The 56,906-nt window shown below is 67.8% G+C and carries 50 protein-coding genes and 1 tRNA gene (1 of these 51 running past the window's edge); 27 read left to right on the forward strand and 24 right to left on the reverse strand.

Going from position 1 to position 56,906, the window contains the following annotated elements; genetic code table 11:
- Positions 1 to 120: 120 nt before the first annotated feature.
- From WFH00_RS09900 to WFH00_RS09920, 5 genes are read right to left on the reverse strand one after another with little or no spacing between them, the layout of a single operon-like run.
- Positions 121 to 1,014, reverse strand: a complete 894-nt coding sequence (locus WFH00_RS09900) for a polysaccharide deacetylase family protein (RefSeq protein ID WP_336660672.1) — start codon at positions 1,012 to 1,014, stop codon at positions 121 to 123.
- Entirely contained in the window at positions 1,014 to 1,967 is a 954-nt protein-coding gene (speB, locus tag WFH00_RS09905; RefSeq protein ID WP_336660673.1) for an agmatinase, read from the reverse strand. Before speB ends, WFH00_RS09900 begins: the two co-directional genes overlap by 1 nt.
- A 17-nt stretch (positions 1,968 to 1,984) precedes the next feature.
- Positions 1,985 to 2,794 carry an SDR family NAD(P)-dependent oxidoreductase gene (locus WFH00_RS09910; RefSeq protein WP_336660674.1) on the reverse strand — a complete coding sequence of 270 codons (810 nt, stop codon included), beginning with the start codon at positions 2,792 to 2,794 and terminating at the stop codon, positions 1,985 to 1,987.
- Positions 2,794 to 3,489 (reverse strand): SDR family NAD(P)-dependent oxidoreductase, encoded by a 696-nt coding sequence (locus tag WFH00_RS09915; RefSeq protein WP_336660675.1) that lies wholly within the window; start codon positions 3,487 to 3,489, stop codon positions 2,794 to 2,796. The genes WFH00_RS09910 and WFH00_RS09915 overlap by 1 nt, the downstream gene beginning before the upstream one ends.
- On the reverse strand, positions 3,486 to 4,985 hold the full coding sequence (locus WFH00_RS09920) for an APC family permease (RefSeq protein ID WP_336660676.1): 1,500 nt from the start codon (positions 4,983 to 4,985) through the stop codon (positions 3,486 to 3,488). The genes WFH00_RS09915 and WFH00_RS09920 overlap by 4 nt, the downstream gene beginning before the upstream one ends.
- Before the next feature lie 119 nt (positions 4,986 to 5,104).
- Here WFH00_RS09920 and WFH00_RS09925 point away from each other — a divergent pair, with 119 nt between their 5' ends.
- Positions 5,105 to 6,463 (forward strand): helix-turn-helix domain-containing protein, encoded by a 1,359-nt coding sequence (locus tag WFH00_RS09925; RefSeq protein WP_336660677.1) that lies wholly within the window; start codon positions 5,105 to 5,107, stop codon positions 6,461 to 6,463.
- 111 nt (positions 6,464 to 6,574) lie between these two features.
- Here WFH00_RS09925 and rmuC read toward each other — a convergent pair whose 3' ends face one another.
- Together rmuC and WFH00_RS09935 are read right to left on the reverse strand one after the other, a co-directional pair.
- A complete protein-coding gene (rmuC, locus tag WFH00_RS09930; protein ID WP_336660678.1) occupies positions 6,575 to 7,984 on the reverse strand; it encodes a DNA recombination protein RmuC in 1,410 nt (469 codons plus the stop codon).
- 211 nt (positions 7,985 to 8,195) lie between these two features.
- Positions 8,196 to 8,780 (reverse strand): exonuclease domain-containing protein, encoded by a 585-nt coding sequence (locus tag WFH00_RS09935; protein WP_336660679.1) that lies wholly within the window; start codon positions 8,778 to 8,780, stop codon positions 8,196 to 8,198.
- Positions 8,781 to 8,897: 117 nt separating this feature from the next.
- Here WFH00_RS09935 and WFH00_RS09940 point away from each other — a divergent pair, with 117 nt between their 5' ends.
- From WFH00_RS09940 to WFH00_RS09950, 3 genes are all read left to right on the forward strand, one after another.
- Positions 8,898 to 9,260, forward strand: coding sequence for a DUF2200 domain-containing protein (locus WFH00_RS09940; protein ID WP_336660680.1), 363 nt, complete (start codon positions 8,898 to 8,900; stop codon positions 9,258 to 9,260).
- Positions 9,261 to 9,400: 140 nt separating this feature from the next.
- On the forward strand, positions 9,401 to 10,474 hold the full coding sequence (gene ychF / locus WFH00_RS09945; protein ID WP_336660681.1) for a redox-regulated ATPase YchF: 1,074 nt from the start codon (positions 9,401 to 9,403) through the stop codon (positions 10,472 to 10,474).
- Between the two features lie 81 nt (positions 10,475 to 10,555).
- Positions 10,556 to 11,077 (forward strand): dihydrofolate reductase family protein, encoded by a 522-nt coding sequence (locus WFH00_RS09950; RefSeq protein ID WP_336660682.1) that lies wholly within the window; start codon positions 10,556 to 10,558, stop codon positions 11,075 to 11,077.
- Between the two features lie 63 nt (positions 11,078 to 11,140).
- Here WFH00_RS09950 and WFH00_RS09955 read toward each other — a convergent pair whose 3' ends face one another.
- Positions 11,141 to 12,619 carry a peptide MFS transporter gene (locus WFH00_RS09955; protein ID WP_336660830.1) on the reverse strand — a complete coding sequence of 493 codons (1,479 nt, stop codon included), beginning with the start codon at positions 12,617 to 12,619 and terminating at the stop codon, positions 11,141 to 11,143.
- 250 nt (positions 12,620 to 12,869) lie between these two features.
- Here WFH00_RS09955 and WFH00_RS09960 point away from each other — a divergent pair, with 250 nt between their 5' ends.
- The 5 genes from WFH00_RS09960 to WFH00_RS09980 all read left to right on the forward strand — a co-directional run bounded on the left by WFH00_RS09960 (position 12,870) and on the right by WFH00_RS09980 (position 16,437).
- Entirely contained in the window at positions 12,870 to 13,079 is a 210-nt protein-coding gene (locus WFH00_RS09960) for a DUF4287 domain-containing protein (RefSeq protein ID WP_336660683.1), read from the forward strand.
- Between the two features lie 94 nt (positions 13,080 to 13,173).
- Positions 13,174 to 13,926 carry a GTP pyrophosphokinase gene (locus WFH00_RS09965; RefSeq protein ID WP_336660684.1) on the forward strand — a complete coding sequence of 251 codons (753 nt, stop codon included), beginning with the start codon at positions 13,174 to 13,176 and terminating at the stop codon, positions 13,924 to 13,926.
- Positions 13,927 to 13,960: 34 nt separating this feature from the next.
- Positions 13,961 to 14,719: a phosphotransferase gene (locus WFH00_RS09970; protein WP_336660685.1), complete on the forward strand. Its 759-nt coding sequence runs from the start codon at positions 13,961 to 13,963 to the stop codon at positions 14,717 to 14,719.
- A gap of 31 nt (positions 14,720 to 14,750) precedes the next feature.
- Positions 14,751 to 15,683: a homocysteine S-methyltransferase family protein gene (locus tag WFH00_RS09975; RefSeq protein WP_336660686.1), complete on the forward strand. Its 933-nt coding sequence runs from the start codon at positions 14,751 to 14,753 to the stop codon at positions 15,681 to 15,683.
- A 37-nt stretch (positions 15,684 to 15,720) separates the two neighbouring features.
- On the forward strand, positions 15,721 to 16,437 hold the full coding sequence (locus WFH00_RS09980) for a hypothetical protein (protein ID WP_336660687.1): 717 nt from the start codon (positions 15,721 to 15,723) through the stop codon (positions 16,435 to 16,437).
- A 38-nt stretch (positions 16,438 to 16,475) separates the two neighbouring features.
- Here WFH00_RS09980 and WFH00_RS09985 read toward each other — a convergent pair whose 3' ends face one another.
- Positions 16,476 to 17,258, reverse strand: a complete 783-nt coding sequence (locus WFH00_RS09985; RefSeq protein ID WP_336660688.1) for a CPBP family intramembrane glutamic endopeptidase — start codon at positions 17,256 to 17,258, stop codon at positions 16,476 to 16,478.
- Between the two features lie 237 nt (positions 17,259 to 17,495).
- Here WFH00_RS09985 and WFH00_RS09990 point away from each other — a divergent pair, with 237 nt between their 5' ends.
- The 6 genes from WFH00_RS09990 to hutI all read left to right on the forward strand — a co-directional run bounded on the left by WFH00_RS09990 (position 17,496) and on the right by hutI (position 26,104).
- Positions 17,496 to 19,115, forward strand: a complete 1,620-nt coding sequence (locus WFH00_RS09990; protein ID WP_336660689.1) for a peptide ABC transporter substrate-binding protein — start codon at positions 17,496 to 17,498, stop codon at positions 19,113 to 19,115.
- Between the two features lie 199 nt (positions 19,116 to 19,314).
- Positions 19,315 to 20,241 (forward strand): ABC transporter permease, encoded by a 927-nt coding sequence (locus WFH00_RS09995; RefSeq protein WP_336660690.1) that lies wholly within the window; start codon positions 19,315 to 19,317, stop codon positions 20,239 to 20,241.
- Positions 20,234 to 21,193, forward strand: coding sequence for an ABC transporter permease (locus WFH00_RS10000; protein WP_336660691.1), 960 nt, complete (start codon positions 20,234 to 20,236; stop codon positions 21,191 to 21,193). Before WFH00_RS09995 ends, WFH00_RS10000 begins: the two co-directional genes overlap by 8 nt.
- Positions 21,190 to 22,887, forward strand: a complete 1,698-nt coding sequence (locus tag WFH00_RS10005; RefSeq protein ID WP_336660692.1) for an ABC transporter ATP-binding protein — start codon at positions 21,190 to 21,192, stop codon at positions 22,885 to 22,887. The genes WFH00_RS10000 and WFH00_RS10005 overlap by 4 nt, the downstream gene beginning before the upstream one ends.
- Before the next feature lie 246 nt (positions 22,888 to 23,133).
- Positions 23,134 to 24,876, forward strand: coding sequence for a urocanate hydratase (hutU, locus tag WFH00_RS10010; protein ID WP_336660693.1), 1,743 nt, complete (start codon positions 23,134 to 23,136; stop codon positions 24,874 to 24,876).
- Positions 24,877 to 24,880: 4 nt separating this feature from the next.
- The gene (gene hutI / locus WFH00_RS10015) at positions 24,881 to 26,104 is read left to right on the forward strand and encodes an imidazolonepropionase (RefSeq protein WP_336660694.1); all 1,224 of its coding nucleotides are present in this window, start codon (positions 24,881 to 24,883) and stop codon (positions 26,102 to 26,104) included.
- 191 nt (positions 26,105 to 26,295) lie between these two features.
- On the opposite strand, the gene WFH00_RS10020 is transcribed toward hutI, so the two are convergent.
- The gene (locus WFH00_RS10020) at positions 26,296 to 27,051 is read right to left on the reverse strand and encodes an SDR family NAD(P)-dependent oxidoreductase (RefSeq protein ID WP_336660695.1); all 756 of its coding nucleotides are present in this window, start codon (positions 27,049 to 27,051) and stop codon (positions 26,296 to 26,298) included.
- 135 nt (positions 27,052 to 27,186) lie between these two features.
- Here WFH00_RS10020 and WFH00_RS10025 point away from each other — a divergent pair, with 135 nt between their 5' ends.
- The 4 genes from WFH00_RS10025 (at position 27,187) to WFH00_RS10040 (ending at position 31,074) form a co-directional block, all read left to right on the forward strand.
- Positions 27,187 to 27,798 (forward strand): TetR/AcrR family transcriptional regulator, encoded by a 612-nt coding sequence (locus WFH00_RS10025; protein ID WP_336660696.1) that lies wholly within the window; start codon positions 27,187 to 27,189, stop codon positions 27,796 to 27,798.
- 387 nt (positions 27,799 to 28,185) lie between these two features.
- Complete coding sequence (gene typA, locus WFH00_RS10030) at positions 28,186 to 30,090, forward strand: translational GTPase TypA (protein WP_336660697.1); 1,905 nt, start codon at positions 28,186 to 28,188, stop codon at positions 30,088 to 30,090.
- 96 nt (positions 30,091 to 30,186) lie between these two features.
- Positions 30,187 to 30,822, forward strand: coding sequence for a CG0192-related protein (locus WFH00_RS10035; RefSeq protein WP_336660698.1), 636 nt, complete (start codon positions 30,187 to 30,189; stop codon positions 30,820 to 30,822).
- A 178-nt stretch (positions 30,823 to 31,000) separates the two neighbouring features.
- Positions 31,001 to 31,074, forward strand: a tRNA-Pro gene (locus tag WFH00_RS10040).
- An 84-nt stretch (positions 31,075 to 31,158) separates the two neighbouring features.
- Here WFH00_RS10040 and WFH00_RS10045 read toward each other — a convergent pair.
- The 7 genes from WFH00_RS10045 to WFH00_RS10075 all read right to left on the reverse strand — a co-directional run bounded on the left by WFH00_RS10045 (position 31,159) and on the right by WFH00_RS10075 (position 40,772).
- Positions 31,159 to 32,619: an O-acetylhomoserine aminocarboxypropyltransferase/cysteine synthase family protein gene (locus WFH00_RS10045; RefSeq protein WP_336660699.1), complete on the reverse strand. Its 1,461-nt coding sequence runs from the start codon at positions 32,617 to 32,619 to the stop codon at positions 31,159 to 31,161.
- Entirely contained in the window at positions 32,616 to 33,920 is a 1,305-nt protein-coding gene (locus WFH00_RS10050) for a MalY/PatB family protein (RefSeq protein ID WP_336660700.1), read from the reverse strand. The genes WFH00_RS10045 and WFH00_RS10050 overlap by 4 nt, the downstream gene beginning before the upstream one ends.
- Positions 33,921 to 33,993: 73 nt before the next feature.
- Entirely contained in the window at positions 33,994 to 35,028 is a 1,035-nt protein-coding gene (locus WFH00_RS10055; protein ID WP_336660701.1) for a methionine synthase, read from the reverse strand.
- Between the two features lie 11 nt (positions 35,029 to 35,039).
- A complete protein-coding gene (locus WFH00_RS10060) occupies positions 35,040 to 36,047 on the reverse strand; it encodes a putative oxygenase MesX (RefSeq protein WP_336660702.1) in 1,008 nt (335 codons plus the stop codon).
- 251 nt (positions 36,048 to 36,298) lie between these two features.
- On the reverse strand, positions 36,299 to 37,198 hold the full coding sequence (locus WFH00_RS10065) for a dihydrodipicolinate synthase family protein (RefSeq protein ID WP_336660703.1): 900 nt from the start codon (positions 37,196 to 37,198) through the stop codon (positions 36,299 to 36,301).
- A 158-nt stretch (positions 37,199 to 37,356) separates the two neighbouring features.
- Positions 37,357 to 38,937: a sulfatase-like hydrolase/transferase gene (locus WFH00_RS10070; protein ID WP_336660704.1), complete on the reverse strand. Its 1,581-nt coding sequence runs from the start codon at positions 38,935 to 38,937 to the stop codon at positions 37,357 to 37,359.
- A gap of 197 nt (positions 38,938 to 39,134) precedes the next feature.
- The gene (locus WFH00_RS10075; RefSeq protein WP_336660705.1) at positions 39,135 to 40,772 is read right to left on the reverse strand and encodes a thiamine pyrophosphate-binding protein; all 1,638 of its coding nucleotides are present in this window, start codon (positions 40,770 to 40,772) and stop codon (positions 39,135 to 39,137) included.
- Positions 40,773 to 41,053: 281 nt separating this feature from the next.
- Between WFH00_RS10075 and WFH00_RS10080 the strand changes: the two genes are divergently transcribed.
- Complete coding sequence (locus tag WFH00_RS10080) at positions 41,054 to 42,262, forward strand: globin domain-containing protein (protein WP_336660706.1); 1,209 nt, start codon at positions 41,054 to 41,056, stop codon at positions 42,260 to 42,262.
- A gap of 10 nt (positions 42,263 to 42,272) precedes the next feature.
- Here WFH00_RS10080 and WFH00_RS10085 read toward each other — a convergent pair whose 3' ends face one another.
- Entirely contained in the window at positions 42,273 to 42,965 is a 693-nt protein-coding gene (locus WFH00_RS10085) for a helix-turn-helix domain-containing protein (protein WP_336660707.1), read from the reverse strand.
- 197 nt (positions 42,966 to 43,162) lie between these two features.
- Entirely contained in the window at positions 43,163 to 44,758 is a 1,596-nt protein-coding gene (locus tag WFH00_RS10090) for an isocitrate lyase (RefSeq protein ID WP_336660708.1), read from the reverse strand.
- Between the two features lie 193 nt (positions 44,759 to 44,951).
- Here WFH00_RS10090 and WFH00_RS10095 point away from each other — a divergent pair, with 193 nt between their 5' ends.
- The 6 genes from WFH00_RS10095 (at position 44,952) to WFH00_RS10120 (ending at position 50,695) form a co-directional block, all read left to right on the forward strand.
- Complete coding sequence (locus WFH00_RS10095; RefSeq protein ID WP_336660709.1) at positions 44,952 to 45,302, forward strand: TraR/DksA family transcriptional regulator; 351 nt, start codon at positions 44,952 to 44,954, stop codon at positions 45,300 to 45,302.
- A gap of 69 nt (positions 45,303 to 45,371) precedes the next feature.
- Positions 45,372 to 47,678: a bifunctional alpha,alpha-trehalose-phosphate synthase (UDP-forming)/trehalose-phosphatase gene (locus WFH00_RS10100; RefSeq protein WP_336660710.1), complete on the forward strand. Its 2,307-nt coding sequence runs from the start codon at positions 45,372 to 45,374 to the stop codon at positions 47,676 to 47,678.
- A 128-nt stretch (positions 47,679 to 47,806) separates the two neighbouring features.
- Positions 47,807 to 48,280: an SRPBCC family protein gene (locus WFH00_RS10105; protein WP_336660711.1), complete on the forward strand. Its 474-nt coding sequence runs from the start codon at positions 47,807 to 47,809 to the stop codon at positions 48,278 to 48,280.
- 47 nt (positions 48,281 to 48,327) lie between these two features.
- Positions 48,328 to 48,561 carry a hypothetical protein gene (locus WFH00_RS10110; RefSeq protein WP_336660712.1) on the forward strand — a complete coding sequence of 78 codons (234 nt, stop codon included), beginning with the start codon at positions 48,328 to 48,330 and terminating at the stop codon, positions 48,559 to 48,561.
- Between the two features lie 2 nt (positions 48,562 to 48,563).
- Positions 48,564 to 49,682 carry a carboxylate-amine ligase gene (locus tag WFH00_RS10115; RefSeq protein WP_336660713.1) on the forward strand — a complete coding sequence of 373 codons (1,119 nt, stop codon included), beginning with the start codon at positions 48,564 to 48,566 and terminating at the stop codon, positions 49,680 to 49,682.
- The gene (locus WFH00_RS10120; protein WP_336660714.1) at positions 49,679 to 50,695 is read left to right on the forward strand and encodes a DNA topoisomerase IB; all 1,017 of its coding nucleotides are present in this window, start codon (positions 49,679 to 49,681) and stop codon (positions 50,693 to 50,695) included. The genes WFH00_RS10115 and WFH00_RS10120 overlap by 4 nt, the downstream gene beginning before the upstream one ends.
- A 182-nt stretch (positions 50,696 to 50,877) precedes the next feature.
- Here WFH00_RS10120 and WFH00_RS10125 read toward each other — a convergent pair whose 3' ends face one another.
- Positions 50,878 to 51,072: a DUF2795 domain-containing protein gene (locus WFH00_RS10125; protein WP_336660715.1), complete on the reverse strand. Its 195-nt coding sequence runs from the start codon at positions 51,070 to 51,072 to the stop codon at positions 50,878 to 50,880.
- A 171-nt stretch (positions 51,073 to 51,243) separates the two neighbouring features.
- A complete protein-coding gene (locus WFH00_RS10130; RefSeq protein ID WP_336660716.1) occupies positions 51,244 to 52,704 on the reverse strand; it encodes a PfkB family carbohydrate kinase in 1,461 nt (486 codons plus the stop codon).
- Between the two features lie 134 nt (positions 52,705 to 52,838).
- Between WFH00_RS10130 and WFH00_RS10135 the strand changes: the two genes are divergently transcribed.
- Positions 52,839 to 54,092 carry a glycosyltransferase family 9 protein gene (locus WFH00_RS10135; RefSeq protein WP_336660717.1) on the forward strand — a complete coding sequence of 418 codons (1,254 nt, stop codon included), beginning with the start codon at positions 52,839 to 52,841 and terminating at the stop codon, positions 54,090 to 54,092.
- A 29-nt stretch (positions 54,093 to 54,121) separates the two neighbouring features.
- On the opposite strand, the gene WFH00_RS10140 is transcribed toward WFH00_RS10135, so the two are convergent.
- From WFH00_RS10140 to WFH00_RS10150, 3 genes are all read right to left on the reverse strand, one after another.
- The gene (locus WFH00_RS10140; protein WP_336660718.1) at positions 54,122 to 54,832 is read right to left on the reverse strand and encodes an SDR family oxidoreductase; all 711 of its coding nucleotides are present in this window, start codon (positions 54,830 to 54,832) and stop codon (positions 54,122 to 54,124) included.
- A gap of 81 nt (positions 54,833 to 54,913) precedes the next feature.
- On the reverse strand, positions 54,914 to 56,266 hold the full coding sequence (rfaE2, locus tag WFH00_RS10145) for a D-glycero-beta-D-manno-heptose 1-phosphate adenylyltransferase (RefSeq protein ID WP_336660719.1): 1,353 nt from the start codon (positions 56,264 to 56,266) through the stop codon (positions 54,914 to 54,916).
- Positions 56,263 to 56,906, reverse strand: partial view of a D-sedoheptulose-7-phosphate isomerase gene (locus WFH00_RS10150; protein WP_336660720.1) — the 3' portion only. The gene runs 25 nt beyond the window's last position; the window shows 644 of its 669 coding nt (coding positions 26-669); its start codon lies beyond the right edge, outside the window — the gene reads right to left on this strand; its stop codon occupies positions 56,263 to 56,265. Before WFH00_RS10150 ends, rfaE2 begins: the two co-directional genes overlap by 4 nt.

Consider the following 56,906-nt stretch of genomic DNA (forward strand, 5'->3'; position numbering starts at 1 on the left):
GGGCCCGGCGCGGGCCGCGCCCGCGCCCGGCGCGCCGCCCCCCCGGGCCGCCCCCCGCCGCCCCCCCCCCCCCCCCTCGTTCGTGTTCTCAGCGCTTGTGAGCGCCTGTTTTCCGTGCCTTCACCCCAGATCGTTCTCGGGAGGGGTCAGCGTCGGCAGCTGCCGTGGAGGCTGCTGCTGGGTCATCGCGTGAGCGGCGATCTCGCCGACCGAAGCGATCCACACGTCGGGCATCCCGCGAACATCGCCGATGAAGTCCTCAAGCGCGCTCGCTCGCCCCGGGCGACCGGAGAGGAACGGGTGATTCGTGAGTACCCAGCAGCCGCCGTACCGCCGAATACCCTCCAGCTCGCTGCGCCAAAGCGCGACGGCATGCTCGGAGGTTTGTATCGGCCCGAGTTCGGTGATCTCTGGCAGATAGCAGTACTGCTCCCAGTCGTCGAGCGCCCACTGAATCGGGACCTCGATGAGAGTCTCAGATCCGTCGTCGCCCACGTCGAGCCGGTAGGGGAGATCGTCGTCCATGAGGCTGGAATCGTAGAGGAAGCCTCGATCCGCGAGGAGCTTCGGGAGCTCCCACGAAAGATCCCACATGGGCGCGCGATATCCCACGGGTCGCTCGCCGGTCGCGCGCTCGATGGCGTCCGAACCACGATCCAGTTCGATGATTTGTTCCTCGACCGTGAGCCCGGCGGGGCGAATATGCGCGTACCCGTGATTGGCGATCTCGTGCCCTGCGGCAGCGATGTCGCGAACCGTTCCCGGGTGCAGGCCGGCGGTGAGGCCCGGAACAAAGAATGTGCTTCGTACTCCGGCGCGATCCAGGATTTCGAGGATCCTCCTCACACCGACTGTCGGGCCGTAACGCTGGTGCGACATGACGCTGAAGCTGTCTCGGGCTTCGGGGAGCGCAGCGAGGGCGCCCGATTCGCCGTCAACGTCGAACGAGAACGACGCAGCGCAGCGCGCACCCCCGGGCCAGTTGAAAACGGACGCCTCTACGTCGCTCGACATCAGGATACCCGGGTGCTCATGATCGAAATCAGGTCGTACGCGCAGTGCGACGCAGCGACCGCGGTAATGCTCGCGTGATCGTATGCAGGCGCGACTTCGACGACGTCTGCTCCCACGAGATTCTTGTCTTTCAGTCCACGCAATAGCTCGAGAAGCTCGCGACTCGTGAGCCCCCCGGCCTCCGGCGTGCCCGTTCCCGGGGCATGCGCGGGATCGAGCACGTCGATGTCGATAGAAATGTAGAGCGGCGCGTCGCCCACGCGGGCACTGATCCGCTCGATGATGTCGACGAACGGGGTCGTGTGGAACTCGCGCGCATGCACAATCGTGAAGCCGAGTTCGGCATCGTCGGTGAGGTCGTCGGGGCTGTACAGCGAACCGCGGATCCCGACGTGCGCCGAGTGCTCCTTGAGCAGCAGCCCCTCCTCGATCGCGGCGCGGAAGGGCGTGCCGTGCGTGATGGGGGTATTGAAGTACGGTCCCCAGGTGTCGAGGTGCGCATCGAAGTGCACGAGAGCGAGGGGTCCGTGCTCCTTGTGGAGGGCGCGAAGGGAAGCGAGCGCGATCGTGTGATCGCCGCCCAGCAACATCACGGGACGCTTCCCGGAAGCCAGTGCTGCGACGCCGGCTTCGATCTCAGCGAGTGCCGTCGTGATGTCGAACGGGTTGCAATTGATGTCGCCGGCGTCGACCACCTGCACGTCGGCGAAGGGGGCGACGTCGAGCGCAGGGTTGTACGGCCGGAGCAGACGGGAGGCCTCGCGAATACCGCCCGGCCCAAACCTGGCGCCCGGACGGAACGTCACACCACTGTCGAATGGCACTCCGACCACGGCGATGTCATGGCGGTCAACATCCTCAATGCGAGGGAGGCGGGCGAAGGTCGTGAGGCCCGCATAGCGGGGCGAGACCTGACCGTCGACTGGCGGAACGATGGGATGAGTGCTGGGCATGCTGTCAGAGCACCTTTCTAGACGCGGCCACGAGTCGCGCCGCCGTTGAGTTGGAGAGTTTGGCCGGCCATCGCGCGAAGCGACGGATCCGCAAGGAAGCACACTGCCTCCGCGATCTCATCTGGGCGACCGATCCTGCGCATAGGGATTTCGCTCGCGTACCGAGCGTGCATTTCTGTGAGGGAGAGACCCGCATCGTCGGCATCCACCTGCAACTGCGGCGTCTCGATCACGCCGGGCGCGATGGCGTTGACGAAGATGCCCTCCGGCGCGAGTTCATGCCCCAGGCACTTCACGAGGCTGATGAGCCCCGATTTTGATGCCGCGTAGGCTGTCGCTCCCGGCCACCCGGTCACGCCCCACTCGCTGACGATCACGATGATCCGCCCGCCGCGCCGTTGCTCGCGCATGACTCGGACGGTCTCCTGAATGAGAGCGAATGTGCCGAGTAGATTGACGTCGACGACCCTCCACCAGTCATCGGGGTCAGCGTCGACGAGCGGCGCCATCGTCATCGTGGCGTGATTCGCTACGAGGAGGTCGAGCCCGCCGTGGATTTCGGCAGCGGCTCGCACGAGGGCTCGTGCCCCCTCCGGCGTCGCGAGATCCTGTACCACACCGGTCGCGCCCGTTTGAGTGGCAAGTGATTCGAGTGGCGATCCGCCCGTCCGCGCATGCGCAATGACCCGCGCGCCTTGCGCAGCCAGCGCCGTGGTGTGTGCGACGCCGAGGCCCCCTGTCGCTCCGGTCACGAGCGCCGTCAGGCCCCGCAGCCGCTCCTGAACGTCCGATGCCGCGGGCGCGAGTTTCTCCGAGTGGTTTCGCATCAGATCACTGCTCCTGAGTTCGGATTGAGCGTTTCGCCCGTCGTGAAACCTGCGCGGTTGACGAGAAACTCCACGCATACGGCGATATCGTCGGGGCTCGCGAGCGAGCGGGTCGGGAGGGTTGCAAGATACTCTGCATCGCGCCACGGCGAGTCGGGCGCGAGCATCGGCGTATCGGTGGGACCGGGAGCGACAGCGTTCACCGTAATGCCGGTGTCCGCGAGCTCCGCAGCCAGGCTCCGCATTGCGCCGAGGAGCGCGCCCTTTGCGGAGGCGTAGTGAGAGTCGGCGGATCCGCCTCCGATCGCAAGCTCACTCGCCAGAGCGACGATCGCGCCGTGCCCCCGCTCGAGCATCCCGGGGAGCACTGCGCGGGCATTCGCGAAGAATCCACCGAGGTGGACCCGGAGCATGTTGCGGGCTTCGTCGTCGGAGACCTCAGTGAATGCTTGGCTGAGGTAATAGCCGGCGCCGCTCACGAGCGCGTCGACAGGTCCGAGGTCGTCGGCAACCGAGTCAACCGCGCTCAGGACGGCCTCAGTCGACGCGATGTCGAGTACGTATGAGCGGTCGGCCGCAGGGGACTCCCGTCGGTCGAAGCCGGCGACCAGCCAGCCCGCCTGTCGCAAGCGGGCGGAGATCGCGGCACCCATTCCGCCCGCAGCCCCGGTGACGATTGCTACCCGCTGCTTCATCGGTACATCCTCCTCTGGTTGGGCTTCGAAAGATCGTCATGAGCCGCAGTAACAGTGACAGCCGCGGTTTCAACGTTCGTGATGCGGGGCTTCACTCGCAGGTAGATCAGCCCGCCCACGAGCAGCAGCGCAACGGAGCCGACGACGACCGACCAATCGAGCCATGCGCTGCCGTTGAGCTCGCGGGGCCAAGCAATGTTCACCAGTTCGAAGACCACCCACACCATCGCGACGAGAGCGATCACGGGAGTCCAACCACCGAGCGAGAAGGTTCCCGGTCGCCAGCGCCTGCGCAGCACCGTGATCGCGAAGGCGACAACGGGGAAGGCGAAACTCAGGTAGAAACCTCCGGAAGTGAAGTTCACCATGATCGTGTACAGGTTCTCGGCTACGAGACTGAGGAGAAAGAGCAGGGTGCCGATAACGGTGGTCAGGAGGATCGGGCCGACCGGCTGACGCTGTTTCTGGCTGAGCCGCGAAAGCATGCCGGAGAATGGCAGCGCGTTGTCGCGAGCCTTCGCCCAGATGAGTCGGGAGGCGGAGGTTTGCAGCGCGAGGAAGCTCGCGATGAAACCGATCGCGAAGAGCGCCTGCAGGGGGAGCGCGATGCCCGAGCCGAGCTGAGCGGTGAGCACGGCGTACACGGGATCTGCTTCGTAGCCGGGAAGGGACGCCGCATTATCGGGTGTCGCCATGATGATCGCGAGGCTCGAGAACATCACGACGACCGCGATGAAGGTGATCGAGAACAGCACGGCTTTGGGCAGGTGGCGCTGAGGTTCGTGCACTTCCTCCGCGATCGACCCCGCGCTCTCGAAACCGACGAACGAGAAGCCGATGAACACGATTGCAAGGAGGAATGGGCCGCCGAGCGTGAAGAACGTGTCGGCCGCGCCCACGCTGGCTCCACCGTCGAACAGGATCGAGAAGTTGTGCTCTCGCTTTGCCAGGAGCAGCCACGCACCGAGACCGATCGATCCAATGATCTCCGCGAAGATGCTCGCGAACATGAACCACTTCAGCAGACCCCGGCCTGCAACGTTGATGAGCGTTCCGACGATGAGCACGCAGAACGCGATCAGCGCCTTTTGCGTGATCGTTGCCTCGGGGAGCCCGATCAGGTTAGCGATGAAGCCCGCTGCGCCGAGCGCGACCGTAGACATCGCAATCACGAGCGTCCAGATGTAGAACCACCCCGCGAACCATCCGAGTCCCGCTCCCAGCATCCGATTCGTCCACTGGTAGATGGACCCTTCGATAGGCCAACGAGAGACGAGCATGGCGAAGACGAGCGCGACGAAGAACTGGCCTGCGAACACGATGAGGAAGCCCCACCAGAAGGAGGGGCCCGCACTCGCGATCGCGAGGCCGAAGATGCCGTACAGGGCGACGATGGGGGAGATGAAGGCGAAGGAGAACGCGAAGGCTGAGCCGAAAGTGAATTCTCGCTTCAGCGTTTGACTCTCTGCGCGTGTGCTCGGTTCCGTGGTGGTCACGTTGCCTCCTTTGGCAATCGACGGTAGTCCGACAACAATTATGAAGTCATCCATCGTGATTGCTACGAATGCCGCTCCTATTCCCAAAACAGTTCCGAATTCTTGTAGCTTGATACAACATGAGACAGCAGGGTGAGGGATCGGCGCAACTCGATGTCGTGCTCGGCGATTTGCTGCGCGACCGCAATCTGAAGCTCGATCCAGTGGTGTTGCCGGATGACGGCGCATCGCGTCAGGTGTCGTGGGTGCACGCTACTGAGCAGGTCGATCCGCGACCGCATCTGAGGCGCCACGAGCTCGTCTGCACGCTCGGAAGCGCGCTTGTCAGGAGTAGATCTGCGGCCGTGTTTGCGTCGGCTGTTGAGGAAAGCGCGGCCGCGGGCGTCGTTCTCGGCATCGGCGAGGTGCATCTTGAGCCGCCTGCTGAACTCGTTCGCGCTTGCGAACGACGAAACATTCCGCTCTTGCTCCTTCCGCACGGTATTCCGTTTCTGGCGGTTAACGACGCGATTCTCCGCAGACGCTCGCAGATGGAAGATGAAGCGCGCGCCCAAGAGTCGCTCCTGCTGTCGCAGCTGCTGACGAAGGCGCGAAGCGGAAGCGATGAAGCCGAGCTTCTTGCTTACGCGAATGAGGCACTTGGAGCGACGATGACCGCGGGGTCCGATCACGCGCCGGTGTGGGCGGGCGGAGGGAAACCACCGTCGAACGTGTTTCTGGAGCAGTTCGCGAGCCTCCTCGAATTCGCGGCGCTCGAGTTTGCGCGGGAGGCTACCGAGCGACAGCAGCAGCTCGGTCAGCTCATCGAACTCGTGCTGAGCGGGCTAGCGCACCCTGCCGCAGTCCTGCCGGAACTGCAATCGCACGGCATGGACGCGAGCGAACTCAGAGTTTCGAACTGGCCGAGCGGAAGTGAATGGGCGATCTTGCAACGCTGGCCGTCCTCGCTGATCGGAACGACATCGAGCTCCGTGTTTGTGCTGTCGCGCGCAGGTTCGGTCGAAGAATTCCGCGAGCTGGGTCTGGTGTGCGGCTATAGCTCGCGGGTGAACCTTCCCGACCTCCGTCGTGCGCTGAACGAGGCGACCTCTGCGCTTAGGCTCGCGCGCAGCCGAGGGGGTGTCGCGGGGCCGGACGCACTCGCGACACTGGACGCTCTCCTCGAGCAGCAACCCACGGAACGGCTCGTTCCTTTTATTGAGCAGCTCGTCACGCCCATTATCGATGCTGACCGCGGAGGCCGCGGTGACTTAATGACGACGCTGGTTACCTTTCTCGGGCTGGACGGCCAACTTCGGGCGACGGCTGCCCGCTTGGGGGTGCATGTGAACACGGTGCGGCATAGACTGTCTCGAATTTACGAGCTCACGGGTTGCGATCCGCTCACTCGAGATGGAGGGGCCGACCTCCGCGTTGGGCTGTGGGCCGCTGAGCGGAAACGTGTGATCAGTCACCGTTTGATTCGGCCGCTTCAGTAGACGCAAGAGCCGGGGGTTGCGCCGTCTCGATGGGGTGCCAGCACCGCCGGAGGCACTGCTCCGGTACACGTGCCACCACGATTGACGCGTCGCTCGGTGGCACGGACGCCGCTACTCGGCGTCCTCCAAAGCTTCAGTCGGGGCGAGTTCGGCGAACACGTTCTCCAGCTCGTTGACGTTCGCGGGCTCCAGCGTCTCGACCGCGCTCAAGCGCCGCTCGACCGCGCGGGTGCGGCGGCCGGCCTCGCTCACGGTGTTTTGCGCGGTCTGGAGCTGCTTCTCGAGCTTCGACCACACCTGGCCATACTTCTGGAACTCGACCTTCGCCGCGCTGAGCACCTGCCAGACCTCCGAGCTGCGTCGCTCGATGGCCAGCGTGCGGAAGCCGAGCTGCAGGCTGTTGAGGAGTGACATGAGCACGGTCGGTCCGGCGACGGTGACGTGGTACTCGGACTGCAGCTTGCTCGTCAGACCCGGGCGGCGGATCACCTCCGCGAAGAGCCCTTCGGTCGGCAGGTACATGATACCGAAGTCGGTGGTGAACGGCGGTTCCAGGTACTTGTCGCGAATGAGCTTCGCCTGGGTGAGGATCACCCGTTCGACGACCTTGCTCGCCGCTTCGACCTCGACCCGGTCGCCGCGCTCCTGCGCCTCGAGGAGACGCTCGTAGTCCTCCTGCGGGAACTTCGAGTCGATCGGAAGCCAGACGGGCTCATCACCATCGCCGCGCCCCGGAAGCTTCACCGCGAACTCGACGCGCTCCCCGGCACCAGGACGAACCGCGACGTTCTCCGCGTACTGCTCGGGGGTGAGCATGTCTTCCAGCTGGCGGGCGAGCTGCACCTCACCCCAGCTCCCTCGGTTCTTCACGTTGGTGAGCACGCGCTTCAGGCCGCCCACGTCGGAGGCCAAGGTTTGCATCTCACCGAGACCCTTCTGCACCTGCTCGAGACGATCGCTCACCAGCTTGAAGGATTCACCGAGCCGCCGCTCGAGCGTGCCCTGCAGCTTCTCGTCGACCGTCTCGCGCATCTTCTCGAGCTTGGCCTCGTTACCCTCGCGAAGCTTCTCCAGCTCGACGCGAAGCACCTGCTGCAACTCAGCCTGTTTTGCCACGTGCGTCTCGGCAAGTGCCTGCACGCGCTGCGCGTTCTCGGCGAGCGAGGCCTTCAGCCGGTGCTGCAGCTGCTCGCCGACCGCCTGGCGCACCTGCTCGAGTTTCACGTCGTTTGCCTCGCGGAGGTCGTCGAAGCGCGCCTCGACGCTCGCTCGCAGCGTGTTCTGCGAGGCCAGCGTCGCCTGCGCCCCCGCGTGCACACGGTCGTTGATGCTCGCGAGCGACTGACCCAGCTCGCTGCGCTGCGCTGACAAGTCTTGACGGATCTCCGCGCTCACCGCACGCGTGTCAAGCGCGCCCGGCGAAGCTCCGGGACGGGCGCCCGTGCGGAGGAGCACCACAACGAGCACGGCGATGAGCAGCGCAAGGTTGGCGCAGAGCAGAATGACGGCGGCCAGAGTCATATGCGACGTCTCCTTCGGTTGTGGGAAGCTTTGGCGAAGTGGCTGAGACAACGCTCCCATGAACCACCGACATTCATGGAGTTCGGCATGCTGGCGCACCTGCTCCGCGTACCTGCCTCAAGTGCCCGCTGAAGTTGCACACTTGCCACGCCCATGCACCTGGCGAACGTGCGCACCGGCCCCGACGCGGCACTCGGCAAGCCTGCGTCCCTTACAGCTTCAGCGGAATCGCCTTCAACTGCTGGATCCGCACGCCCGTGCTCTTCGCGAGCGCTGACACCGAATCGACGTCGTGCCGGCGAGCCGCGTCCGTGATGATCGCGGCGCACGCCTCGGCGTCGGCGAGCGCATCGTGGTGCGCGAACTCGCCGTACCCGGCGGCCGCGGCCGCGAGCGGCAGCCGATGCGACGGAATCTCATACGTCTTGCGCGAGACCTGCACACTGCACAGATACTTCAACCGAGGCGTCGGCGTCACCGTCTCCGCGCATGCGGCCCTGATGACCCCCATGTCGAAGCTTGCGTTGTGCGCAACCGCGACATCCGTGCCGATGAACTCCCGCAGCTCAACAAGCTGACCCGCCCAATCAGACGCCTCCGCCACCATCGACGGCGTAATGCCGTGGATCTTGATGTTGAAGGGGAGAAACGCTTCATGGCCCGCGGGCGGGCGGATGAGCCAGTGCACGCGATCCACCACCGCGCCCGCGCGCACGCGAACCATGCCCACAGAGCAGGCTGAAGAGGGGTGGCTGTTTGCGGTCTCGAAGTCGATTGCGGTGAAATCTACGGGCACGCCACCACTGTGACACACGCCACTGACATTGAGCGCGGAGCGCCAGTGTGACCCGGCGCGCATCGGCCCAGGGAGTGCGAGAATGGACGCATCACCGATCGACCCGGAGGCACGAATATGGGCGAGCACCGCATCTACTCGATGAGCTTCGCGAGCATCTACCCGCTCTACGTGCAGAAGGTCGAACGGAAGGGCCACACGAGCGAAGAGGTCGACCAGGTGGTGACCTGGTTGACCGGGTACGACAAGGCCGGCCTCGAGCGCGCGATTGCTGATGAAGTGGACCTCCGCGGATTCTTTGCTCAGGCGCCGCACATGAACCCGAACGCCTCGCTCATAACCGGCGTCATCTGCGGCATGCGCGTCGAGGAGATCGAAGATCCGCTCATGCAGCAGATCCGCTACATGGACAAGCTCGTGGATGAAGTGGCGCGGGGAAAGAAAATGACGTCAATCCTTCGCGAGCCGAAGGCGGCGTAACGCGCGAGCGCCGCGGGGAGCGCACGGAGCGCGGCGACTGCAGCACAGAGGCGCGGGGTGCGGATCAGCGACTACGTCGATGACTCACGCCGCTCACGCGCGGTCGAGCGTGTCGGTGGCTCCGCGTAGACTGATGCACCGTGGCTCTTACTATCGGCATCGTAGGTCTTCCCAACGTCGGCAAGTCGACGCTCTTCAATGCGCTGACGCAGAATGACGCGCTCGCAGCGAACTACCCGTTCGCGACGATCGAACCCAATGTCGGCGTCGTGAACCTCCCCGACCCGCGGCTCGACAAGCTGGCTGAGATCTTCGGCTCCGAGCGGATCCTGCCCGCCTCCGTAAGCTTCGTCGACATCGCGGGCATTGTCCGCGGTGCGAGCGAGGGGGAGGGGCTCGGTAACCAGTTCCTCGCGAACATCCGTGAGGCCGACGCGATCGCGCAGGTCGTGCGCGGGTTCTCGGACCCGGACGTCGTGCACGTCGACGGCGCGGTGAACCCGGCGAGCGACATGGAGACGATCAACACCGAACTCATCATCGCCGACCTGCAGACCATCGAGAAGGCGCTGCTACGGTACGAGAAGGAGCTCAAGAACAAGAAGATCGACGCGTCGGTCGTCGAGACCGCGAAGGCGGCTCAGGAGGCGCTGAACGCGGGGACGGTGCTCTCGCACGCGGGCATCGACCTCGAGCCGATCCGCGAGCTCGGGCTGCTCACCGCGAAGCCGTTCCTGTACGTGTTCAACGTCGACGAAGCGGTGCTGCAGGATCGGGCGAAGCTCGACGAACTCGCCGCCCTCGTGGCGCCGGCGCAGGCGATCTTCCTCGACGCGAAGATCGAGAGCGAGCTCATCGAGCTCGATCCCGAGGATGCTGCGGAGCTGCTGGCGTCGATCGGGCAGGAAGAAAGCGGGCTGGATCAGCTCGCGCGCATCGGCTTCGACACTCTGGGCCTGCAGACATATCTGACCGCCGGGCCCAAGGAGGCGCGCGCGTGGACGATCAAGAAGGGCGCTACGGCCCCGCAGGCGGCCGGCGCGATCCACACGGATTTTGAGAAGGGCTTCATCAAGGGCGAGATCATCTCGTTCGACGACCTCGTCGAGGCCGGCTCGGTCGCGGAGGCGCGCGCGAAGGGCAAGGCGCGTATGGAGGGCAAGGACTACGTGATGCAGGACGGCGACGTCTGCGAATGGCGCTTCAACGTCTAGCGTTCACTCTGCACGAGCTCGTCGAGATATCCCTGCGCCCTGGTTCATGTCACGCGCCCGCAACGCGAGTAGCGTGGGCGCATGAGCGTGCACTATTACACCGCGACCAGTCTCGACGGGTTCATCGCGACGCCGGAACACTCGCTGGAGTGGCTGTTCAAACAAGACTTCGACGAGAACGGACCAATGAATTACGGGGCCTTCACCGGGCGCATGGGCGCGATGGTGATGGGGTCGTCGACCTACGAGTGGTTGCGGCGGAACGAGAAGGAGTGGCCGAACACGCTGCCCACGTTCGTGCTGAGCAGCCGAGACCTTCCGATTCCCGAGGGCGCAGACGTGCGCCTCGTACGCGGGTCCGTCGAAGCACTGCACGATGAGATGCGAGAGGCCGCTGCAGGCAAGGACATCTGGGTGGTCGGCGGGGGAGACCTCGCCGGGCAGTTCGCAGACGCTGGGCTGCTCGACGAGGTGTGGGTGCAGTTCGCTCCGGTTACGCTCGGTGCCGGCCACCCGCTCCTACCGCGAGCCCTCGATCTCGAGCTGCTCGAACTCGATCGTAACCGCGCCTTCGTGTGCGCGCACTACCGCGTGCTCAAGTAACAGCGCGCGGGCGGGCCGAGGGCGCACCCCGCCCGCACCCGCCGCGATCCGCGAGCTCACCCGCTACCGCACGCCGCGCATGAGGCGCAGGATCGGCTTCCGCACCACGAACAGCACAATGCCGACCGCAATCGACGCGAGGCCGATCACGAGGAAGTACGGCACCTCGTTGTCGGTCGAGTAGAAGCCCGAGAGCGCGCCCGCAGCGGCGGATCCCAGCGCGATCGACAGGAAGTACAGCGCCACCATCTGCGAGTGGAACGCGTGGGGCGAGAGCTTCGTCGCGAGCGACTGGCCCACCGGCGAGATGCACAGCTCGGCGAGCGTGAAGAGGAACAGGATCAGCACGATCGCGAGGAACGGCACGGATCCGTCGGCGCCGCCCGAGAAGGGGAGGAACGCGAGGAACGCAAGACCCATGATCATCGTGCCGAGCGCGAACTTGATGGGCGTGCTCGGCTGGCGCTCCCCGAGCTTCGTCCACATCGCGGCGAAGACGCCCGCGAAAATGATGATGAAGACCGGGTTGATCGCGGTGACAACGCTCGGCGGCAGTTCGAAGCCGAAGATATTGCGGTCGAGCCGCTGGTCGGAGTAGATCGCGAGCACGGTGAACTGCTGCTGGAAGAGCGTCCAGAAGACCGCCGACGCGATGAAGAGCGGGATGAAGGAGAACACGCGACTGCGCTCGTCCGTGTCGATGCGCGAGCTCGATCCGATGACCGCGAACAGCGCGACCGCGGCGATGACCGTGAGCGCGACCACGATGACGGAGAGATTCTCGGGGCGCAGCCAGCCGACGAGCGCCGCGACCACGATGACCACGATTGCGGCGGCGAGGATCAGGAGCCAGCGCACGCGCTCGGCTCGGGTCAGCGGGTTCGTGGGGCGCGATCCCTCTTCCGTCGCTGTGTGCTTGCGCATCAGCAGGTACTGCAGCAGGCCGAGCGCCATGCCGATCGCGGCGAGACCGAAGCCCCAGTGGAAACCCTTCCACCCCCACACGAGGCTGGTGAGCAGCGGGCCCACGAACGCGCCGAGGTTCACGCCCATGTAGTAGATCGAGAAGGCGGCGTCACGGCGGAGGTCATTGCGTTCGTACAGATCGCCGAGCACGGTCGAGGTCGTGGTTTTCAGCGAACCGGATCCGAGCGCGACGCTCACGAGGCCGACGCCGAGCCCGACTCCGCCCGGAAACACCGCGAGCGAGATGTGACCGAACATGATGATGATGGCCGCCGCCAGCAGCGTCTTCTCCGCTCCGAGCACGCGGTCGGCGATCCAGCCGCCGAGCACCGAGGAGAGGTACACGAGCCCGCCGTACGCGCCGACAATCGACGTCGCGGCAGCCTCGGACATTCCGAGCCCGCCCTCGGAGAGCGAGTAGTAGATGTAGTAGGCGAGCAGGCCCTGCATGCCATAGAAGCTGAAGCGCTCCCACATCTCGACGCCGGCGAGGTTCGCGAGGCCCCAGGGGTGTCCGAAGAAGCCGCGGTCGGAGCTGGACCGCGAGGGGCGGCGTGCACCCGGCGCTTCACTCACGCCCGCTCCCGCGCCGGCGGCTGATGATGCGGCGTCGCCGCCGGTCGTGCTGGGCTGCTCGGTCACGGTTCCCCCTGGTGTTCACGCCGTTTTCAGGCACGGTGCGTGCATTCCGATCGAGGATGATCCTACTCTTCGCCAAGCGGAGAGGCCCAAAAGCGGATCGCGCGATTGCCGAATACCCGTCCGTGGCAGCCCGTGTTACCGTGAGCAACGGAGCACTCGAATGTCACATCGCAAAGGAGCAGTGATGAGTGAGAAGGTACAGGGACCCAAGTCGTATTTTCCGTCGATCGAGGCCAAGTACGGCCGAACGATCGATGAGTGGATCGAGGATTTGCGGCCGCTCGCCGGTCGAAAGCATATGGACCAGGTCGCGCATCTGAAGGAGCAGGGAATGGGACACGGGCACGCGAACGCGCTCGTGCACGTGTTCCGAGCCGAGCACGACGGCGCGTGACCCCGCGCCCGGACACCGCGTCGGCGACGCCCACCGCCGCAGCCGCACGGCGCAATCACAGTCGTTCCATCAGCGCGAAAGGTACTCTGAAGCCATGAGCATTCCCGCAATCCCGGCGTTCGACCAGCGTGCCGGCGAGGAGCCGGAAGGCGACGAGATCACGATTTCTGCGAGCGCCCTCCGCTCGCTCGGCGATCAGATGCAGCGTTTCCTTCTCGAGTACCGCTTCGCGATGGAGGAGGTCGAAACCAAGCTCGCCATCCTGCGCGAAGAGTTCCTCCACATGCACGAGTACAACCCGATCGAGCACGTGTCGAGTCGGGTGAAGTCGATCGACAGCCTCGTCGCCAAGCTCGAGCGACGGGGGATCGGCACCGACTTCGACGTGATCCGCAAGGAAATCTACGACATCGCGGGCGTGCGTGTCACCTGCGCTTTCATCCGCGACGTATACCGCCTCTTCGACCTGCTCACGCAGCAGGACGACATCACGGTGCTCGAGGTGGAGGACTACATCGAGACGCCGAAGCCGAACGGATACAAGAGCCTGCACACGATCATCTCGGTGCCGGTGTACCTCTCCACAGGCCGCGTCGACGTGCCGGTCGAGGTGCAGTTCCGCACTATCGCGATGGACTTCTGGGCAAGCCTCGAGCACAAGATCTACTACAAGTACGACCGCCAGGTGCCGCTCTCGATGATCCGCGAGCTGAAGCACGCGGCCGAGACCGCAGCGGAGCTCGACACGCGCATGGAGCGCCTCCACGTCCAGATGCACGGCGAGCCCGAGACGCACACGGCACCGCTCGAACTGCGCGAGGTCTCCCCGCGAATTCATCGCGCCTAGCCCGGCGGCCCGGGTTCTCGGGTACGGTCGCTGTATGGAAAGCGAGCATCTGCCGGGCGGATCCGGTGGCGTGTGGCGGGTCCGCGATTCAGGCGGGGAGATCCGGGTGCACCGGCCCACGGGGCGCTGGACGCCGGCGGTGCATGCCCTACTCGACTTCCTACGAAGCGCGGGGCTCGACGGGATTCCCGCGGTCCACGGCTTCGACGACGAGGGCCGCGAGGTGCTCGACTATTTGCCGGGCGAAACCCTCGACCCCGAGGTCGACGCGGTCAGCGACGAGGCGCTCGCCCACGCCGCCGCGTGGCTGCGACGGTTCCACGGTGCGGTCCGTAACTTCCGCCCCGGCCCGCTCGAGTGGCGCCAGGGCGAGCAAGCGCTCGAACCGGGCCAGGTGATCTGCCACAACGATCCCGGGCTCTACAACTGGGTCGTTGCCGACTCCGACTTCGCGGGAATGATCGACTGGGATCGCGCCGGCCCGGGTCGCCCCATCGACGATGTCGCGTTCCTCTGCTGGTCGGGGGTGCCGTTGCTCCGCGAGATTCCCGCGGCGGATGCCGCTCGCAGACTTCAGATCGTCGCGTCGTCGTACAGAGACGTCGATGCCAACGAGCTGCTCGACGCGGTCGACGCGCGGATGGCGCTCATCTCCGAGCGTTGGCGCGTGGGGCTCGAACGCAGCGACCCCGGCACGATCGCGCTGCGAGATGCCGGAATCATGGATCGGCACCACGCGCGGGTCGAGGGGTTTCGGAACCGCCGTGACGCCATCAGGGCCGCACTGCGCTGAACGCGCACCGGGAACAGGGAACAGGGGAGCCATGCAGATCACCATTGCCGACGGAGGCATCGAGACCGCGCTGACCGATCGACTGGGCCAGGAGCTGCGAGAGTTCGCGGCATTCGAACTGCTCGAGACGTCGTCGGGCAGGATCGCGCTCAGCGAATACTATGCACCGTTCATCGAGGTTGCCCGTGAGCGGGGGCTGCGCCTCGTGCTCGACACCCCGACCTGGCGCGCGAACGCCGATTGGGGCGCTCGCCTCGGGTACGACGCCGAGGCGCTCGCCCGAGTCAACGCTGACGCCGTCGCATTCGTCCGCGAGCTCGATGAGGGCGCGCCCGCGGGCTCGCCGGAGATCGTCGTGAATGGCTGCGTCGGCCCGAGATTCGACGACTTCGTGGCGGAGCAGCGGATGACCGCCCAGGAGGCGGAGGCGTATCACGCTCCGCAGATCCGCACCCTCTCCGAGGCGGGAGTCGACCGCGTGACCTCGGTGACCACCCTGGATGCGGCCGAAGCGATCGGCGTGGTGAAGGCTGCCCGAGCGGCTCGGGTGCCCTCGGCCGTCTCCTTCGTGGTGGGTGCCGATGGGCGACTCGCCGATGGCAGCACGCTTGTCGAAGCGATCACCGAGGTCGATGCCGTTACCGATCGCGCGGCGGAGGGCTTCCTCGTGAACTGCGCGCATCCGCGAGAGGTCGCGCTGGGAATACAGGGCCAGGCGGGGGATCCGGCGCTCGAGCGCGTGCTGGGATTCCGGCTCAACGCGGCGGCCAGCGGTGATGAGGGCGCGGGCGATGACCCGGAAGCGTTCGCGGCCGCCGAACTCGCACTGCGCTCCTACGCCCCGGCCGCATCGGTCTTCGGTGGGTGCTGCGGAACCGACGCTCCGCACATTGCCGCGCTCGTGGATGGCGCTGCTTCGAAGCGTACTGAGGATGGGTCCGTTGACCTCGGATCGGAGCACTGACACCGACCTTTCTGGCTGACGCGGTTAGGCTGTCGACGTGAGTAAAGATCCATTCGAGGAACTCTTCGGCGATTCAGAGTCCGATGAACCCCGTACGGAGCCGCAACCGGTTCCGGCGCGTCAACGCCTGTCATACGAGCAGGCCGAGCGCGTTCGGACATCGCAGCTTGCGGCCGCTCCCGCCAAACGGACGAGCCGCAGCGGCATCCCTCCGAAGACGATTCCGTGGATCATCGTCGGTGCGGTCGCGCTCGTCGCGATTCTGGTCTCCATGATTCTCATCAACATGTCTCGCTCCTCCGAACCCTCGAGCGCACCGACGTCCGCACCCACAACCGGGGCGCCGACTGAGACGACGTCACCCGAGACCGAGGCGCCCGACGCCGACGACGAAGCCGATAAGCCGGCCGAGGACGAGAAGCCGGATGCCGACGCGGTTCCGAAGGTGGACGTCGGGCCGACGAGCGAGCTCAATATCGAGCCCTGGGCCGCCACCTCGCAGCTGAGCCAGAAATTCGGCATGACGAGCTACTACATTCCGGACAGCACGAATCTCGAGCTCAGCAGCCCGCTCATCGACTCGCTGCCGGAATCGTGCGCCGCTATGCGAACGCAGTGGGGCGCGACCAAGAACGCCGACGGCACCTTCTCGATTCGGAAGCCCGCCGAGCCCTGTGCCGATGCGAAGGAACTCTACGACGAGCTCTGGGGCCTCACCGACGCGTTCGTCAAGAGCATCAAGCCGGTCGCCTAGCGAAACGAGGCGGCGGATCGGCGGAGGCGACCTGCAGCTCAGCCCGCAGGCGCGCCGAACAGTGCCGGCCAGAGCTGCACGGCGAGCGGGTACCCGACGAAGCTCGCGATGTCGAGCACCCAGTGCGCGACGATCAGCGGCAGGGACCGACCCCAGCGGCGGTACGCCCAGCCGAAGACGACGCCCATGATCGCGTTGCCGAGGAACCCGCCGAAGCCCTGGTAGAGGTGGTAGCTGCCGCGCAACAGCGCGCTCGTGAGGATCGTCGCCCACGGCCCCACACCCAGCCTCCGGAAGCGCTCGAAGAGGTAGGCCACCACGATGAGTTCTTCACCCAGCGCGGCGCGCAGCGCCTGCAGCACCAGCACGGGGATGGTCCACCAGTAGTCATCGAGTGCGGTGGGGACGACCGCGGTGTTGATCCCGATCGCTTTCGCTCCCAGGTAGAACCCGACGCCGGGAATGCCGATGACCGCCGCGAGAGCGATACCGCCAGCAGCCTGCGACCACCACCCGTGACACGAATCTGCGCGGAGCCCCAGCCGCCCGAGGTGCGGCCGTCGCGCGGACCAGAGCAGGAAGACGACGAGCGCGACGGGGGCGAGCCCGAACGCGAACTGCAGAAGCTGGTAGACGAGGTCGAAGGCGGGACGATCGGAGAGCGCGCGATTGATGGTCGCGGTCTGGTCAGCGAGCGCCGTGTCTCGCGTGAGGCGCTCAAGGATCGCGACGATGGCGTACACGGCGGAGGCGCCGAACGACAGCGCGAACACAACGACGAGCTCCCAGCGGAGGCGGGCGCGAGCGGCGGGGGTGGTCACCGGCCCAGAGTACGCCGCATTCACAGGAAGCTGTCGACACCCCACAGAACGGGGTGCCCTGCGTGCGGAATCTTTTTCACTGACCTACAGATCTGAATCACGAAGCAGTCACGCGGGCCCGGATTGGCCGATTGTGGCCAGGCGCATGACTAGGCTGAATGTGGATATTTTCAGCGAGTGGAGTCCGAAGTTCGGAAAGATTCGGGCTCCGTCTCGGTATTTTCAAGGAGGAAACCAGTGAAGCGATCACGGATCGGCACCGGCTTCATCGCTCTCGCAGCAGCAAGCGCGCTCGCGCTTACCGGCTGCTCGTCGAGCGGAAGCGGTGGAAGCAGCGACGGCGGCGACAGCTCGGCCATTGTGACGGCCTGGGGCTCGGAGCCGCAGAACCCGCTGCTGCCCGCGAACACCAACGAGGTCGGCGGCGGCAAGATCACCGATTCGATCTACGCAGGCCTGGTCTACTACGACGGCGAGGGCGCCGCTCACAACGACATCGCGGAATCCATCGAGACCGATGACGCGAAGACCTACACGATCAAGCTTCGCGAAGACGCGAAGTTCACGGACGGTACCCCGGTGCAGGCCCACAACTTCGTGGACGCCTGGAACTTCGGCGCGGCACTCGACAACCAGCAGCTGAACTCGTACTTCTTCGAGGACATCGAGGGATTCAGCTACGACGAGAACGTCGACGAGCTTCCGGGCCTCAAGGTCACCGGCGACTACGAGTTCACCGTGACGCTCAACAAGGCCGCCTCGGACTTCCCGCTGCGCCTGGGCTACACCGCCTACTACCCGCTGCCCGACGTCGCATTCGAAGACATCGAGGCGTTCGGCCAGAACCCGGTGGGGAACGGACCGTACAAGCTCGCGAGCGACGACGCGTGGGAGCACGACGTCAAGATCGACCTCGTGAAGAATGAGGACTACAACGGTCCGCGTGAGCCCAAGAACGACGGCCTTACCATCACGTTCTACGCATCGCTCGATTCGGCGTACTCCGACCTGCTCGGTGGCAACCTCGACGTGCTTGACGCACTTCCTGACGCGGCGCTCGAGACCTATGAGGACGACCTGGGCGATCGCGCGATCAACCAGCCCGCCGCCATCAACCAGACGATCACCATCCCGGCTCGCCTCGAGCACTTCGACGGTGAAGAGGGCCAGCTGCGCCGCCAGGCGCTCTCGATGGCGATCGACCGCGCCCAGATCACGGACGTCATCTTCAAGGGCACCCGCACGACGGCGCAGGACTTCACCTCGCCGGTCATCGACGGCTGGAGCGACAGCATCCCCGGCAACGAGGTGCTCGAGTTCAACCCCGACGAGGCCAAGAAGCTCTGGGCTGAGGCCGACGCGATCGCTCCGTGGAGCGGCACCTTCGAGATCGCCTACAACGCGGACGCTGCTCACCAGGGCTGGGTCGACGCGGTGTCGAACAGCATCAAGAACACCCTCGGGATCGACGCGGCCGGAAAGCCCTACCCGACCTTCCCCGAGATCCGCGAGATCGTGACGAACCGCACGATCGACTCGGCCTTCCGCACCGGTTGGCAGGCCGACTACCCGGGCCTGTTCAACTTCCTCGGACCGTTGTTCGCGACGAACGCCGGCTCGAACGACGGTGACTACTCGAACCCCGAGTTCGACAAGCTCATGCAGAGCGGCTCGGTGCAGACCGACCAGGAGAAGGCAAACGCCGACTTCCAGAAGGCGCAGGAGATCCTCTTCAAGGATCTCCCGGCGATCCCGCTCTGGTACCAGAACGTGAGCGGCGGCTTCAGCGAGAACGTGGACAACGTGACCTTCGGATGGAACTCCGTGCCGTTGTACTACGAGATCACCAAGAAGTAACGCACCTCTCGGAAGCCCCGGACCCGGTTCCGGGGCTTCCGCGTGCGCGGGAACTTCTGTATCCCGCGCGCTCCAGCACCGCCGGCGTGTCCGCGACGCCGGCACTCTGCACGCCCAAAGTATCCCGGCGTGCGCCGCACCACCAACGCGAAAGACTTTCCATGTTCCAGACCGACACGAGGGAGGAGCGAGCGATCTCATGCTGAGATACATCCTCTTCCGAATCCTGCAGGTGATCCCCGTCCTGCTCGGCACCACCTTCCTGATCTACTTCATGGTCTTTGCCATGCCGGGCGACCCGATCCTCGCGATGTTCGGCGACAAGACCCCGAATCCCGCGATCGTTGCGCAGCTCCGCGAGCAGTACCACCTCGATCAGCCGTTCATCGTGCAGTACCTCCTGTACCTGAAGGGGCTGCTGATCGGTGACTTCGGCACGAGCTTCTCGGGTCAACCGGTCAGCGAGATCCTCGCCCGCACCTTCCCCGTGACCACGAAGCTCGCGATCATGGCGATTCTCATCGAGTTCCTGCTCGCGGTCGTGATCGGCCTCTTCTCCGGCCTGCGCAAGGGCAAGTTCTTCGACAACATCAACCTGATCATCGGTCTCGCGTTCATGAGCGTGCCGATCTTCGTGATCGCGTTCCTCGGTCAGTTCTTCTTCACGATCAAGCTCGACTGGTTCCGCACCACGGTCAGCGGCGGCGCGCCGCTGCAGGAGCTGCTGCTGCCGGCGATCGTGCTCGGTGTCAGCCTCTACGCGACGAGCATGCGCCTCACCCGCTCCTCGGTCATCGAGACTGCGAACCAGGACTTCGTGCGCACCGCGTACGCGAAGGGCCTGAGCCGCGGCCGCGTGATCCCGACGCACATTCTGCGGAACTCTTTGATTCCGACCGTCACGAACAGCGCCGCGAACTTCGGCATCCTGCTCGTCGGCGCGACCGTCACCGAGGGCATCTTCAACGTTCCCGGCGTCGGCAACACGCTGTACCAGGCGATCCTCCGCGGCGAGAACGCGACCGTCGTGTCGTTCGTGACGGTGATGGTGCTCATCTACCTCGGCGTGAACCTCGTCGTCGACCTCCTCTACGCAGTACTCGATCCGAGGATCCGCTATGCCTGATTCACTACCCCGTACCCCAGCAGCCGAGCACTTCGTCGCACCGTTCGACGAGACGCCCGTGGCGCCCGTCGACGCCGTGCGCGTCGGCGAGAAAAAGTCGAACCTGTGGCTCGACGCCTGGCGCGATATGCGCGGACGGCCCATGTTCTGGATCTCCTCCGCCGTCATCCTCATCGTGATCCTCGTCTCGCTGTTTCCGACCCTGTTCACCCAGGTGGATCCGCGGGCGTGCGATCTCGCGCAGTCGAACGCGGGCCCGGAGGCCGGGCACGTGCTCGGCTTCCAGAAGCAGGGCTGCGACATCTACTCGCGGATCATCTGGGGCACCCAGACGTCGGTGTCCGTGGGCCTGATCGTCGTGCTCATGACCTTCGTGCTCGGCACGATCATGGGCGCGCTCGCAGGCTTCTTCGGCGGCATCGTCGACACGATCCTGTCGCGCATCGGCGACATCTTCTTCTCGATTCCCTACATCCTCGCGGCCGTCGTCGTGATGAGCGTGCTCAGCGCGCACCGCAACGTCTTCACGATCGCGATCGCGATCGGTGCGTTCTCGTGGCCCGTGACGGCGCGCATCCTGCGCGCCGAGATCCTGCGCGTGAAGAACTCCGACTTCGTGATGGCCTCGCGTTCCTTGGGTCTCTCCCAGTTCCGCACCCTCGTGAAGCACGTGCTGCCCAATGCGATCGCGCCCGTGATCGTCGTCACAACGCTGTCGCTCTCTGCCGCGATCGTCGCCGAGGCGGTGCTGTCGTTCCTGGGCGTCGGCCTGCCACCGGCGCAGTTCATGAGCTGGGGCAACGACATCGCCCAGGCTCAGACCGATCTGCGCACTGCGCCGCAGACGCTCATCTACCCGTCCATCGCGCTCTCGGTCACCGTGCTCGGCTTCATCATGCTGGGTGAGGTCGTTAGAGATGCGCTCGATCCGAAGGCGAGGGCGCAGCGATGAGCGAGCAGCAGCCGATTCTCAGCGTCCGCGACCTGAAGGTCGAGTTCGGCACGAAGCAACAGCGGCGCGAGGTGCTCCACGGGGTGGGCTTCGACGTGTACCCCGGTGAGACGGTCGCGATCGTCGGCGAGTCGGGATCCGGTAAGTCGACCACGATGCACGCCGTGATCAACCTGCTCCCGGGCACCGGCAAGGTGACCGGCGGTTCCGTCATGTGGCGGGGACGCGAGCTGGTCGGCGTGGGCCGACGCGACATGGAGCACATCCGCGGGCGCGAGATCGGTCTCGTGCCGCAGGACCCAATGTCGAACCTCAACCCGGTGTGGTCGATCGGCTTCCAGGTCGAGGAGGCCGTGCGCGCGAACGGGCTCGCCAAGGGGCGGAAGGCGGTTCGCGAGCGCGCCGCTGAGGTGCTCGAGCAGGCCGGACTGCAGAATGCCGCGCAGCGGATGAAGCAGTACCCGCACCAGTTCTCGGGCGGCATGAAGCAGCGCGCGCTCATCGGCATCGGTCTTGCCGCGAGCCCTGAGCTGCTCATCGCTGACGAGCCGACCTCGGCTCTCGACGTCACCGTGCAGCGCGTGGTGCTCGACCACCTGCAGCGCCTCACGAGCGAGATGGGCACGGCGGTCGTCTTCATCACGCACGACCTCGGCCTCGCCGCGGAGCGCGCGGAGAAGCTCATCGTCATGTACCAGGGCAACATCGTCGAGTCGGGGCCGAGCCGCGAGATTCTCGAGCGGCCGCAGCATCCGTACACGAAGCGTCTGGTCTCGGCGGCGCCGAGCCTCGCCTCGCGTCGCATCGGATCCGACGCCACGCTGCCGACCGCGCCCACCGAGACCTTCGACCTCACGGCGATCGCCGAGGAGCCGAAGGCAATCGTGACGAACGAGCCGATGATCGAGGTCGCCGACCTCGGCAAGGTCTACAAGATCCGTAAGGGCAACTTCGGTCACGAGGACTTCCACGCAGTTTCGGGCGCGACGTTCACCGTGAATCGCGGCGAGACGATGGCACTGGTGGGGGAGTCCGGGTCGGGCAAGTCGACCATCGCGAAGATGGTGCTGCAGCTCGAGGAGCCCACCTCCGGGTCGGTGAAGGTCGCCGGCAAGGAGACGCGCGGCATGTCGGGGCGCGAGCTCTTCGATCTGCGACGCACGCTGCAGCCCGTGTTCCAGGATCCCTACGGCTCGCTCGATCCGCTGCACAACATCGGAAACACGATCATCGAGCCGCTCAAGATCCACGATGTAGGCGACGCCGCGAGCCGCAAGGCGCGCATGTACGAGCTGCTCGACCAGGTCGCGCTGCCGCGGGAGCTCGCGACGCGCTACCCGAACGAGCTCTCGGGCGGTCAGCGTCAGCGCGTCGCCGTGGCGCGAGGACTCGCTCTGAAGCCCGACATCCTCGTGCTCGACGAGGCGGTGTCGGCCCTCGACGTGCTCGTGCAGGCGCAGATTCTCGACCTGCTCGCGGAGCTGCAGCGCGATCTCGGGCTGACGTACCTCTTCATCACGCACGATCTCGCGGTCGTGCGGCTCATCGCGGATCGCGTGTGCGTGATGCAGCAGGGGCGCATCGTCGAGCAGGCGACCACCGACGAGGTGTTCGAAAATCCGCGCGAGGAGTACACACGCAATCTGCTTGCCGCGATCCCTGGCGCGCACATCGAGCTCGGGAAGACGGTGTAGCTGCGGTTCTGGTGAGGTGAAATGGCGGCGGATCGCGGGAACACGGTTCGTCGGCAGGCTCCACGGCCCGTCAGCGCCCGGCAGCTCCCGCAGCGCCCGTGAGCGTCCGCAGCGCCAGGCAGCGCCCGCCCCTCGTCCGGAATCCCGGACAGGGGCGGGCGCTGCTGCGTTGTCGGCGGGGCGCGCGCCCGCTGTGATGGGAGGAGGGGCCGACGCCCCGCGATCCTGCATACGAAAGGTCCAACGATGGCACTTCCCGGCGCACGCCCCGTCCGATCCCCGCGAGGCACCGAGCTCTCAGCGAAGAGCTGGCAGACCGAGGCGCCGATGCGCATGCTCATGAACAACCTCGACCCGGAGGTGGCCGAGCGCCCCGACGATCTGGTGGTCTACGGCGGCACCGGGCGGGCGGCTCGCAGCTGGGAGGCGTACGACGCGATCGTCGAGACCCTGCGGGACCTCGAGGACGACGAGACGCTGCTCGTGCAGTCGGGGAAGCCGGTCGGGGTCTTCCGCACGAACCCGTGGGCGCCGCGCGTGCTCCTCGCGAACTCGAACCTCGTGGGCGACTGGGCGACATGGCCCGAGTTCCGCCGGCTCGAGGCCGAGGGGCTCATGATGTACGGGCAGATGACCGCGGGGTCGTGGATCTACATCGGCACGCAGGGGATCTTGCAGGGGACGTACGAGACGTTCGCCGCCGTTGGGCGCAAGCTGGCCGCGCGTCGAAGCGCGGCGGCTGGGCGTGCTTCGGCCGGGGATGGTGAGGCGACGCTCGCGGGCACCATCACGCTCACCGGCGGCTGCGGCGGCATGGGCGGCGCGCAACCGCTCGCCGTGACCCTCAACGAGGGCGCCTGCCTCATCGTCGACGTCGACCGCACGCGGCTCGAGCGTCGCGCGGGGAAACGCTACCTCGACGAGGTCGTCGAAGATCTCGACGAAGCGCTGGCGCGAGTGCAGCGCGCGAAGGACGAGCGGCGCGGCTGGTCGGTCGGGCTCGTGGGCAACGCGGCGGAGGTGTTCCCCGAGATCCTGCGGCGCCACCGTGCCGGTGAGATCACGATCGATATCGTCACCGATCAGACGTCCGCGCATGATCCGCTGTCGTACCTGCCGGTCGGGTACGCGGTCGAGGAGCGGCTGGAGCGCGCCGAGGCGGATCCCGAACAGTTCACGCGTGATGCGCAGGCGTCGATGGCGGCGCACGTGCGCGCGATGGTCGAGTTTCAGGATGCGGGCGCCGAGGTGTTCGACTACGGCAACTCGATCCGCGACGAGGCCCGCAAGGGCGGGTACGACCGGGCGTTCGAGTTTCCGGGGTTCGTGCCCGCGTACATTCGGCCGCTGTTCTGCGAGGGGCTCGGGCCGTTCCGTTGGGCTGCGCTCTCGGGCGATCCCGAAGATATCCGGGTGACCGACGAGGCGATTCTCGAGCTCTTCCCTGAGAACGAACATTTGCGGCGGTGGATCCGCGCGGCGCAGGAGCGGGTCGAGTTCGAGGGCCTGCCCGCGCGTATCTGCTGGCTCGGGTACGGGGAGCGCGCGCGTGCCGCGGTGCGCTTCAACGAGCTCGTTGCCTCGGGGGCGGTGAGCGCGCCGATCGTCATCGGGCGCGATCACCTCGACTCGGGCTCGGTCGCTTCGCCGTATCGCGAGACCGAGGCGATGGCCGACGGCTCCGATGCGATTGCCGACTGGCCGTTGCTCAATGCGTTGACGGCGGCTTCGTCCGGCGCGACGTGGGTCTCGATCCACCACGGGGGCGGCGTCGGAATCGGCCGCTCGATCCACACCGGCCAGGTGTCGGTCGCCGACGGGTCGGCGCTCGCCGCCGAGAAGCTCCAGCGGTTGCTCACGAACGACCCGGGCATGGGCGTCATTCGACACGTCGACGCCGGGTACCAGCGGGCGGTGGACGTCGCCGCCGATCGCGGGGTGCGCGTGCCGATGGCGCCGGTGATCCGCAACCGCGACGAGGCCTGGTGAGCGCATGACGGCCACCATCATTACGAACATCGGCGAGTTGACGACGAACGACGATGCGCTCGAGACGGGCGAGCTCGGCGGGCGGTTGCGGGACGCGGCGGTCGTGATCGAGCAGGATCGCGTGGCGTGGGTCGGCCCCGCGACGCAGGCGCCGCCCGCGGACGAGCGCGTCGACGCGGCGGGGCGCGCGGTGCTGCCCGGCTGGGTGGACTCCCACACGCACCTCGTCTTCGCGGGGAATCGCACGGCGGAGTTCGAGGCGCGCATGTCGGGCGAGCCCTACGCGGCAGGGGGCATCAACACGACGGTGGAGGCGACGCGGGCGGCGAGCGACGGCGAGCTGCGCGCGAACCTCGAGCGGCACGTCGCCGAGGCGCGGCGCGGCGGAACGACGACGCTCGAGACGAAGACCGGGTACGGACTCACGGTCGCCGACGAGCTGCGGTCGGCGCGCATCGCGGCCGAGATCGTCGACGCGGTCACCTTTCTCGGGGCGCACTTGGTGCCGGCCGGGGCCGATCCGCACCGCTATCTCGAGCTCGTGACCGGTGAGATGCTCGCCGCCGTCGCGCCGCACGTCAGCGCGGTCGACGTGTTCTGCGAGACGGGCGCCTTCGACGAGGCGGCCTCGCGGCGCGTGCTCGAGGCAGCTGCGGCCGCGGGGCTTGCGACCCGCGTGCACGGGAATCAGCTCGGGCCCGGCCCCGGGGTGCGGTTGGCGGTCGAGAGCGGATCGCTCAGCGTCGACCACGTCGGCTTTCTGAGCGATGAGGACGTGGAGGCGCTCGCCGGCTCGTGGTCGGGCGCCGAACGGGGCACGGTCGCGACGGTGCTGCCCGCATGCGACCTGTCGACGCGCGTGCCGCTGGCCCCGGCGCGGCGTCTCGTCGATGCCGGCGCGGTGCTCGCCATCGCTTCGAACTGCAACCCGGGGAGCTCGTACACCTCATCGATGGGCTTCTGCGTCGCGACCGCGGTGCTGCAGATGGGGCTCACGGTGCCGGAGGCAGTGCGCGCGGCGACGCTCGGTGGTGCGGTCGCGCTCGGTATGGAGGCCGACGGGTGGGTCGATCCGCGCGGAGCGTGGCAGCCGCGCGTCGGCGTGATCGCGCCGGGCGCCCGGGCCGATGTGCAAATGCTCGACGCGCCGTCGGTCACGCACCTCGCTTATCGACCCGGCATGCCGCTCACTACTGCGGTGTGGCGGGCCGGCGCGCGCGTCGTCTGAGGGCGGGGTCGGGACTTCGCGATCCGCCGCCCGCGGGATTGTCCACGTGCGTGCCGCGCGCGCCACGGCCGTTAAACAGTGGATAGCCGGCAGTGCGGGGAGAAACGCCGAGAATCGGTCCGCGTGGCGGGCTTTCCACTGCATGACGGGCTCGCCCGCTACGCGTGATCCGCCCGCCGCCGCGGCTCGCGTTACTGAGCCGTGTAACCGCCGTCGACAACGTGGTAGCTGCCCGTGATGAACGAGGCGGCGTCGGAGGCGAGGAACGCGACGAGCGCCGCGACCTCCTCCGAGTTGCCGAGACGACCGAGCGCGTGCTTGCCCTCGAGGAACTTCAGCGCCTCCGCGTCCATGTTCGCCTCGACGAGCGGCGTCTTGATGAAGCCCGGTCCGACGGAATTCACGCGGACGCCCTGCGCCGCGTACTCGAGCGCCGCGTTCTTGGTGGCGCCGACGACGCCGTGCTTGGCCGCAACATACGCCGACGACATCGGGAAGCCGACGGAGCCGAGGATCGAGGCCATGTTGATGATCGATCCGCCGCCGTTCTCGGCCATCCGGGGGAGCTGTGCGCGCATGCTGTACATGACGGCGTTGAGGTTGATCTCGATCACCTTTTGCCAGCTGTCGAGCGGGTACTCGCCGAGGGGTGCGGCCGCGCCGCCGATGCCCGCATTGTTGACGGCGATGCGGAGCGGTGCGAGCGCCTGGGCGGCCTCGACCGCTGCGACGGCGTCCTGCGGATCCGCCACATCGCCGACGTGGGCGACAGCAGTGCCACCGGCGGCCTCGATCTCGGCGACGACGGCCTCGGCCGACTCCCGCTTGAGATCGGCGACGACCACCTTCGCGCCGTTGGCGGCGAGGAGGAGAGCGACGGCGCGGCCGATGCCGGATCCGCCTCCCGTGACAATTGCGGACCGCTCTGCGACGTCATATGTAGCCATGAATCTGCTCCTTCGTGAGAGATGTGCTCGCGGGCCACGGGGTGAGCTGGCTCTCGAGCCTGTTAACCGACATCTGTCGGATATATTGCAGTGTACGCTCTTCCGCTACGATCCGCACGAGGGGGAAACCGAGAGATGTCTGCACAGCCGGGTGACGCGCAGCGGGTCGATGCGCGTCAGCGCCGTACCCGAACGCTGCTGCAAGCTGCGGCCCTCGACCTCGCCGCGGCGGGGGACATTGCGTCCGTGTCAGTGACCGACCTGGCGCGGCGCGCCGGCGTGCATCGTTCGACGGTCTACGAGCACGGCGGGTCAGCGCTCGGCGTGCTGCAGGGCGCGCTCGCGGTCGAACTCGACGCGCTGCGTGAGCGGCACCTCCGCGACGTCGAGCCCGACCGTGTCGGGGCCGCGCTGCACGAGGTGACCCGCGGGGTATTCGAGCATGTCGACCGTTACGCCGCGATCTACCGCAACCTCGACGCCGCGGCGGGCACCACGCTGCACTCGTTTCTCAGCGAGCACTTCCAGGTGTCGACGCGGCTCCTCATCGCGCAGGCGAGCCTCACGATTCCGACGGGGGTGCCGCACGCGGACCCGCACCTCGTCGAGGAGGTGGCGGTGCGCTACATGGCGGACGGCGTTGTCGGGCTCATCGCGGTGTGGCTGCAGGACGATCACCGGGGCGACCCCGAGACCGCGCTCGCGATGCTCGAGCACCTGCTGCCCGCGTGGTGGCCGCGGGAGTGAGTGGGCTCTCGGCCGCGAGTGGGCTCGGGTCCGTCAGGCAGTGGATCATGCGTCGTGCGGGTCGAAGTCCCGGGAATTGATCCGCGTGAGCAGCTTTCCACTGTCTGATGGGCGGGCACGGGCCACGGGCACGGGCCACGGGCGCTGGACGGGTACGGGCGACGGGCGGGGGTCGCGAGCGGAGCCGCGGTGAACGGGCGGGGCGTGAGCACTGTGCCGATCCGCCGCCGATTTGCAGCCCGATGATTTCGGTGCACACCCCGATTCACGGGATGATCCGCTAAAATAGTGCGTCGGCGTTTTTCGGCGCCACCGCGGGGCGTACCCGCTCCGTGGCCGGCATCCCGCCGTGCCGACGCAACCTCGTCTCGTTAGGACTGTACCTCTATGGCTCTCGCCACCCGCGAAGACCTCCGCAACGTTGCCATCGTCGCCCACGTCGACCACGGCAAGACTACTCTCGTCGACGCCATGCTGCGTCAGACCAACTCCTTCGACGCGCACGCCGACGTCGACGACCGCGTCATGGACTCGAACGACCTCGAGCGCGAAAAGGGCATCACGATCCTCGCGAAGAACACGGCGATCACCTACGAGGGCGCCCACGAGGCCGGCGGCCCCATCATCATCAACGTGGTCGATACGCCGGGTCACGCCGACTTCGGCGGCGAGGTCGAGCGCGCACTGTCGATGGTCGACGGTGTCGTGCTGCTCGTCGACGCGTCCGAGGGCCCGCTGCCGCAGACCCGCTTCGTGCTGCGCAAGGCGCTCGAGGCGAAGCTTCCCGTGATCCTCGCGGTCAACAAGACCGATCGCCCTGATGCGCGCATCGAAGAGGTCGAGGGCGAGGCGCAGGATCTCCTGCTCGGTCTCGCCTCTGACCTCTCGGAGGACCACCCCGATATCGACGTCGACGCCGTGCTCGACGTGCCCACCGTGTACCTGTCGGGTCGCGCTGGCGCCGCGTCGCACGAGCGCCCTGGCGACGGCGAGCTCCCGAACAACCCGGATCTCGAGCCGCTCTTCCAGACCATCCTCGAGCGCGTTCCCGCGCCGAAGTACGACACCGAGTTCCCGCTGCAGGCGCACGTCACGAACCTCGACTCGTCGCCGTTCCTCGGCCGTATCGCGCTGCTGCGCGTGCACCACGGTTGGATCAAGAAGGGCGAGACCGTCGCTTGGGTGCGCCACGACGGCAACGTGCAGAACGTGCGCGTCACCGAGCTCATGCTCACCCGCGCGCTCACCCGCTACCCGGCAGAGAAGGCTGGCCCCGGCGACATCGTCGCGATCGCGGGTATCCCGGAGATCACCATCGGTGAGACCATCGCCGACGCCGAGGACGTGCGCCCGCTGCCCGTCATCACCGTCGACGAGCCCGCCATCTCGATGACGATCGGCGCGAACACCTCGCCGCTCGTCGGCAAGGTGAAGGGGCACAAGCTCACCGCCCGCATGATCAAGGACCGCCTCGACCGCGAGCTCATCGGTAACGTGTCGCTGCGCGTGCTCGACGTGGGCCGCCCCGACGCGTGGGAGGTGCAGGGACGCGGCGAGCTCGCGCTCGCGATCCTCGTCGAGAACATGCGACGCGAGGGTTTCGAGCTCACCGTGGGCAAGCCCCAGGTGGTCACCAAGGAGATCGACGGCAAGAAGCACGAGCCGTACGAGCACCTGACCGTCGACACCCCTGAGGAGCACCTCGGGGCGATCACCCAGCTGCTCGCGGCTCGCAAGGGGCGCATGGAGAACATGGTGAACAACGGTACCGGCTGGGTGCGCATGGAGTTCATCGTGCCGTCGCGCGGTCTTATCGGGTTCCGCTCGGAGTTTATGACCATCACCCGCGGCACCGGCATCGCGAACGCGATCTCGCACGGCTACGGCGAGTGGGCCGGCACCATCACCACGCGCAACAACGGCTCGATCGTCTCGGACCGCTCGGGTGTGGTGACGCCGTTCGCGATCATCAACCTGCAGGAGCGCATGAGTTTCTTCGTGCAGCCGACCGAAGAGGTCTACGAGGGCATGGTCATCGGTGAGAACTCGCGTTCCGAGGACATGGACGTGAACATCACCAAGGAGAAGAAGCTCACGAACATGCGTTCGGCGTCGGCTGACTCCTTCGAAGCGATGACGCCGCCCCGCAAGCTCACGCTCGAGGAGTGCCTCGAGTTCGCCCGCGAGGACGAGTGCGTCGAGGTGACCCCCGAGGTCGTGCGCATCCGCAAGGTCGAGCTCGACGCGTCACTGCGCGCGCGCTCGGCATCGCGCCTGAAGAACCAGAAGTAACTCGGGTTCTGCTGCACACCCCGGTCCGCGCTCGGCGCGGGCCGGGGTGTGTTGCGTTGCTCGGAGGCTTCGCAGCAGCGAGCGTAGGATCGGCACATGTCAATCATTCACCGCACGACCCTGAGCCCCTCGAAGTACGAACTGCTCGCCGCGTGGTTGCCGAAGCAGCCGTGGTTTACGGGCGACGCCACCGCTCTCGCGCCGATCGGGGCGTACCGCTTCGACGACCCCGAGGGCGAGGTTGGCCTCGAGGGGCACGTGTTCAGGGCCGGAGACGAGACGGTCTATCACGTGCCGCTGAGCTACCGGGGAGCACCGCTCGAGGGCGGCGAGGAGTTCGAGGTCGGCACCATGGAGCACGGCGTGCTCGGCACGCGCTGGGCGTATGACGCGGTGGGTGATCCGGTGTTCCGCGCTGTGCTCGCGGGCGCCGTGCTGCACGGCGAGGCGGGCAGTCGCGAGTTCACGGAGGACGCAGAGGGGAATCAGGCGGAGCGAGATCCTTCGGTCCATGTGCGTGGGAGCGGTGACGGCGATGCGCCGGTGCCCGAGCTCGCCGCCGTGCGCGTGCTGACTGAGGGGAGCGCGACGATTGCGGAGACCGAGTTTGCGCTGCTCGCCGTGCACCGGGTCGTTGCCGTGGACGCCGGCGAGGACCCCGCGGGCACGCTGTCGCTGCGCGGAGAGTGGCCGGGCGCGGTGGGCGCGCTGCTCGCGTCGCTGCGGGTGTAGGGGCGGGCGCGCTCGCGTCTGATTGCTCGCTTCGCTGTGGCCGCGTGCTCTGGTTCGGTGGTTCGCTCGCGGGGCGGCGGATCGGGTCTCGCGCTCCGCGCTCGACACGGCCGGGCGGTCCCCGTTTTCGCGATTGGGTCGCAACCCGCTAGAGTATTCCTTGCGTGAAAAACGCAATCGGGATGTGGCGCAGCTTGGTAGCGCACGTCGTTCGGGACGACGGGGTCGCAGGTTCAAATCCTGTCATCCCGACTCAGAACCCCCGGAACTCCGTTGAAATGATGCGGAACTTCCGGGGGTTTCGTAGTTCTCGGGGTGTCTGAGACAGCTCGTTGGTCACGATGGGGACACGACCGCGCGAAGCGGTGACGTGCCCCCGGACGCGCAATCGCGGGGGAGCGCGCGCACCGCGTCGAGCGCGGCGCGAAGATCCTGGATCAGGTCGTCCGGGGTCTCGAGGCCCACGGAGAGTCGCAGGAGGCCGGGCGTGATGCCGAGGCGCTCGTTGACGTCGGGGGAGAACGTCGCGTGCGTCGTCGTGAGCGGGTGGATCACCATCGAACGAGTGTCCCCGATCCCGGTCATGCGCGAGAACACGCGCAGCGCGTCGACACACGCACGCGCCCCCGCCGCCCCTCCGCGCACGGTGACCCCGAAGACCGATCCGGTGCGTGCGATGCCGTCGCTACCCGTGCCGTAATCGCGTGCAGCGAGCTCGTAGAGCGGATGACCGGGAAGGCCGGAGTAGTCGACGGATTCGACCTCGGGCTGATCCGCCAACCATGCCGCGATGCGCTGCGACGACGCGACATGACGGTCTATGCGCAGCGACAGCGTCTCCATGCCCTGGTGCAGCAAGAACCCGTTGAACGGCGACAGCGACGGGCCGATATCGTTCACGACGGCCTCACGGGCCGTGCGCGCGTAGGCGGTGGCACCGAAGCGATCCAGCATCGAGGCGGCCCCCGGCCGCGGGGCGCGCGTGATCAGCGGGTACGACCGCCCGGCGCGCTCGGCCGCCTCCCAGTCGAAGCGGCCGCCGTCGACGATCGCCCCGCCGACGGCCGCGCCGTGGCCGGTGAGGAATTTCGTGGTCGAGTGCACGACGATGCTCGCGCCGTGCTCGAACGGCCGAATCAGCGCAGGGGTGCCGACCGTGTTATCGACGACGAGCGGTAGTTGGTGGCGAGCGGCGACCCTGGCGAGATGCGCGAGGTCGGTGACGTCGTTGCAGGGATTCGGGATCGACTCAGCGAAGATCGCCTTCGTGTTCGGGCGAATGGCGCGATCCCACGCTGCGTCATCCGTGGTGTCCCAGACGTAGTCGACGTCGATACCGAAGCGCTTGAAGCTACGGCCGAAGAGAATGCGGGTGCCGCCGTAGATCGACGCAGCCGAGACGATGTGATCGCCGGACTGAGCGAGCGCGAACAGCGCCGACGAGATCGCCGCCTGGCCACTCGACACGGCCACCGCGGACGTGCCGCCCTCGAGCGACGCCAGACGGGCCTCGGCGACGGCGTTCGTCGGGTTGCCCTGGCGAGCGTAAATCGGCGCCGGCGCTGAGCCGGTGAACGCGTCGACCTCGCTGAGCACGGCGTTCGCCCCGGCATTCCACACTGACTGCCCGGAGAAGCGCGCTGCCTGGTCGTCGAAGTCGTCGAACACGAACCCGGCCGACATCGCGATCGCGGGCACGCGGAGCCCTGCGTTGAGGTCGCTGAACTCGCCGGCGTGCACCTGGCGGGTATCGAATCCGAAGTCGGTCCACTCGGTGACCGGAGCGGCGGCGCTCATGAAGTCTCCTCTGCGTCATCGGGATGTGTGATGGGTGCGATGCGCGCTATTGCGTCGCGCACGGTCTGGGGAGGGCACGCGAGGTTGACGCGCACGTGGCCGCGGCCGCCGCGCCCGAAGGTACGGCCGTCGCCGAGCGCGACGCAGGCCTCGCGCAGGATCGCGGCGTGGGGGTCGTCGGCGATGCGGGTGGCGCCGAAGTCGAGCCACGCGAGGTATCCGGCCTCGGGCGGCACGAAGCGCACGCCCGGCAGCTGCGACGCGACGAGGTCCTTGAGCAGGTTCACGTTCTCCTCGATGCGGCGGATCGCCTCGTCGAGCCAGTCGCGCGCCCTGCTGAACGCGGCGACGTTCGCGTGCAGGCCGAGGATGCTCGCGCGGCAGGCGACTTCGGGGGGAAGTCGACGCAGGAGCGTGTCGTCCTCGGCGCTCGCCGCGATCACCATGGCGCACTTCGTGCCCGCGAGGTTCCACCCCTTGCTCGCCGAGGTGACCGTAACCGAAGCTACTCCGGCACTCGCGGCAATGGGGGCGAAGGGAACGAACGACCTGCCGCGGTGGGTCAGGGGAGCGTGAATCTCGTCCGAGACGACGAACACGTCGTGCGCGGACGCGAGGCGGGCGAGCTCGGTGAGATCGGCTTCGCTGTGCAGGAGCCCGTGCGGGTTGTGCGGATTGCAGAGCAGCAGCGCATCGATGCCGGCGGCGGATCCGAACGCCTCTGCGAGGGCGTCGAGGTCGAGGCGTGGGCCCGCCGTCGGGTCGGTGGCGAGGGGGATCTCGACGACCTCCACGGGCAATTCCTCGAGCATCTCGAAGAACGACGGGTACACGGGAGTCGTGATCGCGACACGTCCGCCATCCGGCAGCGCGAGGCGCAGCGTCTCCACGATGCCGACGCTGACGTCCGTGCAGAGATGCACGTGTGCCGGGTCGACCTCCCACCCCCAGCGATCCCGGGCAAATCCCGCGAAGGCGGGCGCCAGCGGACCGGGCCCGTCGAGGTAGCCCGTGTCCGAGGCGCGCACGCGCTCGATGATCGCCTGCTGCACCTCGGGAGCAATCGCGTAGTCCATCTCGGCGACGAAGAGCGGCAGCACGTCGTCCGGGTACCGGGTCCATTTGATGCTCGTGCGCTCGCGGCGCAGCGCCTCGGGAGTGAGGGCCGCGAACGGCACCCCTCCCGGGTCGGTGGTAGCGGTCGCGTTGCGGTTGCCGTCTCCGTGGCCGTTGCCAGCGCCCGACGAGGCAGCTGGCCCAGCGTCGTCGGCCTTTGAAGCCTGTGGGACTGCGGTGTGCATGTTCTGATCCCGTCATCGCGATGGTGTGCCGCGGCATCGCTGCCGCGTCCGTCCGGATGCGCGCTGGCGCGCCTCAGCTCGCGGAGAGCTCGGAGCGCAGCAGTGCGGTGCCCTCCGCGAGGGCGGCCATCTTGTCGCGAGCCACGCGTCGGCCGAGGGGCGCCATTCCGCAGTTGGTGCTGGGGATCAGCTTGTCGGCGTCGACGTAGGGGAGGGCGCCGCGCAGCGTCGCGGCGACCGACTCGGGGCTCTCGACCTCGTCGGTCGCGACGTCGATCGCTCCGAGCATCACCTTCTTGCCGCGCAGCAGCTCGACGACTTCCACGGGCACGCGCGAGTTGTGACGCTCGAGCGAGACGATGTCGAGCGACGACTGCTGCAGCAGCGGGAACGACTCCTCGTACTGGCGCCACTCGTCACCGAGGGTGAGCTTCCAGTCGTTATTCGCCTTGATCCCGTAGCCGTAACAGATATGCACGGCTGTCTCCGCGCGGAGCCCCTCGGCGGCGCGCTCGAGCGCGGCCACGCCCCAGTCCTTGAGCTCGTCGAAGAACACGTTGAAGGCCGGCTCGTCGAACTGGATGATGTCGACGCCCGCGGCCTCGAGATCGCGAGCCTCCTGATTGAGGATCGTCGCGAACTCCCATGCGAGCTTCTCACGGCTGCGGTAGTGCTTATCGGCGAGCGTGTCGATCATCGTCATCGGCCCGGGCAGCGCCCACTTGATCGGGCGGTCCGTGCGCTCGCGCAGTCGTCGCGCGTCATCCGCGAAGACGGGTCGCTCGCGCGTGACCGCGCCGACGACCGTCGGCACGCTCGCGTCGTAGCGGTTGCGGATGCGCACGGTCTCGCGGTGCTCGAAGTCGACGCCGCCGAGGTGCTCGATGAACGTCGTGACGAAGTGCTGGCGGGTCTGCTCGCCGTCACTGATGATGTCGATGCCGGCGGCGCGCTGGTCGTCGGCAGCGAGGGCCAGCGCGTCCAGCTTGCCCTCGGCGAGATCATCGCCGTCCAGGCGCCACGGGGACCAGAGCGTCTCGGGCTCGGAAAGCCAGGACGGCTTCGGCAGGCTGCCAACCAGTGCGGTAGGGAGGAGGGGTGCGGTCATGCTCGGAATCCTTACGCGTCGATCAGTCGGTCGGAGTGCTGAGCGGCCCATCGCTCGAGAACATCGCCGTAGGGCCGCATGAGGTGCTCCTCGGTGAAGCGTCCCTGCTGCACGGCGAGCTGACTGCGCTCAACACGGTCGTAGGTCACGCGAGTGGGGGAGTAGTCGCCGTGCTCGAGGTTCGGTCGGTAGATCTCGCCCGCCGCCGAGTTGGCGTTGTAGATCTCCGGCCGATAGATCTTTTGGAACGACTCCATCGTTGCAACGGTGGCGGCAAGCGCGAGCGGCGTGTAGTCGCCCAGCAGATCCCCCCGGTAGTAGAACGCCAGCGGCGCGACGGCCCCCGGTGGCATGAAGTAGCGCACCTGCAGGCCCATGCTGCCGAAGTACGTATCGGTCAACGACGAGCCGTCTTCCGGCGCGTACTCGACGCCAAGGATCGGGTGCTCGTTGGTCAGCCGCTGGTACGTGCGCGATGTCGAGACACTGATGCAGATGACGGGCAGCTGCGCGAAGCACTCGCGGTACGCCGGAGAATCGAGGAAGAGCTCGAAGACGCGCCCGTGCAAGCGGCCGAAGTCTTCAGGCAGGGGCTCACCCGGGTGCTCTTCGGCGTGCTGCCGCAGCCGCACGCTGAAGTCGTAGTCGCGAATGTACGACGAGAAGTTGTTGCCGACGATGCCGTCGATGCGAGAGCCCGTGTGCTGGTCGACGATGGCCACATCGAGCACCTCGATGATCGGGAACTCGGCGGCCTCCGACTCCGTGCCCGCATCAATGCTGAGTTCAACGGACACAATGTCGAGCTCGAGACGGTAGCGGTCGCGGGCGGGGTTGTCCCAGTGCACGAGGTCATTGAAGCGGCGATCGATCATCTGCATCGCATTGCGCAGGTTGTCCTGGCGGTTCACGCCGCGAGCCAGGTTCGCGAAGTTCGTCGTCGTGCGCGAGGTCGACGACGGAGCGTAGTGCTCGTCGAAGCGAGTCGTGCTGATGCTGAACTGACAGTCAGTGTCCATAGTGATGATGTCGTCACGCTTTCGTTTACATGCCGGGGTCGTCCGTCGGGACCCTCGCGCCGTTCTAGGAACAGGCTGCTCCTGGCCTGGAACTTCGATTTCCAAGCTCGAGTGCCAGTGTAGGTACGAGCTCTCGCGCACAGCCATCCGGGCTGCAACGTGACGTAATCGGGGCGACCGAAACGCGAGTGTGCGACGCCCGGAAACCGACTCCGGTCGCGCGCGGCGCCGAGCCATCGGCGGGCGCCGACTCAGGTGAGGCCGAGCCGATCCACGACCTCTGCCACACGGGCCCGCTGCTCGCGATCGAGACCTTGGATGGGCAGCGGCAGCGAGCGGAACGGTGCGAGCCCCAGGTGCTCGGCGATCGCCGCAGTGACCCGAAGGCTGCCGCCGAAATCGGCAAACAGATCCCACAGCGGCTGCAGCCGATCCGCCGCCGTTTGTGCCTCGTCGGCCCGGTCCTGCTGTGCCGCGCGGGTGATCTCGAGCGCGGGAGCGGGAAGCGTGCCGCCGATGACCGAGTACCAGGCGTCGCACCCGGCGCCCAGGCCGGTCGCCGCGAACGCATCACCGGAGATACCGATGGTGACGTGGCTCGGAATCACCGCGCGAATCCCCTCGACGCGCGCGGCGACCTCGTGCCTGGAGCCCGGGGTGCCGGGAATCTTGATGGACGCGATGCCCGGGAGCTCCGCGATGCGTGCGTAGAGCTCGGTGGTGAACGTGAAGTGCGTCGTGCCCGGATTGTCGTAGACGACGACGGGCAAATCGGTGTGCTCGGTAGCGGTGCGGTAGAGCTCGAACACGTCGCCCGCGGTGAGCGCCTGGTACGTCATCGGAGCGAGCAGCACGCCGGCCGCGCCCGCCTCGCTCGCGCTGTCGATGTGGGCGAGCACGTGCGAGGTGCGGAGCCCTCCGACCCCGACGAGCACGGGTGTGGATCGGGCGTGCTCCACCGCGAGTCGCGCCACACGGCCCCGTTCCTCCGGTGAGAGGTAGGCGTAGGAACCGGTCGACCCGAGCGCGGTGATCGAATCGACGCGTGCGTCCGCCAGCCGCTCGATGAGACCGACGAAGGCGGCCTCGTCGACCGCGTCATCGCGGAGCGGAGTGAGCGGGAAGGCACTGAGCCCGGTGAATGCGGTCATGGCTGTGAGCCTAGTAGCGCGGAATGCGAGAGTGAGATCGACTCCGGTCCGTGAGATCGACTCCCGTTCGTGCGTTTTCGAAGTCAATCTCGGTGTTGGGGGTCGATCTCGGCGCGGCAGAGGGGCGCTAGTCGCCCCCACGTGCGGCAGAGGGGGCGCTAGTCGCCCCAGGCGCGCGCGAAGAAGTCGTCCGAGCGGGCCTTGAGGAGGGCCTCGTAGTCGGCAGCGCTGAGCGAAAGCGCCGAGTCGGCGGGTATGTCCGTCGTGAAGGCGGAGACGCCGAGCCCCGCCTCACCGTCGCGGATCTTCAGCCCTGCGGCCTCAAGAAGCGTCGGATACATGCTGAGCTGATCAGATCCAGACCGCAGTTCGCCCTCGGAGCGCGGGTGCTTCGCAGACTTGGGGATCCACACCCGATTGAAGATGGTTCGATCGCTGCGCCCGATGAGCTCGTCGTGGAACGCGCCACGCGTGCCGAGCTGCTTCAAATGGTCACCCATCACGACGACGGCGGTGTCTTCGAGGTAGCCCTGATCCTCCATGAACCGCATGAACCCCGCGACGGCCTCCATCGAGCAGACGTAGATGGACGTCATCTCTTCGTCGGTGTCCACGTCGCAGCTGTCGTAGACGTGCGCCGGTTCGTGGGTGTCGAGCGTCAGCAGCGAGAGGTTGAACGGCCTGCCGCTCGCCTCGGCATCCTCATGGAGCTCGGTGACCTTCTGCTCCGCGTGCACCATGAGCCGTGCATCGCTGAGTCCCCAGTCGGGGCGGATCTCCGAGTCCGGCTCGCCCGCTGCGCGCCAGTCCTCGAGTCCGTACTCCTCGGCGTATCCGTGGTCGGAAAGGAACTGATCCTTCGCGGCGAAGCCGGGGTTCGCGCCACCCATGAAGACGCTGCGGTAGCCGTGCTCAGCGAGCACATCGCCGAGGCAGGTTTCGTTGGGGAGATACGCGTCGAGACCGCTCATCAGCTCATGCACGATCTCGCCTCCCGAGGCCGTGATCTTGCCCTTCAACGGGATGCCGCATTGCGTTGACACGATGCCCGCCATCGTCCATCCACCGCCCGCGTACTGGCGGTAGTTCTCGATACTCTGCCAGCCCTCCGTGGCTCCCGCGATGGGCGCGAGCATGTCCTTCTCGAAGAGCGTGTCATTCGCGAGCGTCGCCTCGCCCGACTCGAGATAGATGATGACGATGTTGCGCTTGTGAGTGTCGTCCGTGACGACGGGGGCCGTGTAGTAGTCACCGATGTCGGCGGTGGACTGATTCGCGGCGAGAAAGTCATCGAGCTTCACGGTGGTTCTGAACGCCGTGGTGCCCATCACTATCACTCCTGCAGCGAGCAGGATCGACACGAGGCGAGCGCCGTGCCTCGTGCGATGGGTGAGTCGGCGAGAATAGCGCAGCTTCTGCAGGCGGCGGGCGCGGAGTCGCGCGACCGCAAGGGTGAGGGCTAGCGGCAGCACCGCGATGCAGACGATCGCCAGCAACAGGAGGGCGGATCCGCCGCCGCCGTCCGTCTGTATAGCGACGAGGTTGAGGAGCATCTGATCGACCGTGACGGTCCCGAACAGCAGGCGGATGCCGATACCTGTGATGAGGAGCGTCAGGCTCGCCCAGACGAGGAACCAGGTGAGCGCTCGTCCTGCGCGACGGAGCGAGCGGATCCTGTGCGAGGCGCGCTGTGGGGGAGCGGCGGCGGCCTCGGACGAGCCGGGAGGGGGTGTCTTCATGCGATCCTCCCACCCATACCTCGACTCAGCTTACGACGCACCTGCCGCAGTTTCCCTTGGGGCGGGCGCGACGGGCAAGGGGAGTGCTATGTGTGGGGAACTCGGCTATGCCTGCTCGGGGTGGCGCCCGCGCCACGCCCCATGTCGCCCGTGCCGGTGCCAATTCACTCACCGCGGGGCCGGAGCGAGGGCGCGAGCTAGTGCGCCTTGAATGCTTCAGCCAACCACCACGACGTCGTGCGAATGATCTTCGCGTCGATGAGCAGGGGAGTGTCGCGGGGACCGGCGAGCCACTCCTGCACCGGTGCGAGATCCGCGGCCGACCGCACCGTCACGCCGTTGAACCCGTAACCGCGCGCGATCGCAGCGAAATCGGTGTCGGGGAAAGTGATGAACCCGAGATCGTGGTCGGTCTTGCCGAAATGATGCAGCTCGGCTCCATACGCGGCGTCGTTGTACACGATGACCACCATCGGGATGCCGAGACGAACGACGGACTCGAGCTCGGTCGCGCCCATGAGTGCGCCGCCGTCTCCGGTGCCGCATATGGTCAAACGGTCCGGCTGGGCAAAGGAGGCCCCGATGGCGCTCGCGAGGCCGAGGCCCACGCACTGGAACGCCTGGCTGAACACGAGCCCGTTCTCATCGGGGAGGTCGAGGAAGGCGCTCGGGTAGCCGAGGAAATTGCCCGAATCGACAGCGATCACGCGGTCTTCGTCGAGCATGCCATTGAGAGCGATGGTGAGCGTGCGCGGGTCGATTCGCTCGCCATCGCTGAGATCCTCATACGGCACCTGCTTCCAGGTGCCCGCTGCCGCAATCGCAGCCCGCATTTCATTGGTGCGGTAACGCTCACCGCTCACTCCTCGAGCCTGCAGCGCCCCCGTGATGGCGAGTGCTGTTTCCGCAGAGTCACCGATGATGCCGAGATCGGCGGGGCGGTGACGCCCCGGGGCGAGCGGATCGACATCGACCTGCACGACGCGGGCGCCCTCGCCGATGAGCGAACCGTGACGCATGGTCCACATGTTCAGGGCGGAGCCGAAGGAGATGATGAGGTCGGCCCGTTGGATGGTGTCGGCGGCCAGCGGCGTGCTGAAACCGCCCGAGATGTCGAGCGAGAAAGGATCGCGTGCGAACAGCCCGCGCGCCACTGCCGAGGTCGCGAGCAGGGCTCCGGCGGCCTCCGCGAGTTCTCGCAGCTCTCCGCCTGCTTCGCGTGCTCCCCGGCCCGCGATGATGACCGGGCGCTCGGCCGCTTCAATGAAGCCAGCAAGAGTCTCGACCGTCGCGGCGCTTGGAGCCGGAGGAGCAGGAAGTTCGGGGACATCGCCGACGAACTCCTCGTCGGAATCGGCGTTCTGCACGTCGAGCGGGAGGTGCACCACGACGGGAACGCGCTCGGTTACCGCGATCCGGAATGCCAGATGAATGTCTCTGACCGCGGAAACACGCGTGATGCGAATGCTGCGAGCGCCCACAGCCTCGACGAGACGGTCCTGCTCGATTCTGAAATTCGAATGAAGCGACGCGGTTTCGGCTTCCGCAGTGAGGACGACGATGGGGGAGCCCGACTTGGCGGCCTCCGTCAGGCCCGTGATCGTATTAGTCAGGCCGCATCCCTGATGCACCGACACGGCAGGCACTGACGACCCGACGCGCGCGAACGCGTCAGCCATCGACATCGCGCCACCCTCGTGCCGAGCCGCCACGAAGTGTGCACCTCGCTCGATGAGGGAGCGCGTGACTTCGTAGTTGCCGCTTCCGATGACGCCGAAGACGTTCGTGATGCCGAGACTCGTCAGGGCCTCTGCGACCTTCTCAAAAACCTTCATGCTGCGCCTAGACTCCATTACTCGAAATGCTCGAAATGCTCGCGGCACCGCGCTACCGCCCACTCTAGAGTGGCGTGAATCGTCTCGACATGCGAGTGGGGAAGGCCTGAGTGGCTGTGTGGCGCCGATGCGCGCATGGGGTTCCCCGCACGCCGGAGAACTCTGACGCGAAGCGGGGCAGGTCGAATAAACACGGTGGAAACGAGGGCGGCGGGGCGGCCCTTCGGCGGAGGATCGGGGTGCGCGCATCGCGCACCCCGATCCCACTGGAGGCACTGTCCATGCAACTGTCACCCGAGTCCACAGCGGTCGTCGCGGCCACGGCCGGAGTCGTCGCCGAACACGCTGACGAGATCACTCGTACCTTCTACGCCGACATGTTCGAGGCGCACCCCGAGCTGCTGAACGTCTTCAACGCCGCGAACCAGGCGGTCGGGGAGCAGCCGAAGGCGCTCGCCGCATCCGTGGTCGCCTTCGCCGTGCAGCTCATCGACCCGGACGCCCCCGACTTCACGCCGGTCATGCAGCGGATCGCGCACAAGCACGTCTCCCTGGGTATCAAGGCGCGCGAGTACACCATCGTCGGTCACCACCTGTTGAAGGCCGTGGGCACGGTGCTCGGGGACGCCGTCACCCCCGAGATCGCCGCGGCGTGGGACGAGGTGTACTGGCTCTTCGCGACCTCGCTGATCGCCGAGGAAGCGAAGCTCTATGCGCTCGGGGGCACCGATCCCGAACAGCCGTGGCGGAAGTACCGCGTCGCGAAGCGCTTCGAGGAGTCGGATGAGGTGTTCTCGCTGCTGCTCGCGCCGATCGAGGGGGAAGTGCCCGCGCACCGCACCGGGCAGTACGTCGCGATCGCGGTCGACCTCCCCGATGGGCACCGCCAGCCGCGCCAGTACACGATCTCCTCGGGCCCGCGCGGAGACTCCCTCCGCGTCACCATCAAGCGGGTGCGCGGAGTCGGCGGCGCCCCCGACGGGCAGGTTTCGGGTTGGCTCCACGAGCACGCGCAGCCGGGCACCATCCTCGACGTCTCCCAGCCCGCGGGCGACGTCGTGCTCGACGACTCCGATGCCCCGCTCGTGCTCGTCTCGGCGGGAATCGGCATCACGCCGGTTGCCGCCATCATGGAGGATCTCTCCCGCCGCCAGCCGGATCGCACCGTGCGCCTCTTCCACGCCGACAAGTCGCACGCGCACCACGCGCTCTACGGCGGTCTGCGGCGACAGGTCGTCGCGATGCGCGACGCCCGCGCTCAGAACTGGTACGAGGACGCCGCCGAATCCGCACCCACGCTGCACCCGGCGATGAGCGGGTTCATGGACCTTTCTGGCGTCGAGGTGCCCACCGAGGCGGAGGTCTTCATGTGCGGCCCGCTGCCGTTCATGCAGATGGCGCGCAAGTCGTTGATCGGCAAGGGCGTGCCGGCGGACAACATTCACTACGAGGTCTTCGGGCCTGACCTGTGGGCGCAGAACCCGGCGTAAGGGCTTGCCTTCAGCGGCCGGCGGTGCTTCCCTGCGGGGAAGTTTCGTCGGCCGCTTCGGCGTTCGCCGGACCTGACGACGGCACCGGTTCGCCCGAGATTCCAAGCTCCATTCTGCAGCGCTCGGGAGCGAAGAAGGGGTCCAGCCGCCGCAGTTCGAGGGGGCCCGGAACCTGCGCGAGGTGACTCTGCACGAGCCGCGTGTGAACGGAGCAGACGAGCGGCTGATCGCGATCCAGCACCGGCCGATATACGCACGGAGCGAGCTCGAATGTGAGCTGCTCATGATCGAGCGAGGGATCGAGCCCCGCGTCATCCAGGTGCTCGTACAGGGCGTCGAGCTGGTGGACCGCCTCGGCCGCGAGGGTGCCGCATTCCGCGAGATCGGGCGCGAGTTGTCGCAGCGCTTCGCCGTGCGCGCGGGCCGTCTCGGACCGGCGCCGCGCCACCTCGCTCACGTGGTCGCCGTCGACCGGGTGGAAGATCACGGGCGGCCGGCCGCGCTCTCCCGTCGTGAGGGTGAAGCTGACGATGAGGCCCTCGTCCTCGAGCACCGTCAAGTGCTCGCGAGCCGTGTTCGCGTGGAGCTCGGCCTCGTCCGCGAGTTCTGCGAGGCGCCGGCCGGGGAGTCGCTGCACCGCACGCAGCAATTTGAGGCGGCTCGGGTGCGTGAGCCCGCGGTAGTCGGTCACGCGGCGCGGCATGGTTGAAGGGTATCCCGCGCGGCTGGGGAGCTGCCTGCGGGGTAACTTTCGGCGGGTGTCGAGCGAGGATGCTCGCCGACACCCGCCGAAAACTACCCCGATCCCAGGGGGCGGGGTCGGCGCGCAGAGGAGGAGCGGAGGCTCAGCCTCCGCTCCTCCCGATCCGCACCTTTGCCGCCGCGAGCGGCGAGCCCCGCTCAGCTGAACTGGTGCATCGTGTTTTCCTTACCACCGGCCTTCAGGGCGGCGTCGCCGGCGAAGTACTCCTTGTGGTTGTCGCCGATGTCGCTGCCGGCCATGTTCTGGTGCTTCACCGTCGCGATGCCCTGGCGGATCTCCGCGCGCTGCACGTCCCGCACGTAGGTGAGCATGCCCTCATCGCCGAAGTAGCCCTTCGCGAGGTTGTCGGTCGAGAGCGCCGCCGTGTGGTAGGTCGGCAGGGTGATGAGGTGGTGGAAGATGCCGGCGCGGGCGGCTCCGTCGCGCTGGAACGAGCGGATCTTCTCGTCGGCGAGGCGGGCGAGCTCGGTGTCGTCGTACTCCTCGCTCATCAGGCGATCACGATCGTACTGCGCGACATCGGTGCCCTGCTCGGCGAGCTGGTCGTAGGCCTGCTGGCGGAAGTTCAGGGTCCAGTTGAACGAGGGGCTGTTGTTGTAGACGAGCTTCGCGTTCGGCACGGCCTCGCGGATCCGATCCACCATCCCCGCGATCTGCTCGACGTGCGGCTTCTCGGTCTCGATCCACAGCAGGTCGGCGCCGTTCTGCAGCGCGGTGATGCAGTCGAGCACCACGCGGTCCTCGCCCGTGCCCGGGCGGAACTGGTACAGGTTCGAGGGGAGACGCTTCGGGCGGAGCAGCTTGCCGTCGCGCTTGATGACGATGTCGCCGTTGCCGAGATCCACCTCGGAGATCTCCTCCACGTCGAGGAACGAGTTGTACTGGTCGCCGAGATCGCCCGGCGTCTGCGTCACTGCGAGCTTCTGGGTGAGGCCGGCGCCCAGCGAGTCGGTGCGAGCGACGATGATGCCGTTCTCGATGCCCAGCTCGAGGAAGGCGTAGCGCACCGCGTTCAGCTTCGCGATGAAGTCCTCGTGCGGCACCGTGACCTTGCCGTCCTGGTGCCCGCACTGCTTCTCGTCGGAAACCTGGTTCTCGATCTGGATCGCGCACGCGCCCGCCTCGATCATCTTCTTGGCGAGCAGGTAGGTTGCCTCGGGGTTGCCGAAGCCCGCGTCGATGTCGGCGATGATCGGCACGACGTGCGTCTCGTAGTTGTCGATTTGCGACTGCACGAACTCGATCGCGGTCTCGTCGCCGGCGGCCCGCGCCTCGTCGAGCTGCGTGAAGAGGAGATCGAGCTCACGCGCGTCGGCCTGGCGGAGGAACGTGTAGAGCTCCTCGATGAGGGCCGGCACCGCGGTCTTCTCGTGCATCGACTGGTCGGGGAGCGGGCCGAACTCGGAGCGCAGTGCTGCGACCATCCAGCCCGAAAGGTAGAGGTAGCGCTTGTTCGTGGTCTTCAGATGCTTCTTGATCGAGATGAGCTTCTGCTGACCGATGAAGCCGTGCCACACGCCGAGCGACTGCGTGTACGCCGAGGAGTCGGTGTCGTACTCCTCCATATCGCGACGCATGATGTCGGCGGTGTACTGCGCGATTTCGAGCCCGGTCCGGAAGCGGTTCTGCGCGCGCATGCGGGCGACCGATTCGGGGCTGATCGCATTCCATGCGGAGCCGTTCTGCTCGACGAGCTTCTGCGCGGCGTCGATGTCGTTCTGGAACGCAGTCATGGGGGTACCTCTCGGTTGTGATGTTCTCGGTAATTCCAACGATGGGGCAGTTTCGGGTTCGAATCTCGCGAAATCGAGACTGAAAAAAGCGAGAATTTCTGCAATTTAAATGTTTCCTGCCGTTCGGGCTGGTTGGGCGTCGCTGTAGTCCCAGGGACGCCCTTCCAGGCCTTGCCCTGCGTAGAGTGGGCGCATGGAGCGTCATTCTTCTCAGGAACACGTCCCCGCCCTCCGTGCCGAGCAAGAGCGTCTCGCCGCCCGCGTCGCGCGACTCGAGGCGGATCTCGACGCCCTGACAAGGGCCCGACGAGGGTCCGTCGACGACGATGAGCACGATCCCGACGGCGAACCGCTCTCGGCCCGCTGGTCGCTGCTCGCCGGGCTCCTCGAATCAGCTCGGGCCGATGCCCGCCTCGCTGACGCCGCGATGCGCAGGATCGAGGCCGGGACCTACGGCGTCTGCGCCTCGTGCGGGCAGCCGATTCCCGAGGGACAACTCGAGGTGCGTCCGTTCCGCGAGCGGTGCGTTTCGTGCACGGAGTAGCGAGCGTCAAGGGGCAGCCGATGTCGGTGGTCGCTCATTAGACTTTGAGCGAAGCCACTGGGAGGTGTGATGACGGGAATGCAGGGACTGACCGGGGGCCGCGAGCTCGTAATGGTGTCGAACCGCTTGCCGGTCGACCGGGTCGTCGCGTCGGATGGGTCATCGACGTGGAGGACGTCGCCGGGCGGGCTCGTGACGGCGGTCGAACCAATCGTGGAGCAGCTCGGATGCGTCTGGGTCGGCTGGGCCGGCAATGCTGATGAGCGCATCGAGCCCTTCGAGCTCGGCCAGATGCGACTCGAGCCGGTCGAGCTGTCGAGCGATGACGTCGAGCTCTACTACGAGGGGTTCTCGAACGGCACGCTGTGGCCGCTCTACCACGACGTGATCGCGCGGCCCGCGTTCCACCGCCAGTGGTGGGACCGCTACCGCCGGGTGAATCAGCGCTTCGCCGAGCGCGTCGCCGAGACGGCGGCCGAAGGCGCGATCGCGTGGATCCACGACTACCAGTTGCAGCTCGTGCCCGAGATGCTGCGGAAGCTCCGGCCCGACCTCACGATCGGGTTCTTCCTGCACATCCCGTTCCCGCCGCGTGGGATTTTCGAACAGTTGCCGTGGCGCCGCGCCATCATCAACGGCCTGCTCGGCGCTGACGTGATCGGCTTCCAGCGGGTGCCCGACGCGATCAGCTTCCGTACGATCGCGGAGCGCTACACACACACGCAGGCGCTCGGCAACACGCTCGTGCTGCCCGCGACGGACGACAGCCCCGGCCGCACCGTGCTCGCGCAGGAGTTCCCGATCTCGATCGACGCGGCGGCCTTCGCCGAGGTCGCGCGACGCCCCGAGACGCAGGCGCGCGCACGTGAGATCCGCGAGGAGCTCGGCAACCCGAAGCGCATGATGCTCGGCGTCGATCGCCTGGACTACACCAAGGGGATCCGCCACCGCCTCAAGGCGTTCGAGGAGCTGCTCACCGACGACGAGATCGACGCCTCGGACATCGTGCTCGTGCAGGTCGCGAGCCCGAGCCGAGAGCGGGTCGACGCGTACCGCAAGCTGCGCGACGAGGTCGAGGTGACGGTGGGGCGCATCAACGGCGAGCACGGCACGATTGGCCACGCGCCGCTCGTGTACCTCCACCGCGGCTACACGCGCGAGGAGATGGTCGCGCTGTATCTCGCGGCGGACGTGCTCGTCGTGACCCCGCTGCGCGACGGCATGAACCTGGTCGCGAAGGAGTACGTGGCCTGCCGTGAGGACGAGCAGGGCGTGCTCGTGCTCAGCGAGTTCGCGGGCGCCGCCGACGAGCTGAACGACGCGCTGCTCGTCAACCCGCACGACATCGAGGGGCTGAAGGCCGCGCTGCTGCGTGCCGTGCACATGCCGCAGGAGGAGCAGCGGCGCCGCATGCGGCAGATGCGCCGCGCGGTCCACGACAACGACGTGGCGCACTGGGCGAACGGCTTCCTCGGCTCCGTCGCGTCCGTCTCGGAGTCGCGGGGCGCCTCGCACGCGAGCGGGCTGGAAGAGGGGAAGACGGGGCCGATCTCGATCGTGCCCCAGGCGTTCGTGCCGCGCAGCGTGGGGGATCGCCTGCGGCGCATCGCCACCGCGTCGTCTCTCTTGGTCGCCACCGACTTCGACGGGACCATCGCGCCGATCGTGCGCCGCCCGCAAGATGCGCGGATCCTGCCGCGCGCACGGCAGGCGCTCGAGATTCTCGCGACCGCGCCGGGCGTGCGGGTCGCGCTGCTCACCGGGCGTTCGCTCGACGGTCTCGCGCAGACCGGCACGGGCACCTCGGGCGAAGGGTGGATCATCTCGGGTTCGCACGGCTCGGAACTCACGGGCTTCGACGTCTCGGGCGTCATGGCCGCGAGCGGCTTCGGTGAGCCGACCGCCGACGAGGCGGAGTGGCTGCACCGTGTGAATCGGCGCTTCGAGCGCGTGCTCGGGGGAGAACCCGGCGTGCGGCTCGAGCGGAAGCCGTTCGGCATCGCAGTGCACACTCGGGAGGTGCACGACGAGGAGCAGAGCCGCGAGCTGCAGGCAGCCGCGGTCGAGCTCGGGCTCGCCGAAGGTTTGCACGTGCGTGAGGGCAAGCAGGTGCGGGAGTTCTCGGTGCGGGCATCGAACAAGGGCGCCGTGTTGCAGAGCATTCGCGACGCGCTGCCCGTGGGGCCGGTGCTCTTCCTCGGCGACGACGTCACCGACGAGGACGCGTTCTCGGTGCTCGGCCCCGACGACCTCGGAATCAAGGTCGGGCCGGGCGAGAGCGCTGCGACCGAGCGCGTTCCCGATCCCGCAGCCGTTGCCGCCGTGCTCGCCCGCCTGGTCGAGCTCCGCACGGGCATCGTGATCGGATCCGACTGACGCGTCACCCGAATACTGGTGCGCACCTGCGAAATCAACCCCGCTGACAGCGGGGGTGCCGTGCCCATACGCTCGGGGACGAACCTGCAGCGGAAGCTGTCGGTTTTCCGACCCGAAAGGAACGCAAGATGAGCACTGTGAGCAGCGACATCGACATCAACCTTCCGATTCGCACCGTATACAATCAGTGGACGCAGTTCGAGGATTTCCCTGCGTTCATGGGCGGCGTGCAGGAGGTGCGTCAGATCGACGACACGACGCTCAACTGGCGGGTGACGGTCGCGGGCGTGGAGCGCGAGTTCACCGCCGAGGTCACGGAGCAGGTGCCCGACGAGCGCGTCGCGTGGCGCAGCACCTCGGGACCGTCGCAGGCGGGCGTGGTCACGTTCCACCGCCTCGACGAGAACAAGACTCGCGTGCGTCTGCAGCTCGAGTGGGATCCCGAGGGTCTCGTCGAGCACGCGGGCGCTGTGCTGCAGCTCGACGACGCGCAGGTCAACTCGGACCTCAAGGAGTTCGCGCGCCTCATCGAGTCGAACGGCTTCGAAACCGGCGCCTGGCGCGGGAAGGTGGATCGCCCCGGCGACGGCGCGGTCAGCTAGCCGCGCACCGCGCGCTTCACGATCAGCACTTCAGGAAGAGGACGGCAATGGCCGAGATTTGGGAACCCACCGATGAGATCGACGGTGACGAGGAACTGGTCGTGACCGACCACCGCGACGAGGATCGTCCGCTCGTCGGGGCGGACGACGAACAGTCAGTCGAGACGACGACGGACGACCCCCGCGCAGCCCTCGAGGAACTCGGTGAGGACGTCGCGTCCTCGCCGGCCCGCCGGGCGGAGGACACGGACACGGACGCCAGCGCGGGAGAGGCGCTCTGAGCGTGTCGCAGAGTGCATCGCAGCGGCGCAGCTTTGGCGTCGAGGAGGAGTATCTCCTCCTCGACGCCGAAAGCGGCGTGCCGATCGACCGAGCAGCCCAGATCGTCGAGCGAACGCCCGAGCTGCGGAGCGACGCCGACCGGGAGTTCTTCTCGAGCCAGCTCGAGACGGCCTCGCCGGTCTGCTGGGAGGCGGCCGACGCGGATCGTGCGCTCAGCCACTTTCGCGAGTCGGCGGCGCGAGCCGCTGAGGATCTCGGGGCCGTGCTCGCAGGCACGGGCCTCCCGCCGGTCGGCGGCGAGCACGAGGGCGTTGTCACTCCGAAGGCGCGCTACCGCGAGCTGCGCAGCGAGCTGCGGGCTGCCGCCGCGCACCAGTACGTGACCGGCACGCACGTGCACGTTTCGGTACCGTCGAAGGACGCCGGCGTGCTTGCTCTGCGCGGTCTCTCGCGCTGGGCGCCCGCTCTGCTCGCGATCACGGCGAACTCGCCCATCTGGTGCGGCGAGGAGACGGGTATCGCGAGCTGGCGGCACATCAAGAGCATGGCGTGGCCGCTCGCGGGCTATCCGCCGGAGTTCGCGGACGGCACCGACTACGAACAGGCGATCGGCACGCTCGTGGAAACGGGAGTGCTCATCGACAGCGGGGTCGTGACGTGGGTCGCGCGCCTGTCGGAGCGCTTCCCCACGATCGAGCTACGGATCGCTGACGCCCAGCTGCGACCGGAGGACGCGGTCTCGTTTGCGCTCCTCGTGCGCGGGCTGGTGGATCGCATCCTGCTCGAATCCGAGGACGGCTCCGAGCCCGCCCGCGTCGTGCCCGGGCTGCTTGACGGCGCCATCTGGATGGCCGCGCGCGACGGGCTTTCCGGCTCGCTCATCGACCCGGTCGTCGGCGAGTCGAAGCCCGCGGCTGCGTTCCTCGACGAGATGTTCGAGTACGCCCGCCCCTCGCTCGAGGACTTCGGCGACGCGGAGCGCGTCGAGCGCTACCTCGAGGAGCTGCGGACGACCGGCGGGCCGGCGCAACGCCAGCTCGCGGCGTTCCGCGAGCGCGGCGTCGACGGGCTGCTCGAGCTGTATCGCGCCTCGCACGGCGGGCAGACGGGGGCCGAATGAGCGGATCGGGCCGTCGCGGGAAGCGTGGCGGCCCGATCACCCGCGAACCCGACGGCGACGGGTTCGTCTATCGGCAGGACGGCAGGCGCATCACCGCGGCCAAGGAGATCGCGAGGATCGAGGCGCTGGTGATCCCGCCGGCATGGACGGATGTGCGGATCGCGCGCTCGCCGTCCGCGAAGGTGCTCGCGCGCGGCATTGACGCGGCGGGCCGCACGCAGATGATCTATCACCCGCGTTTTCGCCAGCGGCGGGAGCGCGAGAAGTTCGCGCGCCTCGGCCGATTCGGCACGGCGCTTCCGAAGCTCCGGCAGCGGGTCGACCGCGATCTGCGGCGGAGACGCCTGAGCCGCGAGCGCGTGGTCGCCTGCGTGATCCGCCTCATCGACCTCGAATTCTTCCGCGTCGGTAATGCCGAGTATGCCGAGCGGCACGGCAGTTATGGCGTGACCACGCTCCGCGAGGAGCACGTGACGGCGAACGGGAGCTCCGTGCGCTTCGACTTCGTCGGCAAGAGCGGCAAACGCCACGAGCGCCGCGTCGCCGATCCGCGGGTTGCGCGCCTCATCGCGCGGCTCGAGGAACTACCCGGATCCGAGGTGTTCAGCTTTTTCGAGGACACCGGGGTCACGCGGCAGGTGCGCAGCAAGCACGTCAACGCTTATGTGAAGCGCGTGATGGGCGAAGAATTCACCGCAAAGGACTTCCGCACTTGGGGAGGGAGTCGGATCGCGCTCTCCGTACTGCTCGAGCACGACGAGCCGGATTTCTCCACCGAGAACAAAGCCGCGGGCGTCGCTCGACAGGCCGTGCGCGCGGCGGCCGAGCGCCTCGGCAACACTCCCGCGGTGACGCGTTCTTCGTATGTCGACCCGCGCGTGCTCGCGCTCGCCGAGGACGCGGAGGCCAGGGACCGCCTTCGACGCGCCCGCGAGAAGATGCGCCCGCGCCAGCACCTGAGCGTCGACGAGCAGTGCCTGCTGGTGCTCTTCGCGCGACGCGCTCCGCGCTGACGGGCGGGGACGGCGCCGGGCCGGGGGCTTCCACCGATCCGCCGCCCCGTTCTGTTAGCAGCGGATCGGCCGTCAGCACACGCGGTTTTGGTGGTCGCGGTGTGCTGACGGCGAATCTGCTGGTGACGGCGGGTCATGGACGCGCTGTGCCGATCCGCTGCGCGCGAAGCAGAGCGCGCGACTCAGCTGCCGCTGATGGCCTCGCTCACGGCCGTGGGGGAGTCGTACTCGCGATCGGGCAGCGCCTCGAGGGCACTCACCACGTCGTCTCCGGCTCCGTTATTCCGAGCGGTCTCGACCAGGTCATCACGGCTTGCCGGGTAATCGACGCCGCCCAGGTGGCGCTGCACCTCGATGGGGTTTTGCGGTTCAGACATGCGATCTCCTTTCGGTTGGGGCTTCGGCGCGCTCGGAGTCGGCGTCGAAGTGCAGTTCGTCGCTCGCCTCGGTGCGGCAATCGACGAGAGTAGTGGGGGACTCGAGGTGCACGGCACCACGACGGCTCCTTGGCGGGGAAGGTCGTGCCCGAGGGGTGCGGAAGTTCAGCCTCATGAGGTCGGCGCCGTCCTGATGCGTTCGATGAGCTCCGACGTCGAGTGATCGGGGATGTAGTCGAGCATGACGACATCGCCGCCGATGCGTCGCATCTCCGCCGCCTCTTCGAGCATCTCGGGGGTGTAGTCGCCGCCCTTCGCGTAGACGTCGGGTCGGAACTCGTGCAGCAGCCCGCTCGCCGTGTCGTCGTCGAACACCGTCACGTAGTCGACGCACGAAAGCTCGGCGACGACATTCACGCGATCGCGGATCCCGTTCAGCGGGCGACCGGGTCCCTTGAGTCTCCGCGCGGAATCGTCGCTGTTGAGCGCGACGACCAGCACGTCGCCGAGCCGCTTCGCCTGGCGGAGCATGGCCGTGTGCCCGCGGTGGAGCACATCGAAGCACCCGTTCGTGAAGACGATCCGCTCGCCGGCCCGGCGATGCAGCTCGAGGCGTTCGGCGAGCTCGCGGGCGGAGAGCTGCGGATCGGGGGCCGCCGTCGCGCGCAGCTCGAGCTCGTCGAGCGAGCAACGGCAAGTGCCGGTACGCTCGACCGCGATTTCTGCGGCGAGCTGCGCGAGGTCCACGGCATCCGCCATCGGGGCGCCCGCCGCACGAGCCACCGACAGCGCCGAGACGAACACGTCGCCCGCGCCGGACGCCTGCTGCTCGGGGGCCGCTCGCGCGCGGGTGCGGTGCGGCGGCAGTTCCCCGTCGAGCAGCACCGTCCCCGTGCGATCGAGCGTGACGACCACGGCCTGAGCGCCGCTGCGGGCCTGGAGTTTGGCGCGCGCGGCGTCGGCCGCCGCCACCCGGGCCTCACCCGAGCCGAGCGACGCCCCGAGTAGCCGTTCGGTCTCGCCTGCGTTCGGCGTGATCGCGTCGGGCCGGAGTGCCGCCCAACGGGCGGGGTCGTGGGCGTCGACGACGAGCAGCTTCGGGCGCGGCAGCGCAGCGAGGCGCTCGATCAAGGCATCGGTAAGGAGCGTTGCCCCGTAGTCGCAGACGACGAGCGCGTCGCAGAGCGGGAGCGCGGCCTCCAGGTCGCGCAGCAGGCGCTCCTGCACCGAGGAGGGCCAGGGATCGCGCTGCGAGTCGTCGAGGCGGATGAGCACCTGATCCTCGACGGAGACGCGCGCCTTGGTCGTCGTGCGCCCGCCCGGCACCCGTTGCACCGCGCTCACGTCGACCCGCGACTCCATGAGCCGCTCGCACAGGCGGTCGCCCGGTTCGTCGGCGCCGATCGCGCCTAAGGCGGCGACCTCAGCTCCGAGGGCGGCGAGATTGCGCGCGGTGTTCGCGGCGCCGCCCGGCAGGTCCGACGCTCCCGAGAGCTCTACAACGGGGGCCGGTGCCTCGCGCGCGACGCGGTCGACGGTGCCGTGCCACCAGCGGTCGAGCAGGAAGTCGCCGAGCACCGCAACGCGCGGCCGGCGATCGCGAATGAGCGCGATGGTTTCCAGGGGAGTCATGCGAACCGCCTTTCGCGCCCGAGGCGCTCTGACACGTGTGCATCCGTCACGTTTGAAACTGACGAGAAGGGGGCAGTGGAACAGGGAAGCACCGGCGCGACGAATCGCCGGCGATGACCACACCGGAGGAACGCATGCATCAGCCCCGAACGGCACCCGAGCCTCGAGCGCCTCGCGCGAGGGATGCGGTGGTCGTCGCGCCGCTCGCGCCGTGCTTCCCCGAGGTGCGGAAGATCGCGGTGCTGCGCGGTGGCGGGATCGGCGACCTGCTGTTCGCGGAGCCCGCGATCGAGGCGCTCGCCGCGGCCTACCCCGAGGCGGAGGTGACGCTGCTCGGGACCGGAGCGGCGGCGCTCCTGGAGGGTCGCGACGGCGGGCCGGATCGAGTGGTGCCGTTGCCGGTCGCGCAGGGAGTGCACGAGCCGCGGGGATCCGCCCCCGACCCGGATGCGAGCGAGCGCTTTTTCTCCGAGCAACGCGCGGAGCGCTACGACCTCGCCGTGCAGCTCCACGGCGGCGGACGTTTCTCGAACCCGTTCGTCGCGGAGCTCGGCGCACGATTCGCGATCGGCACGCGCACGGACGATGCGCTGGAGCTCGACCGCACGCTCGACTACGTCTACTTTCAGCACGAGGTGCTGCGCTGGCTCGAGGTCGCCGGCCTCGCGGGCGCCGCGCCCGTGACACTCGAGCCCCGCGTGCGGGTAACGCGTGAGGAGCGGGAGCGCGGTCGTGTCGCCTGGCTCGATGCAGCGGGTGCGGCGGGCTCCGGAAGCTCCGCGGGCTCCGCGGGCTCCGGAAGTTCCGCGGGATCCGAGCGCGACGGGGCCGCAAGCGGCGGCGGATCGCAGGAGGGCCATGCCCCGCACGTCGTGCTGCACCCGGGCGCCTCCGACGCGCGCCGGCGCTGGCCGACCGACCGCTTCGGGGCGATCGCGGCCGAGCTCTCTCGTCGCGGTGCCCGCGTCTGCGTGATTGGTGACGAGTCGGAGCGGGACATCGCGACAGCGGTGTGCGAGGCTGCGGTTGCGGCGGGCGGTGCGGCGCCAGTGAATCTCGCCGGCCGGCTTCCGATGCGGGACCTGCCGGGGCTCCTCGCGTGCGCGGATCTCTGCGTCGCGAACGACAGCGGCCCACGGCACCTCGCGCAGGCCGTGGGCACGCGCACGGCGTCGGTCTTCTGGTGCGGCAATCTCGTGAACGCGGGGCCGTTCGGCCGCGGAGAGCATCGGGTGCAGCTCTCGTGGACGACCCGCTGCCCGGTGTGCGGCCGCGACGTCACCCAGGTGGGCTGGACAGCGGAGCGTTGCGAGCACGAGCTGTCGTTCGTCACGGACGTGACGGTCGACGCGGTGCTCGCGGACGCGCTCGCGCTGCTTCCGGGCTGAGCGCAGCCCGGAAGCAGGTGCGGGCCGGCTCACGGCCATGAGGGCTCCTCTTCGGGCGTGAGCACGAGCTCGCGCACCTCGGATCCCTGCGGCTGCTGCAGCGCGAAGATCACGGCGCGGGCGACGTTCGCGGGATCGTTCAGCTGTGCGTCCGCCGAGGGACGGTACTGCTCGGGGCGGTCGTCGAAGAATGCCGTCTGCATGCCGGCAGGGATGAGCGTGGTAACACCCAGGCGCCCCGCTGTTTCTGCGGCGAGGGCGCGCGAGAATCCGAGCACGCCGAACTTGGACGCGCAGTAGGCGGTGGCTTCGGGGAGTGCGCGAAGGGCGAGGGACGACGCGACGGTGACGACTCGGCCGTGCACCCGCTCGATGTGCGGCAGCGCAGCTCGCACGGTCGACACCGTGCCGAGCAGGTTCACGCCGATGACCCGCTCCCACTCCTCGGCGGCGACATCCTCGAGCCGTCCGCAGCGGTCGATGCCGGCCGCGGTGACCACCGCGTCGAGCCCGCCGAGCTCGTCGACGATCGACGCGACCGCGGACTCCACCTGCGCGCGATCCGACACGTCGGCCGACCGCGCGACTCCGCCGCTCGCTGCGCCCTCGACGGTGAGGTCGATGATGGCGGGCGTGCCCCCGGCCTCGCTCACGGCCCGAGCGATCGCGGCGCCGAGGCCGGAGCTGCCGCCGGTGATCAGGACGCGGCCGAGCGGGCGGAGGGTGGTCGATACAGTCATCAGGTTCCTTTCGATAGGGGTGAGGATCGCGCGGTGCGGAGATCGTGCTGAACGGATTGCGCGGTGCCCGCGCTGCCGGCCTCAGCTGACTCTGGCGATGGCCTCGGCGAGTGCCGTGGTCGAGCGGCCGAGGTGATAGGGAAGCGTCACGACCTGGCCGCCCCACGATTCGACGAGGGCGGTCTCGGGGAGGGACTGGGCGCGGTAGTCGCCGCCCTTGACCCAGATGTCGGGGCGCAGCCGATCGAGGACCGCCTCGGGGCCGTCCTCCTCGAACACCAGGACCGCATCGACGCAGCTCAGAGCCGAGAGCAGCTCAGTGCGGTCGTCTTCGCGGATGAGCGGGCGATCCGCACCCTTCAGCCGTCGCACGGAGTCGTCGGAGTTCAGGCACACGATGAGGCAGTCGCCGAGGGCGCGAGCGGCGGAGAGCGTGCGCACGTGGCCGGCATGCAGCAGGTCGAAGCACCCGCCGGTCGCGACCACGGTGCCGCCCGCGGCGCGCACGCGCTCGGCGACGGCGAACGCGTCGCGCGGGCCACCGCCCCGGGCGCCCGCGCTGGTGCCCAGCGCTGCAACGCCGCCGCTCTCGAGGAAGTCGGCCGCCGCATTCCCAGCTGCGCGCACCGCCGTGGGAAGATCCGCGCCCTCGATCAGCGCGAGCAGCGCCGCCGAGGCGAAACGATCGCCCGCGCCGCACGCGTCCGCCGTCTCGACCGAGCGCGTCGGAATGTGCACGGCGTCGTGGTCGACGTCGAGCAGCATCGCCCCCTGCGAACCGAGGGTCACCGCGACCGCGACGCAGCCCCAGCGCTCGCGCAGGTACTTGGCCGCGTCCGCGGCGGTCGAGGGATCGGCGGCCGTTCGAGCCGCCTTCGCGGCCTCGCTCAGGTTCGGCGTGACGAGCCGCGACGACGGCACCGGATCCGCCCCCTTCGGATGCGGATCCCAGACGAGCGGCACGCGCGCACCCCGATGGTGCAGCGCGACGCGCAACTCCGGGTGCTCGGTGAGCGCTCGACCGTAGTCGGACACGATGATGCCGTCGGCACGCGAGATCGCGTCGAGCATTTCCTGCGTGACGTGCGGGAGCACCGGGTCGCCACAGCCCTCATCGATGCGCGCGACCGGTTGGCCGTGGGCACGGAGGCGCGTCTTCACGGGGGTGGGCGCGGGCAGAAGACCCGCGACCACGGTGATGCCCTCCAAATGGGCGCGCAGCCGGTCGGCCGGCGCGTCCTGCGAGAGCGCGGTCACGAGCGTGACGTCGACGCCGTCCTCTCGCAGCATGCGCGCGACGAGCCCGGCGCCGCCCGCACGCGAGACGCGCTGGTGCACATCGACGACGGGCACGGGGGCGTCGGGCTGGAACCGCTCCGCGATCCCGTCGATATCCTCGTCGAGGAGCGTGTCTCCGACAACGACGATGTTCATGATTGTCCGTCCTTTCCGACGCAGGCGTCGAAGACCTCGCACACGGCGTGAATAGCGGCGAGCTGGCACTCCTGCACGTGCGGCGACGCGCCGTCGAGGCAGATCGCGTCGTCGACGATGGAGGAGAGCGGGTTCGGCCCCGGCCCCGTCATGGCCCAAGTCGTGGCACCGGCGCGCTCGGCCGCGCGGGCCGCCTCGAGGAGGTTCGCGCTTCCACCGCTCGTCGAGAGCAGGAGCAGAATGTCGCCGGAGCGGGCGTGCGCGCGCACCTGCCGAGCGAACACCTGGTCGAAACCGTAGTCGTTGCCGATCGCGGTAATGCTCGACGTTTCCGCGTGCAACGCGATTGCGGAGTAGGCGTCGCGGTCTCCGCGGTATCTGCCGACGAGCTCCGCCGAGAGGTGCTGAGCCTCCGCGGCCGATCCACCGTTGCCCGCAACCAGCAGGCGATGCCCGCGCCGCAGTCGTGTCGCGAGCTCCCGCCCCCACGCCTCGAGGTGCGGCGCGTGCCGGCGCGCGAGAACGAGGGCCTCGGCGAGGTCGTCCCAGTGGTCGAGCACCGCCGAGGGTGCGATGCAATGCCCGGGCCGCAGCGCGGGCTTCGGCTCGGCCGGCCCGGTCGGGGTCGGCGGGATGTGGC

Origin of the sequence: Leucobacter sp. USHLN153 (genome assembly GCF_037145615.1) — a bacterium.
In the GTDB taxonomy this organism is placed as follows: Bacteria; Actinomycetota; Actinomycetes; order Actinomycetales; family Microbacteriaceae; genus Leucobacter.

Coding starts and splice junctions, on each gene's coding strand:
- WFH00_RS10070 (WP_336660704.1), bottom strand. CDS start 38,937: ATGAAGACACCCCCTCCCGGCTCGTCCGAGGCCGCCGCCGCTCCCCCA.
- WFH00_RS10080 (WP_336660706.1), top strand. CDS start 41,054: ATGCAACTGTCACCCGAGTCCACAGCGGTCGTCGCGGCCACGGCCGGA.
- WFH00_RS10050 (WP_336660700.1), bottom strand. CDS start 33,920: ATGCACACCGCAGTCCCACAGGCTTCAAAGGCCGACGACGCTGGGCCA.
- WFH00_RS09950 (WP_336660682.1), top strand. CDS start 10,556: ATGAGCGTGCACTATTACACCGCGACCAGTCTCGACGGGTTCATCGCG.
- WFH00_RS10125 (WP_336660715.1), bottom strand. CDS start 51,072: ATGTCTGAACCGCAAAACCCCATCGAGGTGCAGCGCCACCTGGGCGGC.
- WFH00_RS10035 (WP_336660698.1), top strand. CDS start 30,187: ATGTCAATCATTCACCGCACGACCCTGAGCCCCTCGAAGTACGAACTG.
- WFH00_RS09910 (WP_336660674.1), bottom strand. CDS start 2,794: ATGCGAAACCACTCGGAGAAACTCGCGCCCGCGGCATCGGACGTTCAG.
- rmuC (WP_336660678.1), bottom strand. CDS start 7,984: ATGACTCTGGCCGCCGTCATTCTGCTCTGCGCCAACCTTGCGCTGCTC.
- WFH00_RS10105 (WP_336660711.1), top strand. CDS start 47,807: ATGAGCACTGTGAGCAGCGACATCGACATCAACCTTCCGATTCGCACC.
- WFH00_RS10120 (WP_336660714.1), top strand. CDS start 49,679: ATGAGCGGATCGGGCCGTCGCGGGAAGCGTGGCGGCCCGATCACCCGC.
- WFH00_RS10130 (WP_336660716.1), bottom strand. CDS start 52,704: ATGACTCCCCTGGAAACCATCGCGCTCATTCGCGATCGCCGGCCGCGC.
- WFH00_RS09995 (WP_336660690.1), top strand. CDS start 19,315: ATGCTGAGATACATCCTCTTCCGAATCCTGCAGGTGATCCCCGTCCTG.
- WFH00_RS10045 (WP_336660699.1), bottom strand. CDS start 32,619: ATGAGCGCCGCCGCTCCGGTCACCGAGTGGACCGACTTCGGATTCGAT.
- WFH00_RS09975 (WP_336660686.1), top strand. CDS start 14,751: ATGCAGATCACCATTGCCGACGGAGGCATCGAGACCGCGCTGACCGAT.
- WFH00_RS09960 (WP_336660683.1), top strand. CDS start 12,870: ATGAGTGAGAAGGTACAGGGACCCAAGTCGTATTTTCCGTCGATCGAG.
- WFH00_RS10055 (WP_336660701.1), bottom strand. CDS start 35,028: ATGACCGCACCCCTCCTCCCTACCGCACTGGTTGGCAGCCTGCCGAAG.
- WFH00_RS09925 (WP_336660677.1), top strand. CDS start 5,105: ATGAGACAGCAGGGTGAGGGATCGGCGCAACTCGATGTCGTGCTCGGC.
- WFH00_RS09965 (WP_336660684.1), top strand. CDS start 13,174: ATGAGCATTCCCGCAATCCCGGCGTTCGACCAGCGTGCCGGCGAGGAG.
- WFH00_RS10000 (WP_336660691.1), top strand. CDS start 20,234: ATGCCTGATTCACTACCCCGTACCCCAGCAGCCGAGCACTTCGTCGCA.
- WFH00_RS10075 (WP_336660705.1), bottom strand. CDS start 40,772: ATGAAGGTTTTTGAGAAGGTCGCAGAGGCCCTGACGAGTCTCGGCATC.
- speB (WP_336660673.1), bottom strand. CDS start 1,967: ATGCCCAGCACTCATCCCATCGTTCCGCCAGTCGACGGTCAGGTCTCG.
- WFH00_RS09915 (WP_336660675.1), bottom strand. CDS start 3,489: ATGAAGCAGCGGGTAGCAATCGTCACCGGGGCTGCGGGCGGAATGGGT.
- typA (WP_336660697.1), top strand. CDS start 28,186: ATGGCTCTCGCCACCCGCGAAGACCTCCGCAACGTTGCCATCGTCGCC.
- hutI (WP_336660694.1), top strand. CDS start 24,881: ATGACGGCCACCATCATTACGAACATCGGCGAGTTGACGACGAACGAC.
- WFH00_RS10020 (WP_336660695.1), bottom strand. CDS start 27,051: ATGGCTACATATGACGTCGCAGAGCGGTCCGCAATTGTCACGGGAGGC.
- WFH00_RS10110 (WP_336660712.1), top strand. CDS start 48,328: ATGGCCGAGATTTGGGAACCCACCGATGAGATCGACGGTGACGAGGAA.
- WFH00_RS10090 (WP_336660708.1), bottom strand. CDS start 44,758: ATGACTGCGTTCCAGAACGACATCGACGCCGCGCAGAAGCTCGTCGAG.
- hutU (WP_336660693.1), top strand. CDS start 23,134: ATGGCACTTCCCGGCGCACGCCCCGTCCGATCCCCGCGAGGCACCGAG.
- WFH00_RS09940 (WP_336660680.1), top strand. CDS start 8,898: ATGGGCGAGCACCGCATCTACTCGATGAGCTTCGCGAGCATCTACCCG.
- rfaE2 (WP_336660719.1), bottom strand. CDS start 56,266: ATGAACATCGTCGTTGTCGGAGACACGCTCCTCGACGAGGATATCGAC.
- WFH00_RS10135 (WP_336660717.1), top strand. CDS start 52,839: ATGCATCAGCCCCGAACGGCACCCGAGCCTCGAGCGCCTCGCGCGAGG.
- WFH00_RS09970 (WP_336660685.1), top strand. CDS start 13,961: ATGGAAAGCGAGCATCTGCCGGGCGGATCCGGTGGCGTGTGGCGGGTC.
- WFH00_RS10095 (WP_336660709.1), top strand. CDS start 44,952: ATGGAGCGTCATTCTTCTCAGGAACACGTCCCCGCCCTCCGTGCCGAG.
- WFH00_RS10025 (WP_336660696.1), top strand. CDS start 27,187: ATGTCTGCACAGCCGGGTGACGCGCAGCGGGTCGATGCGCGTCAGCGC.
- WFH00_RS10140 (WP_336660718.1), bottom strand. CDS start 54,832: ATGACTGTATCGACCACCCTCCGCCCGCTCGGCCGCGTCCTGATCACC.
- WFH00_RS10005 (WP_336660692.1), top strand. CDS start 21,190: ATGAGCGAGCAGCAGCCGATTCTCAGCGTCCGCGACCTGAAGGTCGAG.
- WFH00_RS09900 (WP_336660672.1), bottom strand. CDS start 1,014: ATGTCGAGCGACGTAGAGGCGTCCGTTTTCAACTGGCCCGGGGGTGCG.
- WFH00_RS10085 (WP_336660707.1), bottom strand. CDS start 42,965: ATGCCGCGCCGCGTGACCGACTACCGCGGGCTCACGCACCCGAGCCGC.
- WFH00_RS10100 (WP_336660710.1), top strand. CDS start 45,372: ATGACGGGAATGCAGGGACTGACCGGGGGCCGCGAGCTCGTAATGGTG.
- WFH00_RS10060 (WP_336660702.1), bottom strand. CDS start 36,047: ATGGACACTGACTGTCAGTTCAGCATCAGCACGACTCGCTTCGACGAG.
- WFH00_RS10065 (WP_336660703.1), bottom strand. CDS start 37,198: ATGACCGCATTCACCGGGCTCAGTGCCTTCCCGCTCACTCCGCTCCGC.